The 57,671-nt window shown below is 60.2% G+C and carries 53 protein-coding genes and 4 pseudogenes; 35 read left to right on the top strand and 22 right to left on the bottom strand.

Annotation, left to right across the window (positions count from 1 at the left end):
- Positions 1–64 precede the first annotated feature (64 nt).
- The gene (locus BB934_RS34735) at positions 65–313 is read right to left on the bottom strand and encodes a DUF3422 family protein (RefSeq protein ID WP_099514376.1); all 249 of its coding nucleotides are present in this window, start codon (positions 311–313) and stop codon (positions 65–67) included.
- 360 nt (positions 314–673) lie between these two features.
- Between BB934_RS34735 and BB934_RS34740 the strand changes: the two genes are divergently transcribed.
- From BB934_RS34740 to BB934_RS34775, 7 genes are all read left to right on the top strand, one after another.
- Complete coding sequence (locus BB934_RS34740) at positions 674–1,684, top strand: ABC transporter ATP-binding protein (protein WP_099514377.1); 1,011 nt, start codon at positions 674–676, stop codon at positions 1,682–1,684.
- 41 nt (positions 1,685–1,725) lie between these two features.
- A complete protein-coding gene (locus tag BB934_RS34745; RefSeq protein WP_099514378.1) occupies positions 1,726–3,009 on the top strand; it encodes an ABC transporter substrate-binding protein in 1,284 nt (427 codons plus the stop codon).
- Between the two features lie 73 nt (positions 3,010–3,082).
- Positions 3,083–3,961, top strand: a complete 879-nt coding sequence (locus BB934_RS34750; protein WP_099514850.1) for an ABC transporter permease — start codon at positions 3,083–3,085, stop codon at positions 3,959–3,961.
- Between the two features lie 4 nt (positions 3,962–3,965).
- The gene (locus BB934_RS34755) at positions 3,966–4,868 is read left to right on the top strand and encodes an ABC transporter permease (protein WP_099514379.1); all 903 of its coding nucleotides are present in this window, start codon (positions 3,966–3,968) and stop codon (positions 4,866–4,868) included.
- Between the two features lie 4 nt (positions 4,869–4,872).
- On the top strand, positions 4,873–5,604 hold the full coding sequence (locus BB934_RS34760; RefSeq protein ID WP_099514380.1) for an aspartate/glutamate racemase family protein: 732 nt from the start codon (positions 4,873–4,875) through the stop codon (positions 5,602–5,604).
- A 160-nt stretch (positions 5,605–5,764) separates the two neighbouring features.
- A complete protein-coding gene (locus BB934_RS34770; protein WP_099514381.1) occupies positions 5,765–6,466 on the top strand; it encodes an IS6 family transposase in 702 nt (233 codons plus the stop codon).
- Between the two features lie 127 nt (positions 6,467–6,593).
- Positions 6,594–7,643, top strand: coding sequence for an IS110 family RNA-guided transposase (locus BB934_RS34775; protein ID WP_099514147.1), 1,050 nt, complete (start codon positions 6,594–6,596; stop codon positions 7,641–7,643).
- Positions 7,644–8,087: 444 nt separating this feature from the next.
- Here BB934_RS34775 and BB934_RS34780 read toward each other — a convergent pair whose 3' ends face one another.
- Positions 8,088–8,918, bottom strand: coding sequence for a cytochrome c (locus BB934_RS34780; RefSeq protein WP_099514851.1), 831 nt, complete (start codon positions 8,916–8,918; stop codon positions 8,088–8,090).
- Between the two features lie 18 nt (positions 8,919–8,936).
- Between BB934_RS34780 and BB934_RS51195 the strand changes: the two genes are divergently transcribed.
- Entirely contained in the window at positions 8,937–9,155 is a 219-nt protein-coding gene (locus BB934_RS51195) for a diguanylate cyclase domain-containing protein (RefSeq protein WP_157934507.1), read from the top strand.
- Between the two features lie 1,156 nt (positions 9,156–10,311).
- Here BB934_RS51195 and BB934_RS34790 read toward each other — a convergent pair.
- The 3 genes and pseudogenes from BB934_RS34790 to BB934_RS34800 form a co-directional block, all read right to left on the bottom strand.
- Positions 10,312–10,866, bottom strand: a pseudogene (locus BB934_RS34790) (cellulose synthase operon protein YhjQ/BcsQ); the annotation flags it as partial.
- A gap of 56 nt (positions 10,867–10,922) precedes the next feature.
- Positions 10,923–11,623: pseudogene (locus BB934_RS34795) on the bottom strand (IS6 family transposase).
- Between the two features lie 324 nt (positions 11,624–11,947).
- Positions 11,948–12,943: a LacI family DNA-binding transcriptional regulator gene (locus tag BB934_RS34800; RefSeq protein ID WP_099514383.1), complete on the bottom strand. Its 996-nt coding sequence runs from the start codon at positions 12,941–12,943 to the stop codon at positions 11,948–11,950.
- A gap of 287 nt (positions 12,944–13,230) precedes the next feature.
- Here BB934_RS34800 and BB934_RS34805 point away from each other — a divergent pair, with 287 nt between their 5' ends.
- The 9 genes and pseudogenes from BB934_RS34805 to BB934_RS34845 form a co-directional block, all read left to right on the top strand.
- Positions 13,231–13,935 (top strand): 6-phosphogluconolactonase, encoded by a 705-nt coding sequence (locus tag BB934_RS34805; RefSeq protein ID WP_099514384.1) that lies wholly within the window; start codon positions 13,231–13,233, stop codon positions 13,933–13,935.
- Positions 13,922–14,701 carry a sugar isomerase domain-containing protein gene (locus tag BB934_RS34810; RefSeq protein WP_099514385.1) on the top strand — a complete coding sequence of 260 codons (780 nt, stop codon included), beginning with the start codon at positions 13,922–13,924 and terminating at the stop codon, positions 14,699–14,701. The genes BB934_RS34805 and BB934_RS34810 overlap by 14 nt, the downstream gene beginning before the upstream one ends.
- Complete coding sequence (locus BB934_RS34815) at positions 14,698–15,849, top strand: N-acetylglucosamine-6-phosphate deacetylase (RefSeq protein WP_099514386.1); 1,152 nt, start codon at positions 14,698–14,700, stop codon at positions 15,847–15,849. Before BB934_RS34810 ends, BB934_RS34815 begins: the two co-directional genes overlap by 4 nt.
- Positions 15,846–17,135, top strand: coding sequence for a neutral/alkaline non-lysosomal ceramidase N-terminal domain-containing protein (locus BB934_RS34820; protein ID WP_099514387.1), 1,290 nt, complete (start codon positions 15,846–15,848; stop codon positions 17,133–17,135). Before BB934_RS34815 ends, BB934_RS34820 begins: the two co-directional genes overlap by 4 nt.
- A gap of 157 nt (positions 17,136–17,292) precedes the next feature.
- Complete coding sequence (locus BB934_RS34825) at positions 17,293–18,528, top strand: extracellular solute-binding protein (protein WP_418294809.1); 1,236 nt, start codon at positions 17,293–17,295, stop codon at positions 18,526–18,528.
- 70 nt (positions 18,529–18,598) lie between these two features.
- The gene (locus tag BB934_RS34830) at positions 18,599–19,486 is read left to right on the top strand and encodes a carbohydrate ABC transporter permease (protein WP_099514389.1); all 888 of its coding nucleotides are present in this window, start codon (positions 18,599–18,601) and stop codon (positions 19,484–19,486) included.
- Between the two features lie 68 nt (positions 19,487–19,554).
- On the top strand, positions 19,555–20,355 hold the full coding sequence (locus BB934_RS34835) for a carbohydrate ABC transporter permease (RefSeq protein ID WP_418294814.1): 801 nt from the start codon (positions 19,555–19,557) through the stop codon (positions 20,353–20,355).
- Positions 20,352–21,590, top strand: coding sequence for an AGE family epimerase/isomerase (locus BB934_RS34840; protein WP_099514391.1), 1,239 nt, complete (start codon positions 20,352–20,354; stop codon positions 21,588–21,590). Before BB934_RS34835 ends, BB934_RS34840 begins: the two co-directional genes overlap by 4 nt.
- 81 nt (positions 21,591–21,671) lie before the next feature.
- Positions 21,672–21,862 (top strand): annotated as a pseudogene (locus tag BB934_RS34845) (IS6 family transposase); the annotation flags it as partial.
- A 60-nt stretch (positions 21,863–21,922) separates the two neighbouring features.
- Here the strand turns inward: BB934_RS34845 and BB934_RS34850 are convergent.
- Positions 21,923–22,354 (bottom strand): annotated as a pseudogene (locus BB934_RS34850) (DDE-type integrase/transposase/recombinase); the annotation flags it as partial.
- Here BB934_RS34850 and BB934_RS34855 point away from each other — a divergent pair.
- The 3 genes from BB934_RS34855 (at position 22,287) to BB934_RS34870 (ending at position 24,531) form a co-directional block, all read left to right on the top strand.
- Positions 22,287–22,526, top strand: a complete 240-nt coding sequence (locus tag BB934_RS34855) for a hypothetical protein (protein ID WP_175608896.1) — start codon at positions 22,287–22,289, stop codon at positions 22,524–22,526. The pseudogene BB934_RS34850 and the gene BB934_RS34855 overlap by 68 nt on opposite strands.
- 322 nt (positions 22,527–22,848) lie before the next feature.
- Positions 22,849–23,862: a cupin domain-containing protein gene (locus BB934_RS34865; RefSeq protein ID WP_237050598.1), complete on the top strand. Its 1,014-nt coding sequence runs from the start codon at positions 22,849–22,851 to the stop codon at positions 23,860–23,862.
- Between the two features lie 219 nt (positions 23,863–24,081).
- The gene (locus tag BB934_RS34870) at positions 24,082–24,531 is read left to right on the top strand and encodes a Gfo/Idh/MocA family protein (RefSeq protein ID WP_237050584.1); all 450 of its coding nucleotides are present in this window, start codon (positions 24,082–24,084) and stop codon (positions 24,529–24,531) included.
- A gap of 318 nt (positions 24,532–24,849) precedes the next feature.
- On the opposite strand, the gene BB934_RS34875 is transcribed toward BB934_RS34870, so the two are convergent.
- From BB934_RS34875 to BB934_RS34890, 4 genes are all read right to left on the bottom strand, one after another.
- Positions 24,850–25,608 carry a sugar phosphate isomerase/epimerase family protein gene (locus tag BB934_RS34875; protein ID WP_157934509.1) on the bottom strand — a complete coding sequence of 253 codons (759 nt, stop codon included), beginning with the start codon at positions 25,606–25,608 and terminating at the stop codon, positions 24,850–24,852.
- Positions 25,609–25,750: 142 nt separating this feature from the next.
- On the bottom strand, positions 25,751–26,623 hold the full coding sequence (locus BB934_RS34880) for a carbohydrate ABC transporter permease (protein ID WP_173909552.1): 873 nt from the start codon (positions 26,621–26,623) through the stop codon (positions 25,751–25,753).
- A 10-nt stretch (positions 26,624–26,633) separates the two neighbouring features.
- Positions 26,634–27,602, bottom strand: a complete 969-nt coding sequence (locus tag BB934_RS34885; RefSeq protein ID WP_099514395.1) for a carbohydrate ABC transporter permease — start codon at positions 27,600–27,602, stop codon at positions 26,634–26,636.
- Between the two features lie 87 nt (positions 27,603–27,689).
- Entirely contained in the window at positions 27,690–29,063 is a 1,374-nt protein-coding gene (locus tag BB934_RS34890; protein WP_157934510.1) for an ABC transporter substrate-binding protein, read from the bottom strand.
- A gap of 99 nt (positions 29,064–29,162) precedes the next feature.
- Between BB934_RS34890 and BB934_RS34895 the strand changes: the two genes are divergently transcribed.
- The 4 genes from BB934_RS34895 to BB934_RS34910 all read left to right on the top strand — a co-directional run bounded on the left by BB934_RS34895 (position 29,163) and on the right by BB934_RS34910 (position 32,947).
- Positions 29,163–30,266 carry a LacI family DNA-binding transcriptional regulator gene (locus BB934_RS34895; RefSeq protein WP_099514397.1) on the top strand — a complete coding sequence of 368 codons (1,104 nt, stop codon included), beginning with the start codon at positions 29,163–29,165 and terminating at the stop codon, positions 30,264–30,266.
- A gap of 16 nt (positions 30,267–30,282) precedes the next feature.
- The gene (locus BB934_RS34900) at positions 30,283–31,011 is read left to right on the top strand and encodes an SDR family oxidoreductase (protein WP_099514398.1); all 729 of its coding nucleotides are present in this window, start codon (positions 30,283–30,285) and stop codon (positions 31,009–31,011) included.
- Between the two features lie 41 nt (positions 31,012–31,052).
- Positions 31,053–31,805, top strand: a complete 753-nt coding sequence (locus tag BB934_RS34905; RefSeq protein ID WP_099514399.1) for an SDR family NAD(P)-dependent oxidoreductase — start codon at positions 31,053–31,055, stop codon at positions 31,803–31,805.
- A gap of 122 nt (positions 31,806–31,927) precedes the next feature.
- Entirely contained in the window at positions 31,928–32,947 is a 1,020-nt protein-coding gene (locus BB934_RS34910; RefSeq protein ID WP_099514400.1) for a hydroxyacid dehydrogenase, read from the top strand.
- A gap of 68 nt (positions 32,948–33,015) precedes the next feature.
- On the opposite strand, the gene BB934_RS34915 is transcribed toward BB934_RS34910, so the two are convergent.
- Positions 33,016–33,714: an IS6 family transposase gene (locus BB934_RS34915; RefSeq protein ID WP_099514401.1), complete on the bottom strand. Its 699-nt coding sequence runs from the start codon at positions 33,712–33,714 to the stop codon at positions 33,016–33,018.
- A gap of 182 nt (positions 33,715–33,896) precedes the next feature.
- On the opposite strand from BB934_RS34915, the gene BB934_RS34920 reads away from it, so the two are divergent.
- The 6 genes from BB934_RS34920 (at position 33,897) to BB934_RS34945 (ending at position 39,593) form a co-directional block, all read left to right on the top strand.
- Positions 33,897–35,132: an IS256 family transposase gene (locus tag BB934_RS34920; protein WP_099514402.1), complete on the top strand. Its 1,236-nt coding sequence runs from the start codon at positions 33,897–33,899 to the stop codon at positions 35,130–35,132.
- Positions 35,133–35,193: 61 nt separating this feature from the next.
- Positions 35,194–36,627, top strand: a complete 1,434-nt coding sequence (locus BB934_RS34925) for a DUF7986 domain-containing protein (protein ID WP_157934511.1) — start codon at positions 35,194–35,196, stop codon at positions 36,625–36,627.
- A gap of 83 nt (positions 36,628–36,710) precedes the next feature.
- Positions 36,711–37,049: a hypothetical protein gene (locus tag BB934_RS34930; protein ID WP_099514343.1), complete on the top strand. Its 339-nt coding sequence runs from the start codon at positions 36,711–36,713 to the stop codon at positions 37,047–37,049.
- Between the two features lie 260 nt (positions 37,050–37,309).
- The gene (locus BB934_RS34935; protein WP_099514344.1) at positions 37,310–37,468 is read left to right on the top strand and encodes a DUF1127 domain-containing protein; all 159 of its coding nucleotides are present in this window, start codon (positions 37,310–37,312) and stop codon (positions 37,466–37,468) included.
- Positions 37,469–37,726: 258 nt separating this feature from the next.
- On the top strand, positions 37,727–39,058 hold the full coding sequence (locus BB934_RS34940) for a replication-associated recombination protein A (RefSeq protein WP_099514345.1): 1,332 nt from the start codon (positions 37,727–37,729) through the stop codon (positions 39,056–39,058).
- 70 nt (positions 39,059–39,128) lie between these two features.
- Positions 39,129–39,593: a hypothetical protein gene (locus BB934_RS34945; protein ID WP_099514346.1), complete on the top strand. Its 465-nt coding sequence runs from the start codon at positions 39,129–39,131 to the stop codon at positions 39,591–39,593.
- A gap of 499 nt (positions 39,594–40,092) precedes the next feature.
- On the opposite strand, the gene BB934_RS34955 is transcribed toward BB934_RS34945, so the two are convergent.
- Positions 40,093–40,452, bottom strand: coding sequence for a hypothetical protein (locus tag BB934_RS34955; RefSeq protein WP_099514405.1), 360 nt, complete (start codon positions 40,450–40,452; stop codon positions 40,093–40,095).
- A 421-nt stretch (positions 40,453–40,873) separates the two neighbouring features.
- On the opposite strand from BB934_RS34955, the gene BB934_RS34960 reads away from it, so the two are divergent.
- Positions 40,874–42,151: a type IV secretory system conjugative DNA transfer family protein gene (locus BB934_RS34960; protein ID WP_099514406.1), complete on the top strand. Its 1,278-nt coding sequence runs from the start codon at positions 40,874–40,876 to the stop codon at positions 42,149–42,151.
- A gap of 1,217 nt (positions 42,152–43,368) precedes the next feature.
- Here the strand turns inward: BB934_RS34960 and BB934_RS34975 are convergent.
- Positions 43,369–44,010 (bottom strand): hypothetical protein, encoded by a 642-nt coding sequence (locus BB934_RS34975; protein ID WP_099514409.1) that lies wholly within the window; start codon positions 44,008–44,010, stop codon positions 43,369–43,371.
- 431 nt (positions 44,011–44,441) lie between these two features.
- On the opposite strand from BB934_RS34975, the gene BB934_RS34980 reads away from it, so the two are divergent.
- On the top strand, positions 44,442–44,702 hold the full coding sequence (locus BB934_RS34980) for an SWIB/MDM2 domain-containing protein (protein WP_099514410.1): 261 nt from the start codon (positions 44,442–44,444) through the stop codon (positions 44,700–44,702).
- A gap of 188 nt (positions 44,703–44,890) precedes the next feature.
- On the opposite strand, the gene BB934_RS34985 is transcribed toward BB934_RS34980, so the two are convergent.
- Together BB934_RS34985 and BB934_RS34990 are read right to left on the bottom strand one after the other, a co-directional pair.
- A complete protein-coding gene (locus BB934_RS34985; RefSeq protein ID WP_099514411.1) occupies positions 44,891–45,109 on the bottom strand; it encodes a dodecin in 219 nt (72 codons plus the stop codon).
- 700 nt (positions 45,110–45,809) lie between these two features.
- Positions 45,810–46,028, bottom strand: a complete 219-nt coding sequence (locus BB934_RS34990; RefSeq protein WP_099514412.1) for a NepR family anti-sigma factor — start codon at positions 46,026–46,028, stop codon at positions 45,810–45,812.
- Positions 46,029–46,260: 232 nt separating this feature from the next.
- Between BB934_RS34990 and BB934_RS34995 the strand changes: the two genes are divergently transcribed.
- The 3 genes from BB934_RS34995 (at position 46,261) to BB934_RS35005 (ending at position 49,547) form a co-directional block, all read left to right on the top strand.
- Positions 46,261–46,881, top strand: coding sequence for an ImmA/IrrE family metallo-endopeptidase (locus tag BB934_RS34995; protein ID WP_099514413.1), 621 nt, complete (start codon positions 46,261–46,263; stop codon positions 46,879–46,881).
- 291 nt (positions 46,882–47,172) lie between these two features.
- A complete protein-coding gene (locus tag BB934_RS35000) occupies positions 47,173–47,373 on the top strand; it encodes a hypothetical protein (protein ID WP_099514414.1) in 201 nt (66 codons plus the stop codon).
- A 1,922-nt stretch (positions 47,374–49,295) separates the two neighbouring features.
- Positions 49,296–49,547, top strand: a complete 252-nt coding sequence (locus BB934_RS35005; RefSeq protein WP_099514415.1) for a hypothetical protein — start codon at positions 49,296–49,298, stop codon at positions 49,545–49,547.
- Between the two features lie 454 nt (positions 49,548–50,001).
- Here BB934_RS35005 and BB934_RS35010 read toward each other — a convergent pair whose 3' ends face one another.
- The 7 genes from BB934_RS35010 to BB934_RS35045 all read right to left on the bottom strand — a co-directional run bounded on the left by BB934_RS35010 (position 50,002) and on the right by BB934_RS35045 (position 56,435).
- The gene (locus tag BB934_RS35010; RefSeq protein WP_099514416.1) at positions 50,002–50,265 is read right to left on the bottom strand and encodes a hypothetical protein; all 264 of its coding nucleotides are present in this window, start codon (positions 50,263–50,265) and stop codon (positions 50,002–50,004) included.
- The gene (locus tag BB934_RS35015; RefSeq protein WP_099514417.1) at positions 50,262–50,474 is read right to left on the bottom strand and encodes a hypothetical protein; all 213 of its coding nucleotides are present in this window, start codon (positions 50,472–50,474) and stop codon (positions 50,262–50,264) included. The genes BB934_RS35010 and BB934_RS35015 overlap by 4 nt, the downstream gene beginning before the upstream one ends.
- A complete protein-coding gene (locus BB934_RS35020) occupies positions 50,467–50,712 on the bottom strand; it encodes a BrnA antitoxin family protein (RefSeq protein ID WP_099514852.1) in 246 nt (81 codons plus the stop codon). The genes BB934_RS35015 and BB934_RS35020 overlap by 8 nt, the downstream gene beginning before the upstream one ends.
- A gap of 699 nt (positions 50,713–51,411) precedes the next feature.
- A complete protein-coding gene (ilvA, locus tag BB934_RS35030; protein ID WP_099514419.1) occupies positions 51,412–52,968 on the bottom strand; it encodes a threonine ammonia-lyase, biosynthetic in 1,557 nt (518 codons plus the stop codon).
- Between the two features lie 69 nt (positions 52,969–53,037).
- Complete coding sequence (locus BB934_RS35035; RefSeq protein WP_099514420.1) at positions 53,038–54,261, bottom strand: LL-diaminopimelate aminotransferase; 1,224 nt, start codon at positions 54,259–54,261, stop codon at positions 53,038–53,040.
- Between the two features lie 154 nt (positions 54,262–54,415).
- Positions 54,416–55,684 (bottom strand): IS701 family transposase, encoded by a 1,269-nt coding sequence (locus tag BB934_RS35040; RefSeq protein WP_237050040.1) that lies wholly within the window; start codon positions 55,682–55,684, stop codon positions 54,416–54,418.
- A gap of 532 nt (positions 55,685–56,216) precedes the next feature.
- Positions 56,217–56,435 carry a dodecin gene (locus tag BB934_RS35045; protein WP_099514421.1) on the bottom strand — a complete coding sequence of 73 codons (219 nt, stop codon included), beginning with the start codon at positions 56,433–56,435 and terminating at the stop codon, positions 56,217–56,219.
- Positions 56,436–57,671: the final 1,236 nt, after the last annotated feature.

Raw genomic sequence — 57,671 nt, forward strand, 5'->3', positions numbered from 1 at the left:
AAAGTCAGAGCGTTGCTGGTCTCTGACGATTTTGTAGATGTATCACCTCAGTGCGATGTGCGAGCTAACGGAGGTAGCTGAAGAATGTGTCCTCAGCCGCCAACTCAGTGACCAGCCGCGCCAAGGCTTGCGCGGCGGAAAGCAGTTCCTGCTGCTCTGCCATCGTAACGTCGATTCCGGTCCGCACTTGGTCGCTGGCTCGTATGGTTCGCTGCGGCAAGCTTTCCAGCCTCTCGGCGGTCGAGATCAAGATCCGCATCGCAGGCTGGAAGCGGCGGTCCATGAACCCGGCGATCGTCTGCAGACCGGACATCCGCTCCCCAAATCTCCGGTCAGCCGTTCAACGAGGCTTTGGTGAGCGTAGGTCAGATGAAAATATTAATCCATCGCAGCCGACAAATGCTCAACCGAAGGTGCCAGTCGGATTGAGCGATCAATCTACTGTCGTTGTAGCCCAACAGGAACTTCGCCTCGGCCGCCAAGGTAATCGGCAACCGCCACTCTCCATAACCTTGGCGCCATCCATTGATGTGTATCGTAGTGCGAAACGTATAGGCGGTTGCCTATTCTTTGCTCATCGCAAGATCACAAATGAACCTGCAGCTAACTGGCTAAGCAACGACAGATAAAGCTATAAATACGATGCTGAGTTGTGGCAGCGCCCGAGGTATCAATGGTTCAAAAGGCCAGCCGTGGCGAAGTTGAATTCGTGCAGACGGTGAAGGCCTACGGTGCCTCGGTCGCAGTTGCCGGCATCGACCTTAAGATACCTGCTTCGACGTACTGCTGCCTCTTAGGTCCGTCTGGATGCGGGAAGACCACAAGCCTGCGCATGCTGGCAGGGCATGAGGCGGCCACTTCGGGCGACATCCTCCTCGACAATGCGAACATCACTCTGATGCCGCCAGCCAAGCGCGGAACGGCAATGATGTTCCAAAGCTATGCCCTCTTCCCCCATCTAACCGTGGCCGAGAACGTCGCCTTTGCCCTCAAAATGAAACGTGTGCCGAAGGTCGAGCGCCTCATAAAGGCACAGGAGATGCTTAAGATCGTCGATCTTGAGGCCTATGCTGAAAGACGCCCTTCACAGCTCTCAGGCGGCCAACAGCAACGCGTCGCGCTTGCGCGCGCCCTGATCACCCGCCCATCGGTGCTTCTCCTCGACGAGCCGCTCTCGGCTCTCGACCCATTTCTTCGCCTGCGCGTTCGGGGTGAGCTCAAGCGACTGCAGAAAAGCCTCGGCATTACTTTCGTGCACGTCACCCACAGCCAGGATGAGGCCTTGGCGCTCTCGGATCTCGTGGTCCTGATGAATGCCGGCAGGATCGAGCAGAAAGGCACGGCAGAGGATTTGTTTACCCGCCCGAGAACAGCCTTTGTGGCTCGCTTCATCGGGGCTCATAACGTCATCGATCTCGGTGACCGCGCGGTTGCGGTCAGAACAGACCGAACGATGCTCGGACGAGACGGCTCTGCGGATGCGACAAGCCGGGAAGTCACAATCAAAACTGTCGAATACGCTGGAACCGGCTTTTCGATCCAACTCGTCGATGATCGTGGCGGCGAACTGACCGCGCTCATGTCCGAGCAGGTCTTTCGCGCCACCCCCCTCACCGAAGGCGAGCGTGTGCTCGCCTCATGGGCTCCCGCCGAAGCCCACGTCCTCGAGGGCGGAGCCCGGTAGGCGATCGAATTCAAACCCAAAGAGGGAAAAAGGGGACTACGATGAAGAAGAACGACGACGCGACGAACTTATCTCGCCGGCAAATCCTGAAAAGCGGCGCAGCGCTGGCAGGCGCGGCCGCCGGAACGGCAATCACGGGCTTTCCGGCCGTTATCGCGGCCGAGCCTGTGACGCTCCGGTACCTTTCGACGGCCACCAACCAGTCCCCTGCCATCGCCGAGAAGGCCGCCAAAGATCTCGGCATTAAGATCGAGTACGTCACGGTCACGACTGACGACGTGACCAAGCGCATCATCACCCAGCCGAACTCCTTCGATCTGGTTGACACGGAGTATTTCAGCCTGCGCAACCTCATCCCGTCGGGCAACCTGATGGGCATGGACGCCAAGAAGATCAAGCTCATTGACAAGCTTGCGCCCGCCATCACCAAGGGCGAGATCAGCGGCAAGAAGATCGGCCTTCAGGGCACCGCGCCAAACAAGGTGATGTATCTGGAGGGTCAGAACGCGAAGAAGTTCGCTGCCTCTCCCACGGAGTGGATCACCCTGATCCCCACCACTTACAACGCTGATACTCTCGGCATCCGGCCCGACCTGATCGGACGCCCCGTCGAGAGTTGGGCGGAGCTCCTAAACCCGCAGTTCAAGGGCAAGGCCTCGATCCTCAACATCCCGTCTATCGGCATCATGGATGCCGCCATGGTCATTGAGGCTTCAGGCAAGCACAAATATGCCGACAAAGGCAACATGACGAAAGACGAAATCGACCTGACCATCGCGACCCTCATCGAGGCCAAGAAGGCAGGACAGTTCCGTGCTTTCTGGACAGATTTCAACGAGAGCGTCAACCTGATGGCATCGGGCGAGACGGTGATCCAGTCCATGTGGTCGCCGGCCGTCACGGCCGTGCGCCTCAAGGGCATCCAGTGCAAGTTCCAGCCGCTCAAGGAGGGCTACCGCGCCTGGGCCTCGGGCTTTGGTCTGCCGAGGACTCTCAAGGGCAAGGAACTCGACGCGGCCTACGAGTTCATCAACTGGTTCCTGTCTGGCTGGGCGGGCGCCTACCTCAACCGGCAGGGCTATTATTCCGCGGTGCTCGACACCGCCAAGGAGAACATGGAGCCCTACGAGTGGGCCTACTGGATGGAAGGCAAGCCCGCCGAGAAGGACATCAAGGGCCCCGACGGCGGCATCTTAGAGAAGGCGGGCGCGGTCCGAGACGGCGGATCCTACGATGAGCGCATGGGCTCGGTGGCGTGCTGGAACTCGATCATGGACGAGAACGCGTACATGGTCCGCAAGTGGAATGAGTTCATCGCCGCCTGAGGATGCGCAAGCTCCGGCATGGCTGAAGCGTTCAGCCGTGCCTCTTCCGTTCACGACTGACGACAAGCAGGCGATGACCCGTCACGCGCGTTGGACCTCCTACTGGCAGGCCGCACCTCTGGCGGCGGTGCTTCTCCTGTTCTTCGCCCTGCCCCTCGTGGTGACCTTCATTGTCAGCTTCTGGAGCTATACGGGCTATTCCATCGAGCCCGACTTCATCTACGACAATTACCGCGATGCCTTTGACCGCTGCATCGTCTCTCTGCCAGATCTCTGCACCACGTTCCGAACCTACCTGTCGACGCTCCGCTTCTGTCTGGCCGTGTGGCTCCTCACCCTCGTGATCGGCTTCACCATCGCGTATTACCTGACCTTCGAGATCCGCACCGCGACGGCCCGCCTTGTGCTGGCGCTCCTATGCACGATCCCGTTTTGGACCTCGAACGTGATCCGCATGATCTCCTGGGTGCCGCTTCTGGGACGCAACGGCCTCGTCAACCAAGCTCTCGTCGGAGCGGGCATCGTGGACCAGCCCCTCGACTGGCTCCTCTATTCCAACTTCTCGGTGCTGCTCGCCTTCGTGCATCTCAACACGGTCTTCATGATTGTTCCCATTGCGAACTCCATGTCGCGCATCGACAAGTCTCTGGTCGAAGCCGCGAGGGATGCTGGCGCGACAGGCTGGCAGATCCTTATGCACATCATCATTCCGCTCTCGAAGACGGGGATCGCCATTGGGTCAATCTTTGTCATCACGGTCGTGATGGGAGATTTCATCACCATCGGCATCATGGGCGGGCAGCAGATCGCGTCAGCCGGCAAGGTCATCCAGACCCAGATCGGCGCGCTGCAGTTCCCGATCGCGGCCGCAAACGCAGTGGTGTTGCTGGCGGTCGTCCTGATGATCATCGCCACGCTCATCCGCTTCATCGATATCCGGAGGGAGCTTTAAGACCATGAGCGAAGGTCGGTCCCGCAGCTTCTATGTCCTGTCGTTCCTGTTCGGGTTCTACGTGCTGTTCCTGTACGGGCCGACGATCACCATCGTGGCCCTGTCGTTCCAGGGACCTGAAGGGGGCATGACCTTTCCCATGAACGGCGTGTCCCTCCACTGGTTCCGCAATCTCTTGGCCGGCATTGGCGTGCCTTATGTGGTCGATGCGCTTCTAAACTCCCTCAAACTGGGGGCGCTCGTTACAGTCCTGACCGTCGTAATCTCATTGATGGCCGGGTTGGCCTTTCGCCGGAGCTTCCGAGGACAGAGCGTGCTGTTCTATACGGCCATCGCGAGCCTGATCCTGCCTTCCATCATTGTGTCCCTTGGCATTGCCCTTGAGTTTCAGATTATCGACCAGAATGTAAAAGCTGTCGGCGACGCCTATGAGGTCGACACGATCCAGAACTTCTACCAGACCGCTATGGGCCTCATGTCGTCGGGTCTCGGAGCTCACCTGACCTGGACGCTGCCGTTCGGTGTGCTGATCATGTTCGCCATCTTCAACCGCTTCAACAGCGCCTACGAGGAGGCGGCGCGAGACCTCGGAGCCTCATCCTGGCAGACATTCACCTACGTTCTCGTACCGATTATCGCTCCTTCTCTCGTAGGCGTTGTCCTCTTCGGGTTCACTTTGTCATGGGACGAGATCGCCCGCTCGAGCCAAGCGGTCGGGGCCGACAACACTCTCCCGCTCACCCTGCAGGGCCTGACAACGACCGTGACGACTCCCGTTATCTATGCCCTTGGCACGGTGACAACAGGGATCTCGTTCGCGGTCATCATCGTGACCGTATCAATCGTTCTCCTCGTACAGAAGCGGCGCTCGCGACACGGGTCCGATGCCGGGAAAGGCTTGCTCTGACAACATGCGGCTTCTTCTCGTCAACCCCAATACCACCTCCTCCATGACGCGAAAGATCGAGGCTGCGGCCAGGGCTGTCGCCCACGAAGGAACGACGCTCTCGGCGGTCAATCCGGTCGACGGTCCCGCTTCTATCGAGGGATATTTCGATGAGGCCTACAGTCTTCCGGGCCTGCTAGGTGAGATCCGGAAAGGCGAAGAGGCGGGATTCCAAGGTTATGTTATCGCCTGCTTCGACGACACGGGACTGGACGCGGCCCGATCGCTCGCGACTGGTCCGGTGGTGGGCATCGGTGAGGCAGCTTTTCACTGCGCCAGCCTCATCGCAGGTCGCTTCTCAGTCATCACCACCCTATCGCGGTCCGTGCCGATCATCGAGCATAATCTCGGGAAGTACGGCCTCGCCGCACGGTGCGCCCGCGTGCGGGCATCCGACGTTCCCGTGCTGGCGCTGGAGGACGCGACCAGCAATGCGCGAATGCGGATTTCCGACGAGATCGAAGCGGCCAAACGCGAGGATCGCTGCGAAGCCGTCGTGCTGGGCTGCGCCGGCATGGCGGACCTCGCGGCGGACCTTTCAGCCCGTCACGGGCTGCCGGTCCTCGATGGCGTCGCGTGCGCCGTCAAACTCGTAGAAACTCTCGTAGGACTGGGCCTCAAGACATCCAAGATCGAAGGGTATGCCCCTCCCCTATCCAAGCCTTATGGTGGCCGGTTCGCCGCCGATGGGTTCTGACCCAGTCACTCTGACGTATCGCGGAATTCGTCCATCGTGACGGAGAACTCCGCCAGGGAGGACGGGCCGAAGCTCGTCGAGATCGCGACGTCGGTGGCATCGCGGCCCGGCGTTGTCACGTTAACCCGGACATGAGAGCGAACGGTGTAGATGGTCCGGCATGAGCAAGCCCGTCAGCTACAAACGCCATCGCTGTCCGCCTGAGATCATTGCCCACGCGGTGTGGTTGTACTTCCGGTTTCCTCTGAGTCTGCGGCTGGTTGAGGAGATGTTGCTCGAGCGCGGGATTCTCGTGTCCTACGAGACGGTCCGCCGCTGGGCTTTGAAGTTTGGGCCGGATTATGCTCGCCGCCTCAGGCGCAAGAGACCAGACCGTCGCGATATTTGGCATCTCGACGAAGTCGTGGTCACGATCTCTGGCCAGAAGCACTGGTTGTGGCGGGCGGTTGATCAGGATGGATACGTCCTGGATGAGATCGTTCAGAGCCGGCGCAACACCAAGGCGGCGAAGTGCTTGCTGAAGCGGCTGTTGAAGAAGCAAGGTTGCCCACCCCGGCGAATGATCACCGACAAGCTCGGTTCCTACACAGCCGCCCAGCGCCAGGTTATGCCAGACGTCGAACACCGCTCGCATAAAGGGCTCAACAATCGGGCAGAGAATTCGCATCTGCCGTTTAGCCGACGCGAACGGGCGAGGCAGGGCTTTCGATCTGCCGGAGGGCTGCAGAGGTTCGTCAACGTGTTCTCTGCTGTCCGCAACCTTTTCGTTCCACCCCGCTCCCGCCGCTCTGCCCGTGCGACCCACCTTCACCGCCTCAACGCCATGGCGGAGTGGAAAGTCGCGGCGAATGTCGCCGCTTGAAGCTGTCATGTGGCCAAATTTGCCTCAATGCGCCCGATGCTGGTTAACGTGATGTCGTGGATGGCGCCCTCCACCAGCGTCGACGTGCCAGAATGGGCATGTTGAAGAACCGGAGAGGATCACTTCCATGTCTGAGATTGCCACGATCGGCCTTGATATCGCAAAGAACGTCTTCCAGCTGCACGCGGTGGACAGGAGTGGAAAGATCGTCCTGCGCAAGGCGCTGCGGCGCAGCCAGGTGCAGGGGTTCTTCAGCAGGCTGCCGCCTTGCCTGATCGGGATGGAGGCCTGCGCGACGGCTCATCACTGGGCTCGGACGCTCATGGCTTTCGGGCATGACGTCCGTCTGATCCCGCCCGCCTACGTCAAACCCTATCTGCGCCGGCAGAAGAATGATGCCGCGGACGCGGCGGCGATCTGTGAGGCCGTCGCGCGGCCGTCGATGCGCTTCGTCCCGGTCAAAAGTCCACAGCAGCAAAGCACTCTCATGCTACACAGAGCCCGCGATCTCCTGATCGGGCAGCGAACTGCCCTGATCAATGCCTTGCGCGGTCACTTTGCAGAGTTGGGCATCGTGGTGGCGCAAGGCGCTCGCAACACGCGCCAGCTGATCGCCTTCCTCCACGAGGAGGCCAATCCAGACTTCCCCGCGGCAGCTCGAACTGCGCTTCAGCCTTTGGCCACGATGCTGCTCGGGATCGAGACGCAGATTGCCAAGCTCGATAAGGCCATTCTGGCGGCCCATCGCAGCGATCCGGTCAGCATGAGACTGGCCGCCATCCCCGGCATTGGTCCGATTGTCGCTTCCTGTCTCGCGGCCAGCGTCCCGGACGCCAGCCTGTTCCAGGGCAGCCGGGAGTTCGCAGCCTATCTCGGCCTCGTGCCGCGGCAGCACTCAACCGGCGGTAAGGCGAGGCTGGGCTCCATCTCCAAGATGGGCAACCGGCACTTGCGCAAGCTGCTGGTCGTCGGTGCGCACGCTGCGCTCTACAGCATGAAGTCTGGCAAGACCAGGACGGCTATGGCTGACTGGGCCCGGTCTCTGCTGGCCAAGAAGCCGTTCAAGGTGGTCGCCGTCGCCTTGGCCAACAAGATGGCCCGGATCGCCTGGGCGGTGATGGCCAGGAGCACGACTTACGAGCCCGGGAGCAAGGGAGTTGCAGCGTCGGCGGCATAGGCGACCAGTTCAAACGATCTGCCCATAGGGCATCCCAGTTGGCACGGTGACGATGAGATGATGTGAAGCCAAAGCGGATATGGACCGCCGGATCTGGCAAACCCGTGACGTTGTCTTGCGTCAGTCGAGCGCGATAATGTGAGAGGGACCAGCTTCCAGCGTAAAACATCAGGGCCGGCGGTCATGAAGCACCGCGTTCAAAGGCCGGAGACATGACTGCACCCGCCCCGCTAGGCCTAAACGTCAACAACAATCACATTGCCAAACGGGCGCCATCCAGACATGACAACACCCTGCTGTGAGCGTCGGTCAGGGTGCGGCGCGGGCTCGGCCCTTGCGCAAGCCGGTCGGCATCGCAACTCTCACGTCCGGTCTATCCATCCGGCGCTGCGGGTCGCCGCAGGCCCGCGCTAGAAGCTTCCGAAACAGCGTCTTGGGAGATATCTAACGTCGCTGTCCGGCCATATAAGCGAGGTAGGCTATGATCGCATCGAGGTCAGTATCACTCACGGCCTCCTGCTCAAACCCTGGCATCCGCATCTCCGGCCATGAACGGAGCGACTGAGGATTCCGGATAAAGGCTTTCAGCGCCCATGGTTGAAAATATTCGGTTGGATTTCGGGGGATGTTGAGGTCCGGCCCGACTGTGGCGTCGCCCGCACCTGACATCCGATGGCAGACCATGCATTGCGTCGCGAAAACAAGCTGTCCCCTACGGATTGGGGATGACGTAGGCACATCATCTCCAACCGCAAGCTGTGGCCACCTTGCTGTATGAGCAGCAACTTTTCTGATCGCAGCAACCTGAAAAGGCCATTGCTCGCTCATGATCCCAGAGGCCGCCGGGTTGAGCCAGACAAGATAGAATGGGCCGGTAGCAACCCCATTTGGAGTTTTTGGCCAGGGTTGGTTGAGCGGCTCAATCGCCAGCCACGGGACAGCACCAGGGCCGGATGCGTTGAGTAGCGCGAACGGCAGGTTCGTCACGAAGCCATCGGTCGCAACAATCTGAAGGTCTCCGTCGAAGGGGATTCTTTCCATGCCCAAAAGACTTCGCAGCGGAACTGCTTGGTAGGTCATAGCTCGGCGGTAGGACACGTCACTTGGAATGTGAATGGTCGCGACATCAGGACGAGCCAAGAGCTCCTGCGTAGTAAGCGTCATCGGTGAGCCGACATCCAGAGTGAGTTCAGCGGCAATGGCCAAAGGGGCAACTAATAGAGAGTTCATGCCAAGTAGAACAAGCAGTAACGACCGGCGAAGTCCCTCAATCATGGCGCAGTGCTTTGTCCTGTGTGGCTGGAGCATGAACCTAGACCTGCCGGGCCTCCCAGGTCAACGAATCTATTACCTTTTTGGAACGTACTGGGTCGACCTCGGCGAAGCTCGCATCGGCAACAGGACGCGCATATCGCCCTGATTGATATCGATTGGCTCAAATCCATCAACAGCCGCCATGGCCACGACGTTGGCGAGTTGGTGCTACAAACACGTTGCATCCCAGTGCTGTAGGAGGCTCAGCCCCGCGGTCACCCTTGGCCGAACCGGAGGCAAAACGCTTCTACTCGGGCTCTAGTCCACCTGAGATTAGACTTTCGTCGGCCGAAATCGGAGCTTGCGGCGTGGAACTCGCCTCCACGTTCAACACCGGGCTCCCAGAGGCCTTGCCTCAGGAAACGACGAACTTCATTCTGCCTTGTGTAGATCGGTCTTGAATGCCGCGGAAGCTGACGGCCGCAACCGCACCAGGGCTAGATAGAGTAAACATCGTCCACGCCTTTGACGCGGCAGCCGCATCAATCCTGCCTTGGATGCCGGTAACTCACCAGGCCGCCGGATGGAGACGTCGCTTCCAACGCTCGTTGCGCCGGAGTTGAACAGCAGCAGCCTGACGCTTCGTGATCCTGCGCCGATCCACTCGTTGCGACCCCGTCACGGGCGCAGGTTCAACCACTTGCGTCTCCGGTACCGTCTCCAATTGGGGCATTGGCTGGGGCACCGTTCCCGACACACCTGTCTCCGAGACTTTCTTCTGTGGCTTTCGTGCCTTCGCCTTTGTGCGCCCAACCTCTTGAGCCTGAACCTCATTGACGGGTGTTGCGGTCACTTCACTGAGAGAAGTATCTGTGTGCCACATGGCTGCCGGTACCATGCGGTCTTCGTCGGGAGCATCATTCGCATCCTCAGTCGCGATCGTATTCAGACTAAATTCCATCTGGCCCTGATCGGACTTCGAGCGCGGCGAACTTTTGCGACGGGCAGGCTCAACAGTTTCAGAGTGACTTCGCGCCGGCTCAAGAATGCTCGGCAGGATGCGTGGAGCAGCCGGCGGCTGAGCCACCAATGGGGGCCCGTTCTCTTGGACACTTGGTGTGATCTTGGCCGGTGTCAATACAAACAAGTGCCTTGGCGGGAGCTGATGACGCTGACCTTGAACGCGGGACTTCTTGATCTCAACCGAGAACGGCTTCGGATTGCGCTTCATTTCATGTGCTGATTATTAATCTGAACGATGATGACCTAAGATCTTATTCGCCGAACGTCAATGCCGGAAACACGTACCCTTTCGGGTTGGGCCTGTGGATTCGCACGGCTTCAGAATATATTCTGTACGAATGCTTCATCGAGACAGCCTCTGATCTCCCTCACGCAAGTCGATTGGACAGATCTACGCCGCTCGTTGGGTGAACAGTCTGTGCAACAGGCGCGGCCTGTCATGCGAGATCATCGTTTCGGTCCTCTCACCCTTCAGCCGTCGAGCTGCCTCACGATAGGCTTGAGCCGCTGCGCTACCAGGGCTGCCCACGGTCACCGGGGCTCCAACGTTAGAGCTGCGCAGCACATCCCCGCTCTCCGGGACGATGCCCAGCAGCGGAATTGACAGGATCTCCAGTACGTCCTCCACCTTCATGATCTCGCCACGCCGAGCACGAACGGGATCATAGCGGGTGAGAAGCAAATGCTTGTCGATGCGGCGTCCCTGCTCGGCTTTGGCTGTTTTGGCATCGAGCATGCCAATGATGCGGTCGGCATCGCGGATCGAGGACACCTCCGGATTGACGACCACGACCGCCATGTCCGCATGCCGCATCGCCAGGGTGGCTCCCTTTTCGATTCCCGCGGGGCTGTCGCAGATCACCCAGTCGAACTGCGCCCGCAACTCCGCGATGATCTGTGCGACCCCGTCCTCGGTCAAGCTATCCTTGTCCTGGCTCTGCGAGGCGTTGTCACGTTAACTGTCGCCAGGCGCGCTGAGGCCGATTTGGTCGCCGGACAGGCTCAAGCAGCAATGTTGGCCATAGCCTTCCATTCCGCTATGGCGCTGAGGCGGTGGAGATGGGTGGCAGAGGCGGAGCGGTGGGAGCGGGGTGGAACGAAAAGGTTGCGGACGCCCGAGAAGATACTGACGAACCGCTGCAGGTACCTGGGTGATCGAAAGCCCTGCCTCGCCCGTTCGCGTCGGCGGAACGGGAGATGCGAATTCTCTGCCCGATTGTTGAGCCCCTTGTGCGAGCGGTGCTCGACGTCTGGCATAACCTGGCGCTGGGCGGCTGTGTAGGAACCGAGCTTGTCGGTGATCATCCGCCGGGGTGGGCAACCCTGCTTGCGCAAGAGACGCCTCAGCAAGCGCTTGGCAGCCGTGGTGTTGCGCCGGCTCTGAACGATCTCATCCAGGACGTATCCATCCTGATCAACCGCCCGCCACAACCAGTGCTTCTGGCCAGAGATCGTGACCACGACCTCATCGAGGTGCCAGATGTCGCGGCGGCTTGGCGTCTTGCGCCGGAGGCGGCGCGCGTAGGCTGGTCCAAACTTCAGCGCCCCCGGCGGACAGTTTCATAGGACACGACGATGCCGCGCTCGAGCAACATCTCCTCGACCAGCCGCAGGCTCAGAGGAAACCGGAAGTACAACCAAACCGCATGGGCGATGATCTCAGGCACAAAGCGATGGCGTTTGTAGCTGATAAGCTTGCTCATGCCGGCCTGTCTACACCGCTCGATCTCATATCCGGGTTAACGTGACAACGCCCCTGAACGGTATTAGGCGCTGGGCCGAAATATTGTGGCCCTGCTCAATACCTACTTCATCCAGAACGCGGCTTCGCATTCAAGCGCTTCCTTCGTTGGCTTTCCAGTTGAAAAACAGCAAACCGGATCCAAGTGTTTAACAACGGAGCAATTAAGGCCCCCCCGGAAAAGCGATGGTCCTTTAGGGCAGGCCGCCAACTACTTATAAACTTAAGTGCAATATTATTGATCAACTTCTGCGCGCTTAAGGTTTGAGTGGCGAAAACTTTATCGTCACTCTTTGTGGCCGGTGGTTGTATTGCGGACGACTAAGTGGGTGTCCAACACATAGCGAATGTCACGAGCTGACTGGCTTTGCAGCAACTCGACGAGCAATGACAACGCTGCCTTGCCGGCCTCTACCGACCTGTTCGACACCGTTGTCAGAGAGGGATATGTCGCGGCGCCCAGCACATCGTCACACCCGATAACCCCGAACTGCCCAGGGACACTGATCTTCCGATCCGCCAGTCCAGCCAGAATCCCCTGCGCTGTCAGATCATCAAATGCGATCGCAGCCGTCGCTCCCGTAGCCATGATCGCCTCTACGGTCTCACGCCCTGCGTCATAGCTCGGTACGACCGCGGCTACTATATCGACTTTCAATTTCAGGCGCTCAGCTGACTTACGCACGGCAAGTCGGCGCTGCTTATTTGACCATGATGCCGCCGGTCCGGTGACATAGACGATGTGCCGGTGTCCAATTTCCGCCAGATGGGCAACCGCCTCGCGCACACCCGAACCGCTATCGATCAGAACACGCGGAATACCCTCGACATCCCGATTGATCAGAACCAAGGGCCGTTGGGCAGCGTGGGCTCGGATGCGTTCGTCTGACAGGCGCGACGAGACGAGGACGAGCCCCTCGACCTGGCCTGCGAAACGACCCACGAGTTTGTCTTCCTGCTTTGGATCCTCATCCGAATTGCCAAGAAACACACAAAAATCCGACCGATCGGCCTCCATCTGGGCGGCCCGGATCAAAGGCGGGAAGAATGGATTGGCGATATCAGGGACAATCAGCGCGACGTTCCCATGGCGTCCGGTACTAAGCGCGCGGGCCGTCTGGTTGGGTACATAACCAAGCTTCTCGGCAGCATCGAGGACGCGCCTGACCGTCTCAGAGCTCAACATTTCCGGACGAGTGAAGGCACGAGAGACGCTGGAGCGGGCGACACCCGCCGCCTCCGCCACGTGCTTGATAGTCAGCTTCTCTTTCTGCCCACTCACCGTTGCCCCTTTATTGCCAATCGCAGGCAGGCAGTACCGGCCATCTCATTCAAGTACAATGTCCAACCTCTTTCAGGATGTGATCATGCTAGTCTGCCCGTTGACATGCAACCGGTTGCAGGGTCTAGTTCATGCCATTGCCAGAGTCAGAGTACAAGAGCCCACCTCATCTCTAGGCAGGCCATATTGAGGCTACTGTGACGGATACTCATACCCAGCCCCCAGCCCCATCGAGCCCTCGCACCGTCGACTGGCTTCGTGTCGAGAGCTTCCGGACGCGAGAAGAGATGGGGGCCGCCAGCGCCAAAGCGATTGCGACAGAACTCCGAGAGCGGCTAGGCCGCCAATCGCAAGTGCGAATGATTTTTGCTGCCGCACCTAGCCAAGCAGAAACCCTTCGTCGCCTTCGGGAGGAGCGGAGAATTGACTGGGACCGAGTAACGGCCTTTCATATGGATGAGTACATCGGTCTTCCGGCTGATGCACCGCAGCGTTTCGCCCATTGGCTCGATGCCGCCCTCTTCGATCATCTCCCCTTCACGGCTGTGCATCGCATTGTTCCCGAACCAGACCCGGCGGCGGCGGCGAAGGCTTATGCGTCTCACCTTGCCGATGCGCCGATCGATATCGTCTGCCTCGGGATCGGCGTGAACGGTCATATCGCTTTCAACGATCCCCCAGTGGCAGATTTCCAGGATCCACTTGACGTCAAGCTTGTCGCTCTTGATGAGACCTGCCGCCAGCAACAAGTCGATGATCAATGCTTCGCACGTTACGATGACGTTCCTGAACGGGCATTGACGCTGACGATTCCGCGCCTCCTGCGAGCGGATCGCCTGTTTTGCATCGTCCCAGGCTCTACGAAGCTGGATGCCATTCGTCGGACCCTCTATGGGCCAATAGCGATCAACTGTCCGGCCAGTATCCTGCGTCAGCAGGCCCATTGCACGCTTTATCTTGATGCGGAGTCCGATCCCGATGCCGAACGGTGATGTCATTGACGCCGATACCCTCTGCGCCGCCTATCTCGCTTCTGCAAAAGACTTGATGCAGCGCATCCTGACGGAAGAACGCGCCGCGACCGACAAGGCCGCTGCTCGTCTTGCCGATCAAATTGCGGCTGATCGGCTGATTCATATCTTCGGTCCAGGCGGGCATTCCAACTTGGCTTCGCAGGAGGTATTCTTCCGTGCGGGAGGCCTGATGCATGTCAGCGCCATTCTTGACGAAGGAACCCTGCTCTCCAACGGGGCTCTACGTTCCATGGCAATTGAGCGCACGCCCGGTTATGGCAAGGTCGTGATCGCTAACCAGCGTCTCGGCCAAGGTGACCTTCTCATCCTCGTGAACGCCTATGGTATCAACGCGGCTCTGATCGACTCCGCCATTGAAGCGAGGGCTCGCGGCGTCTTTCTCATTGGCATCAGTTCGCGCGAGCACGCGAGCAGTACCTCACCGGAACATCCTGCCCGTCATCCCACGCGTCAAAACCTGCATGACTTGGTTGACATCGCCGTGGACACCAAAGTCCCGATTGGTGACGCGGTCGTTCAGGTTCCCGGCATGAGCCAGGACATTGCTGCGATTTCAACTTTTGCCAATGCTTTCGCACTCAACTGCTTGGTAATTCGCACCGTATCAAAGCTCATTGAACGCGGTATTGAACCACCAGTGTGGCGGAGCGGCAATGCTCCAGGTGGCGACGAAGCCAATGCGCGCTTCATTGCGAATTTCCACAATCGGGTCAGAGCTCTGTGAACCCGTCAGGCGACATTCTCGGACGCAACCCTGCGACCGGTGGGACCATCGCCATTACGGTTGAGGACGGTGTCATCGCCGCGATCCGGACTACGGATGAAATAAGTAACGATTATGTCGCCCCTGGCCTGATCGACCTGCAGGTGAACGGTTTCGCAGGCCTTGATCTTAATGACGGAAAGCTAACGCCTGAGCGAGTGAAGACCCTGGCGGACCATATGCTCTCTGTGGGGGTCACGACCTTTCTGCCGACCCTTATCACCGCGCCAGAGGCTGACATTGTCCGCGCGCTGACAGTCATCGCGGAAGCCCGCCGCCGCTTTCCAGTTGTGGCCAGGATGGTTCCGTTCGTTCACGTGGAAGGCCCCTCGATTTCACCGCTTGAGGGGCCACGCGGCGCTCATCCTGCCGCGTATGTGAGATCGCCCTCCATTGCCGAGTTGGAGCGCTGGCAGGAGGCCGGCTCAGGCCTCGTGGGTCTTGTCACCTTGGCCCCTGAGCTACCCGGAGCAATCGATTACATCTCGGCTCTCGTGCGCCGCGGCGTCCATGTTGCGCTCGGCCATACGGCCGCCTCGCCAGAGGAGATCCACGAAGCCGCCGCGGCGGGGGCAAGCCTGTCCACACATCTGGGCAACGGTGCCGCAGCAACTCTGCCCCGGCATCCTAATTTCTTATGGAGCCAGCTTGCGGATGACCGACTGACTGCAACCTTTATTGCTGACGGCCATCATCTCCCGGCCGACACGTTCAAGGCAATGGTTCGGGCCAAGGGTTTTGAGAGGGCTATCCTGGTTTCAGACGCGGTTGCGCTCGCTGGCATGCCGCCTGGTCTTTACGAGCAGCGTGTTGGCGGCAGTGTCGAGGTCACAACCGACGGACGTGTCGGCATCGCCGGCACACCATATCTCGCTGGCGCAGGACTACCGCTCTGCGCCAATGTCGCCATAGCCATCCAAGCGGCCGGACTGACTCTCAGCGAAGGTCTCAGGCTTGCAACGGAGAATCCCGGCCGCATCATTGGCGGCAGAGGCCGTCTCGCCGTTGGCGCCCCGGCCGATCTGATGCAGTTCTCTTGGCACGAGGGGCAGCGCCGGCTAAAGGTCTCCGCCGTATGGCTGCGAGGCGAGAAGGTATTCTTCCTATGATCAGCGCCGGGACAGCTCTGGTGGACATCACGCCTCCGGCAGGGCTTGCCCTCTCTGGGTTCGCGGCCCGCACTGAGCCTGCTCTCGGCGCGCACGATCCTCTGACAGTGCGCGCCGTCGTGGTGGAGAATACCGCCCTCGTGGTCGCCGACGTGATCGGCCTTCATGGCGACATGGTACGGCGCATCCGCGAGCGATGCGTGCTGCCCGCCGACAATGTGGTCGTCGCAGCGCTGCACACCCACGGTGCCCCCAACTCCATGATAGGCCGTCTGAGCAACCAGGCCGACACTGCATATCTTGAGCAGTTGGAAGCTGCATGTGTACAGGCCATCGACAAGGCAGTCTCTTCCGCGCGACCCGCGCGTCTGACGGCCGGATGGGGCGCAGATCCCGGTGTCGCCCGAAACCGCCGCCATGCCGGCGGCACAATCGATTCTGCCCTGCCGGTTCTGCACATCCGGGATGCGGCCAGTAATCCGATTGCGGTGATCGTAGCCTATGCCTGTCACCCGGTAGTGCTCGGTGCCGACAATCGGCTTTGGACGGCTGACTACCCGCATTACGTGCGCCAGCGCCTTGAATCTGCCTATCCCAGAGCAATGGCCCTTTTTCTCACTGGGTGCGCGGGCGACGCCAACACCGGTCACTCCGCGCATGCCTCGATCAGCCTCGCGACCAACGCGAATCGCAGCTTTGAGTCGGCACAGGTCTATGGCGAGCGGATTGCCGCCGCAGCATGTCAAGCCGACGGAGCTCCACTGGGAGAGCATGTCTCGGCGGCAACCCGAACCTTGCACGTGAATCTTGAGCGGCGCGAAGCAGAGCCTCCGAAGGTCATGGCGGAACGCTGGTACCATGAACGGAGAACGGCAGATGCGGCTCGTGCCGCATTACTCACTCACTGGATTTTCTGGGCAACGGAAATCGCAGGCCGCCCTCTGAGGCCTGTCGAGATGCGCGTCTCGGTATTGAATTGGGGTGGTATGCCGATTGTCGCTCTTCCCGGAGAGATTTTCGCGGAAACGGCGCTTCAAATCCGCCAGGCGATGCCGATCGATCCGGGTTTCGTTGTCGGCTTTGCTGACGACAATCCCGGCTACATCCCCCCAGCATCCGAATATGCATTCGGCGGATATGAGGTCGATGAGGCGCACCGCTTCTATGGCCAGCCAGCCACATTCGCACCCGGATCGGCGGAGTCCTTGGCGGAGGCCGCCATTACTCTTCTTTCCGGCAGGTCGGAGCAAGGTAACCGTCCTGCCGAGCCCCAGGGCGCGGCTTGACCCGCAACCGGTTGCATGAGAACCTTTCGTTAGCGAGCATCGACACCATCAAAAACAGGGGAACGGAATGATCGACGCGCTCAGTTCTGCTACCACGACTTTATTGACACGGCGTCCTGGCCACGCCGCTCTGCTAGGCTTGGCCGTCGGAGCGTTCATGCTTGCGGGAATGCTGCCTGCCCCAGCTCAGACCGTTACGGTCTGGAGTGGTTATCCGGAAATGGCGCCATTCTACGAGCATGTGGCTCAGAGTTTGAAAGCGAAGCATCCGAATCTCAACGTGAAGGTGGAGGCGATTGCCCTTCGCGAGCATGAGAAACGCATTGCTCTCGGCCTTACCTCCGGCGTTGCCGGTGCAACGGTGATCGAGCTCCAAGGCTCCACCGTCCGCCGCTATCTCGAGAATGACCTCCTGCCGAAGGCTCCTGATGCGGTGGCCAATTTCGTCAAGGACAAGGCCAATTTCGACGAGTTCTTCACATCGAGCGCGAGCTATGAGGGTGCTGTTTATGGCCTGCCCCTGTTCCGCGGACAGGCTGCGCTGTTCTACAACACCGATATGTTCAAGGCGGCCGGACTAACGACGCCACCCAAGACAATGGAGGAGTACACGCAGTACGCCGAGAAGCTGACAAAGCGGGGGAGCGATGGCAATCCGACTGTTTCCGGCTGGAGCCTCCGCCTCACCGGTGGCGGGCAGGGCATCGCTGAGAAGTTCTGGATCAATCTATTCCAATATGGCGGCTCAGTGCTCGAACCTGCGGCTGGCGGCAAGTGGCGCGCCAACTACGCCAACGAGGCAGGCCGCGCGACGCTCAAGCAGTACCTGCAGAACGTGTATGTTCTCAAAAGCGTCACACCCGAGATGCCGGCGGACGCAGAGGCTTTTGAGCGCGGGCAGACCGCCATGTTCATCCGCGAATCCTGGGTGATCGGCGATATTTCCTCCAAGGCGCCTAACCTCACCTACGCTACCGCCCCGCTGCCGCGAGGCTCCATCGCCCTGCCGACCAATCTCTATGTGAAGGCCGAGGGCGCCGACGCCAAGGCGGCCTGGGACTTCGTCATGGCCACCAATGAGCCTCAGAACCTGACGTGGCTGCTCAAGAATGTCGGCTGGCTGCCGAATCGCTCCGGGGTGGACTATTCCAGCGTGACTAACGCAACGCCGGCGTTCAGCGCGTTCGTGAACTATCCAAAGGACTACAAATTCTTCACTTTGCCCTCGATTGGACCGATCGAGGAGGTTCTGACGCGGCTGGCCGCCCAGCTCACCAATGCTTTTCGCAATGCGTCTCTGGCGAAGGATGATGCGGCCATCGATGCCTTCCTCAAATCGGCGGCGGACGAGACCAACCAGATCCTCCGCCGAGAAGGTCTTCTCGGACAGTAGCCTCCGCTCTTGCGTAGACTTGCGTCGTCCGGTGTACGCTCGTGCACCGGACGGAGTTTGAAGAGGTATCCTGGTGCAGCGCAAGAGATGGATGTTCCCGCTTTTCGCAATTTTGCCGACATTGGTGATCTTCGCCTATGTCCGGATTTATCCCATTGGCGATACCCTGCGTTTGAGCCTACACAAGTGGGATATTCTGTCGAAGAACAAGCCGTTCATCGGCTTGGCGAACTTCGAGGAGCTCACCGACGATCCGCTGTTCAGGGAGGCGCTGCTAAATACAACCGTCATTGCATTCGGCGTTCTGATCATCACCATCCCGCTGGCACTGGTCCTGGCCGCTCTCATCTATCACCGCACGCACTCTCGCTTTGCCGGCTTCTATGAGGCAGCGATCTTCATTCCGCATGTCGTATCGCTCGTGCCTGCTGCCATGGCATGGAAGTGGATCTTCGACGCCCGTCTCGGCCCGCTGAACGCGCTGCTTACCAATGCGGGATTCGCACCGAAGTCCTGGCTCTTCGACCCCGTCCTCTCGGTAATATGCGTCATTGTACTCTGCTCGTGGCAGGCTCTTGGCTATGCCGTCATCATCTATCTTGTCGGTTTCAAGAGCCTGCCGAATTCACTCTACGAAGCGGCCGAGCTCGACGGCGCATCAGCCCCCCAGCGCTTCTGGTATCTGTCGATCCCGCTGCTCAAGCCGATCACGCTGTATGTTTCAGTCGTCACCCTGGTGTCCGGCTTCAACGTCTATGCTCAAGCCTTCGTACTGGCCTCCGATGCACAAGGGGCGCCAGGACGACAAGTGCGCGTTCTCGTGCTCGACATGCTTGAGAACAGCTTTCGAAATTACCGCGTCGGCTATGCCGCCTCCGAGGCAGTAGTGTTGCTGGCGATCGTTCTGGTCCTGACCCTGATCCAATTCAGGCTGCTACGGGAGAAAGGCCGCTCATGAGAGCCTTTCCCGAAATCCCTGTGAGGCGCAGCGTGTCCCGGCAGACGAAAACACGTTTGGTCAACGTCATGATCGACGTCGTGCTGACGGCCGTCTGCCTGCTGATGATCTTACCGCTCGTCTTCCTCGTTTCCAATGCGTTCAAGACACCACAAGAGATGTTGGCTTGGCCGCCTACGGTCATCCCGAACGATCCCACAGTCGCGAACTTCAAGGCGGTTTTGGGCGACACTCCACTGCTGCGATGGATCGGGAACAGCATCATGTTCTCGGTCCTGTCCACCGTTTGCATTCTCGCGACGTCGGCGATTACCGGCTATATTCTGGGAAAGTTCCGCTACCGCGTGCTCAATATCTTCTTCGCCATCATCCTCGCCACGGCGATTGTGCCGTTCGAGGTTTACATGATCCCGCTCTATTTCCAGGCGAAGGCGCTCGGCATCCTCAACACTACTTGGGGATTGCTGCTGGGCTATCTGGTCATGAGCTTTGGTATCTTCCTGATACGACAGAATGTGATTCACTCGATCCCAGACGAATTGCTGGAAGCCGCGAGAATCGATGGTGCCGGGGAGTTATGGATCTTCTGGCGCATCGTTCTTCCGCTCCTGCGCGGCGCTCTCGGAGCCCTCGGAGTGCTGGCCTTTTTCCAAGCCTGGACAGCCTTCGCGTGGCCTCTGATCGTAGCGACGACTCGGGACAGCTACACAATTGAGGTGGGGCTGGCTCTATTTCAGACCGGATTCACGGTTGATCTTGGTCGGCTGAGCGCAGCCTCCGCGCTGGTCCTTATCCCAAGTATTACACTATTCGTCCTGCTGCGTCGGAACTTCGTGCAGGGAGTGGCGAGCACGGGGCTGAAGGAATGAACAGATCCGACTTCTCGCTAACGGATGCGCGCGCCCGCTACGTGCAGGCTAATGCGGCGACCTTACGCTGGATACTCGGGCGCCCACGCCTCGCCGGCGCGTTCCTCAACACCAAGGTCAACAGTCTGAGCCTCACGGACTATGGAGATGCAGACGGGGTCCGTGGACCTGCCTATCTCTATGGCTGGATCCAAGGTCGGGGGCTTGAGGCTGTTGCAACACATGCGGAGTTTTTCGAGACAGAGGAACCTGCCCTGGTTGCTGAACTCGACGACGCAGGTTTCGCTCTCTATCAAGCGCTCCGCGATCTGCAGCGACGCGATGGGCATGGCTATTTCTGCTACGACGGCAACCTAGACCCATTCTATGTGAGTCCCGATGGTATGTTGCACCGACAATCCGCCGCTGACCAGGTATTCACCTATTCGGATGCATTCTTTGCCAAAGGCCTGATCGCTGGGGCAGCACGCTATGCTCCGGCGGACCTTCCGGAGCATATTGCCTACTTATCCGAGGTCATCGATTCGATCGAGCAGCGACGCTTTCAAATGGACGAGCGCTGCCGCCTCTCGCCCCGTACGGCTATGGATGAGCCTGAGGATTTTGGTCCTCGGATGATCCTTCTCGGCGCGGCGGGTCTCCTCCACCGCTTGGAGCTGAGCGAGCATTCAGCTTTCGCAGATCGCTTCATCGCCCATGTTCTCGAATCCCACTTCGACCCGGAGAGCGGCCTGTTGCGCAATGTCCCGGGCACAGACGCCTGCAATGTTGGTCATGCCATTGAGTTTGTGGGCTTCGCGCTGGGCCACCTACGTGATAGCGCCGAACCCGCTTTGGTGCAGCAACTTCGGTCGGTGCTTATCTCCTCCTTCACTCGCGGCTTTATCAATCCGGGTCTCTGCCTGTCGGTTTCCATCGCAACCGGCAATCCCTTAAGTCCGTACTGCCCCTGGTGGTCTCTGCCCGAGACCATTCGATCCGCCGCCTTGTGCTTCGCTGCGTCCGGTGATGGTGAGATCCTACGCATCTGGGAGCAAGCCGACGATGCGTTCTTCACGCATTACTGGCGGGGTTCTTTGGCCTACCAGACCCTGACCTGGAATGGCCCCATTGATTTTGTTCCAGCAACGCCCGATCTAGACCCCGGCTATCATACGGGACTGAGCCTTCTGGCCGCTATTCGTGTGGCTGACTGGATCTTGCCCCGTCCGATTGGCGCTCAGGTCACGATGTAGCGTCTTGGCTCATTCACGGTCTCGGATTCGGGGATGTTGCGGTAAACTTTGGGCACTTGCTTGTGGCTTTTGTGCTCTTGCATGACTAAGCCTGTCAGCTACAAGCGCTATCGATTCCCACCCCAGATCATCGCTCATGCCGTTTGGCTGTACTTCGAGTTTCCTCTGAGCCCCGGCTCTTCGAGGAGATGTTGCTCGAGCGCGGTATCCTCGTCTCCTATGAGACCGTCCGCCGGTGGGGGACGAAGTTTGGACCAGAGTATGTCCGGCGCTTTGTTCTGTCGCAACTCTGGAGCTGAGACAACAGGATAGAAGCGAACCTCGCGCGATGGTCATGCAGCGAGTCGCTCGAACTGCTCAGAGAGCGACGGCTGCCGATTGCCGGTGTACTTCGCCTGCACTGTGCGCATCATGTGCACCATTTCAATGCCGCTCAGGATCGTGCGAGCGCTGTTCACTGACTTGAACCCGAGCATCGGTCGGACCCGTCTTTTGACGGCACGATGATCCTGTTCGATCCGATTGTTGAGGTAGACACTCTGCTGGATCCGGATCGGCTTCAGTTTGCACCTTGAGCGATCTCGAAGTAGGTTTTCTGTGTAGCAGGCCAGAATGGCCTCCCGGTTGGTCTGGCTGCCGTCGATGACGGTCCGCTCGAGCCGACCATGCTGCTTGAGGGCTCGGCTCAGGAACAGTTTGGCAGCAGCCAAATTGCGCCGCTCGATGAACCAGGATTTAACGGTGTCGCCGTTGCTGGAGCAGGCGCTCCGCACGGACAACTACCAGATCACGATCCCCTTTTATCCGGATATCGAGTTGCAGGTACATGGGCGGGACGTACCTTTTGTCCATCAGGACCGGAACACGCTTCAGCGCGTCGGTGAAGCGAAGCCCAATCCTTTGGCGATGGTTTTGGCCAAGCGAAAGGCAGGTTGAGCGGGGTCTGCCGCGTCGATAACAGAACTCGGACGCTGTTCATAGACAGGCTCCTTTACGACGGCGATTATGATATACACAATCTCGTTGAGGCACTCACTCAGGCATCTCATTAAGTACACTGTGCAGGAACCAGTAATCATCGCAACCTCTTCCAGCTGATCTCAGCAAACTTCCTATCGAAGGACAGAGTGATGGGCGAACCAAAGATTTCGTTACGCTACCAACTTGAAAAGGCGGCACCGCGCGTCGGCGCCGGTGGTGTGACGCGTGGCGTTCGGTCCGGGAGTTTCCCGCAAGCGTCGGGATTGCCGGCGTGTCGATGCGTCTCGCACTGGGCTCGATGCGGGAACCGCATTGGCATGCCAATGCAGCGGAATCGGCCTATGTGGTCTCAGGCAATTGTCGTACGACGGTGTTGCATCCCAGCGGCGAGGCGGCGACCGACACCTTCGGACCCGGCGACGTCTGGTGTTTCCCGCGTGGCTGGGGGCATTCCATTCAGGGGCTTGGGCCAGGGGAATGCTACTTCATCCTGATCTTCGACAACGGCGACTTTTCTGAGGATCACACCTTCAGCGTAACGAACTGGCTGTCCCAGACCCCGCCGGACATCGTGTCGCAACATCTGGGTCTTTCGTCTGTCGAACTAGCCGGTCTTCCGGATGGGGAGGCGTATTTTGCCAAGGGCCCAGTCCCAGACGATCGTTCGCCGGACGCTACAGCACGCCCGGCCGCGCAACTCATATCGACGCATCACTATCCGCTGCTGGCTCAGCAGCCGCGCCGCGTGGCTGGCGGAGGAACGCAGCGTGTGGTCACCGTAAACGAGTTTCCGATCTCAAGCTCTATGGCTAGCTCGATCCTTGAGATCCAAGCGGGGGCGATGCGTGAGCTTCATTGGCACCCGAATGCTGACGAGTGGCAGTATTATCTCGAAGGCAACGCGGAGATGGCCGTTTTTCTTGCCCACGGGCAGGCCGTCACGGAGAATTTCGAAGCCGGCGACGTTGGATATGCCCCCATGGGAACTGGCCATTATATCCGCAACACAGGGCAGTCTCTCCTGCGGGTCCTGATCGGCTTCAACAATGGACGCTATGAGGCCAATGACCTTTCCGCTTGGATCGCAACGAACCCGGTCGACGTTCTAGCCACCAACCTTGGCTTGCCGCGTGACATTGCCGCCACAGACACACTTCATGGTACCGGGCAAGTCGACGCATTTGGAGAACTGACACGCCGACAAGTGTTAGCTTCCTGGCAGCGGCTCGACTTCGTTAGTTGTCACCTCCCAGAGAAAACGCTTAGGTCAGCTCATGCGGCGGTAAGCTGACGTTCCATTTGCTGTTCATCACACGTTGACCCATAGCGGCCACTTAGGATGTCCGATTGTCCGCAGTCCGGTCGTACCCATTAACGGTGTTTCATTGGCCGCCCACCACCATGAGGTAAGCCCATCTCTTTTGAGTAGGCCGCCTCACGCTGTAGGTTCAGGCGAACGCCGAGCGCCTTCACGGACCGGACGACTCGCAGACAGAAGGTTCCCTCATTCATGAAGAAGATCGGTTTAGCCATCATCGGCCTCGGGCCCGCATCGCAACCACACTCGAAAAGCCTCCTCGACCTCTCGGACCGGATCGACGTTCACTGGGCGGTCAGCCGCTCACCCGAGCGCGTTCAGGCCTATCAGCAACAGTTTCCCTTTCGTACGACGACCGATCTCGACGCGGCCATCCAGGATCCGGCCGTCGATGCGGTCCTGGTCCTCACGCCCCCGAGCAGCCACCTCGAGGTGTCGGAACGCTGCTTTGCGGCAGGAAAGCATGTTCTGGTGGAAAAGCCTCTGGAACTGACCCTCGACCGAGCCGAGCGGCTCGTTGCTGCGGCGCAGGCAGCGGGCGTCACTTTCGGGGTCGTCCTCCAGCAGCGGTTCAGACCCGGCAGCCTCAGACGCTGGATGCGGCAACAACCGATCTGTATTCGGCAGCTGCCGCCGTCGTGAACGACACCACGACGGCCTTGCAGCCTATGGCCCGAAAACGCCTGCTCAAGAAGGCCCAGACACGCTTCAAGGAGCGCATTTCTACGGCGCGCCCGAACGAAAGAAGGGTGGGCGCTGCCTGGCGGCAGAAAGAGCTCTTCCTTGCAGCCTGATCCAAGCCCGGGTTCCGCATCAGCAGTGTTGTGTGGCGGAACCCGCCCCTGCCCACATCCCCGAAGGAAGTGACGATCGGTTCGGGACCAGTCCGCTCTGTCGAGCGGTCGGTCACGGAACGCGTGCTGCCGCACGGCCCGAGACCTCATGCGGGCATCCGATGGTTCACCAGCCTGCGATAAGCGACTTGAGGCGGGCCAGATCGTCTTTCAAATAGGGAATGACATTGTCCCCCATCCGCTGGGGCTTGCCTTCGGGGTCGCTATACTCGGCGGGAAGGCACAATGTGCCCGAAAACCCGACTTTCTTCAGACAGTCGGCAAACTCGCGCCACGAATAGCCCCCGTGCTGATGCGTGGTCCATTTGACCTTGTACACCGCCTCATCCTCGGGCCCATTGACCCGCGCGTGATAGGCGCTTTTGAAGTTGACCTGACGATGGAGCTTCTCCTTGAGGATATCGACTGCCATCGCGGTCGGCTCCCCATCGACCGCGCAATGGGCCATGTCGAGCACCGCACAGACGTGGCGCGGCTCGTACTTCTCGATCAGGTGGAGAAGCCCGACGGCACTGCCGACAAAGTTACCGTAGTGGTTCTGGACGCCGATCGTCACCCCGTAACGGTCCAGGACCGGAAGCAACACGTCGAACTGGCGACGGTAATTCTCGATCGACCGGACATAGCCGACCTTGAGATCTATGGGCGCCATAATGCGGATGAGTGGTATGCCGCTGTCGCCACATGCGGCGACGATAGCCTCGTCCGCCGTGCTTGCGACACTGGTGATCTTGAGCCCGCTGGCGCAGAGGACCCGGGTTGCATCTCTCAAACCGGCAGCGGCATTTTCCGGCGTCACCTGATAGCCGGGACGCACGGGAAGTTCGACACCGTCCAAACCCAGCGCCGCCACCTTATCGGCCATCGGCGGCAGAGGCTCGGTCCAGGGCTTCGTAAAGACAGAGATCAAATGCTTCGACATGGAGTATGCCTTCTGATGCGGCGAATTCGTTCGAGCCTCACATCCGCCATATGAGCGACGGAGCTCGGCATTCGATGGTGCCTGCTCAGCCTTTGAGGCCCGACGTCGCAATGCCTTCGATCAGACGGCGCTGAAAGATGAAGAACACGACGAACAACGGCACGAGAGAGAGAAGCGACATCGCCAGCAGCGGGCCCCACGACGAAGCGCCCTTCGATGACATGAGGAGGCTCAGGCCCTGCGGCACGGTGTAGCGATCCATCGACGTGAGATAGACCAGCGGCGACAGGAAGTCCTCATAAGTCCAGATGAAGGAGAAGACCGCTGTGGTCACCAGTGCCGGCGTTAGAAGCGGCAGGATGACCGACCAGTAGATGCGGATCGGGCCCGCACCGTCGATGGTCGCCGCCTCGTCCAGCTCCCGCGGAATGCCGCGGATGAACTGGATCATCAGGAAGATGAAGAAAGCATCCACCGCCAGGAACTTCGGCACTGTCAGCGGCAGGAACGTGTTCACCCAGCCGAGCTTGTGGAACAGCGCATATTGGGGGATCAGCGTTGCGTGCAGCGGCAGCATGATCGTCAGCATCATCACCGCAAACAGCGTCTTCTTGAAGATGAAATTCAGCCTGGCGAAGGCATAGGCGACCATGCTGCACGCGAGTACGTTTCCGACCACGGCCAGGCCGGAGACGATGAAGGAATTCATGAAGAAGGTCGAGAACGGCAAGGCCGCGCCGCGCCAGCCGTCGACATAATTCTGCAGGCGGATCTTTGACGGCCACAGGCTCAGATCGGAGAAGATCAGGTTCGCCGGCTTCAACGAACTGCTTGCCAGCCAGAGCAGCGGATAGATCATCAGCAGTGCACCAAAGATCAGGCAACCATGCACGGCGACACTGCGCCAATTGAAAGCCCGCTTTTTCTTGTCCCGGGCATCCGCAACAGCGATGGTCATGACAGCATCCTTAGCGCTCGTCGCCATAATGGACCCAGTATCGGGCCGACTTGAAGGAGATGACCGTCGCCAGACCGATGATGGCGACCAGGACCCACGCCATGGCGGAGGCATAGCCCATTTGAAAATTGGTGAACGCCTGCTCGTAAAGATAGAGCGTGTAGAACAGCGTCGCGTCGGCAGGCCCGCCCTTCCCGCCGCTGATGATGTAGGCAGGCGTGAACGCCTGGAACGCACCGATGATCTGCATGACGAAATTGAAGAAGATGATCGGCGTCAGGAGCGGCAGCGTGACGCTGAAGAACTTGCGCACCGGCCCGGCGCCATCGACTTCCGCCGCATCGTAGATGTCCTGCGGGATCTGCTTGAGGCCGGCCAGGAAGATCACCATCGGAGAGCCGAACTGCCACACCGCGAGCGCCACCAGCGTATAGAGCGCGTAATCCGTGCTGGTGATCCAACTCGGACCATCGATGCCAAACTTCAGGAGAACCTGATTGATGATGCCGTCATAGGCAAAGACCTGCCGCCACATGATGGCGACGGCCACACTGCCGCCGAGCAGCGACGGAAGATAGTAGACGGAGCGGTAGAAGCCGAGGCCTTTCAGACCGCGATTAAGCAGCATGGCGATCCCGAGCGCGAAGGCCAGCTTCAACGGAACGGAAAGGAATACATAGGTGAACGTGACCCTGAGGGACTGATAATAGCGCCCGTCCTCCGTGAACATCTTCACGTAATTGTCCAGGCCCAGCCATTGCGGCGGCGTGAACATGTCGTAGCTCGTCAAGGACAGATAGAACGACGCCAGGATCGGCCCGAGCGTCAGGAACATCAGGCCAATGAGCCAGGGCGACAGGAACAGAAAGGCGACACCGTTATGACGTGCGTTGATCCCAACGGCCTTGCGCCGACGGGGGCGAGCTTCCGATGAAGCCGTCGCCTCCAGGGAAGTCGCCTCGGATACGGTTGTGCTCATGAAGGATCTTCCGCTAAGACCGAATTAGGATGCGGCATCGGGCAGGCCGGTGCCGCACCCCTGCATCAAAAGCGAACTGCTCAAAACTCACTTCAGCCTGGTGCTCACTTCGTTGATGAACTGCTGAGCGGCCTGCTTGGGAGTCAGCTTGCCGAAGGCCACGCCTTCATTGGCGCGCGTCAGCATGCCTGTCATTCCGGGGACGCCCGGATATCGCGGCGGTGCCGGGTCCTTCTGGAGCAGATCGAGATAGGCGATGATCTCCCGGTCGGCGTCCGCGCCGGACGCAGCCATTGCGTCGCGTCCTGCCTTCGAGCACGGGATCATGCCGCTGTTGGTGTAGTAGGTCTTCACGCCTTCCGGATCGAAGTGCATGAAGCGGATGATGTCGATGACCTGCTTCTGATTGGGCGACTTTGCCGAAACCGTCGTCGAATTGCCGGCATACGAATAGTGGCGCTGCTTCATCTCTCCGCCCCTGAACCCGTTCGGCATCATGTGGAGGATGAAGTTGTCCTGCGATAAGGCCTGGAAACCGACGAAGCTGTCCGTAAGCGTGATATTCATCGCGGCGCGTCCGGCGACGATACCGGCCGTGCTCGGATCGTCGTTTCCGGCCAGCGCCTGAACGTCGCCGGGCGGCGTCGCTTTGGTATCGCGCATCATCTTCCAATACGCGTACCAGGCCTCCATGTCCTCGAGCGCGAATCCAATCTTGTGATCCGGCGTGAACATCGACTTGCCGCGGCCGCGTAGGAAAATGTCGCAAGGAATGTAGTTGCCGCCCGCATCCTCGACGCCCCAGAACCTTGGCCCGAGAGCTTTGCTGAGCGCAGCGGAGGTTTCCGCCAGATCCTCCCAGGTCCACATCTGGTCCGGAACTTTAATGCCGGCCTTCTCGAAGGACGTGGCATTGGTGATGATCGTCGGCCCGATCGCGTCGTTGGGGATCGCGTATTGCTTGCCGTCAAATTTCGCCGCGTTTACGGCACTCTGCAGGTAATCGGTTAGGTTGATGGGGTTCGGCACGTAGGCATCGAGAGGCGTGGTAACGCCGCGCCGCGCATATTCGGCCAACAGGTCGACGTTGACACTGAACATGTCCGGCGCGTTTCCGCCGGCAGTTTCGGTCGCGATCTTGTCCGTGAACGCTCCGAAGTTGGTGAACTCCGGGACGATTTCGACATTGGGATTCTTTTCGGAATACAGCTTCAGCACAGCCAGAGTTTGCGTCAGCTGTTCCTGCGATTCCACATATCCGGCAAAGCGCACGCGCACCTTGGTCTGGGAAACGGCCGTACCGAACAGCAACCCTGAAAGCGCCGTGGCGCCCATCAAGGCGGCACCTTGGCGCAATACGTCACGCCGATTCATCACCATCGACATCTCTTTCCTCCCTTGTAGCGAGCCGTTTCTAGCCTTCTTAGTGCAACGTAACACAAAGAAAGGTAGGCGCGTCAACTATAAAAATGGGCTATTTCCGCCGAGGTTTTACTATCGGCTACTATAAGGACCCTTTGACAAGGGGAGATTCCTGGCCTATCGGTAAATCGTTACAGTATGTGCGCCGCAAGGGAGATATGCGGCCCGCGAACGGAAGAATCGATGTCTGGTATTCACGAGGTCGCGAAAAAAGCGGGGGTTTCGGCGAGCACTGTCTCCAATGTGCTCAACGGGCGACACGATAAGATGCGCCCGGAAACCAAGCGCCGCGTCCTCCAGGCCATCGAGCAGCTCAACTATACGCCCAACGTCGCCGCCCGGCAGCTGAAATCGGGTCAAAACTCCAGCATCGGCCTGATCGTCCCGTCGGTGGCGAATCCATTCTGGGGTTCGGTCGCGCACCATGTCGAACGCGCCGCCAGGCAGCGTGGCTACAACCTCCTGATCGGCAATGCGGAGCGCGACCCGGAGGTCGAGACGCGCTACGCCGAGGCGATGCTCAGCTCGGGGATCACCGGCGTCATTCTCGGATCGTCGCCGCTGTCCTTCGACTACCTGCGAGACGTGACGGCCCGCGGTCTCAAGGTTGCCGCCTTCGATCAACGTGTCCGCGTGGCGAAAGACATCGTGACCTGCGGCGTCAGTGTCGATCAGGAACTCGGCGGCACCATGGCCGCTCAGCACCTGATCGGGCTCGGACATAAGCGTATTGCAATGGTCTCGGGACCGATCAAGACCAACAGCCGCATCGGCCGCATGAACGGCGTGAAGATGGCGATGGCTCGGGCCGGATTGCAGCTGCCCGACAATCTGGTGTGGCAGGGTGGCGGCGTTTCCGGGTTCGGGGACATGGAAGGGGCAGAGCTTGGACGGGTGGGCGTGCGCGAATTGCTCAGTCGGGACAATCCGCCGACGGGAATCGTGGCCGGCAACGATATGTACGCCCTCGGCGCCTATGCCGGTGCGCGCGACCTCGGCTTTCGCGTCCCGGAGGATATCTCGATCGTCGGCTTCGACGACATCGTTCTTGCCGAGATCGCCCAACCTGCCCTGACGACGATCCGCCAGCCGGTGCCAGCGATGGCCGAACTGGTAGTGCGCATGCTCATTGCCCATATCGAGGGTTCCATTCACGCCGATGAGCCCGCCTTTATCGACGTCACGCCGCAACTGGTCGTGCGCGGATCAACGGCATCGGCGCGAGTTTTGCAGAGCGCGTGAGGATAGGAACAGGTCGATGGCTCGAGATCTCACCGATCAGACGGTTTTCGTCGCCGGCGCGAGCAGCGGCATGGGACGCGCGACTGCGCTCGCCGCCGCAAGGGCCGGGGCCCATCTCGTTCTACTCGGGCGAAATCGGGCAGCGCTCGACGAGACCGCCACATCCGCTCGGGCCGAAGGCGGGCGAACACGGATTACGACTGTGATCGCCGATGCCTCCGACGCGGATACGCTGGCCGGCGCCGTGTCCGAAATCGATCTGAGCACAGTCGACGTCCTGATCAATTCGGTCGGCACGAATCTCGTGGAACGTGCTTTCGACCAGCTGACGAGCGCCTCCTGGGCTTCGATGGTTCAGGTCAACCTCATGGCGGCATTCAACCTGTGCAAGCTGTTCGTGCCGCCGATGCGCGCGAGGGGAGCAGGGCTGATCATCAACATCTCGTCGATTGCGGCGCGAAAGCCGGACCGCTCGGGCGCCGCCTACCAGGCATCGAAGGCGGGAGTCCTCGCCCTGAACCACGCCATCATGGAGGAGGAATGGGCCAACGGCATCCGTGCGACGGTGATCCTGCCCGGCATGACCGATACGCCCCTGCTCGATCGCAGGCCGTCTCCGGTGAGCGCTGAGGTTCGGAGTACCGCTCTGCAGCCCGAAGATGTCGCTGAGGCCTGCCTGTTCGTCATGGGCTTGGCGCCGCGGGCGCATGTTTCAGAGCTCGTTATCCAACCCAGTCGCCGGTAGGCACAGAACGTATTCGTTTCTCATAATAAGGGACCAGCAGAATGGACTTTTCAGGAAAGGTTGTCCTCGTCACCGGAGGTGCATCGGGAATTGGCGGCGCAACGACCCGTGCGTTCGCTGATGCTGGTGCGAAAGTGGCCTTTACTTACATGACCAGCGCCGATGAAGCCGGGGCGATCGAGAAGGAGTACGAATCGCAAGGCCGGCAGGTACTCGGTCTGAAGTCTGACATGACGAAGCCGGACGAGGTCGCTGAGGTCGTCAGGCGAACGGAACGTGACCTTGGACCCATCGACGTTCTATTCGCCAATACGGGCGGCTTGTTGAAAAGGAGCCGCTGCGTCGACTCGACGCTGGAGCTCTGGCAGGAGGCGATTTCCTTGAATCTCCTGAGCACATTCCTGGTGGTTCAGGCAACGCTGCGGTCGATGGAGCCGCGCCAATCCGGCTCCATCGTGCTGATGTCGTCTCTGGCCGGGTTCGATGGCGGCGGCGGCGGCGCGTCGCACTATGCCGCGACCAAGGGCGCCGTTGCCACACTGGTGCGCTCGCTGGCGAAGGAGGTCGGCCCTCTCGGCATCCGGGTCAATGGGGTTGCGCCCGGTCTCATCGGCACACGGTTTCACGATACGTTCAGCACGCCGCAAGGCCGCGCCGACTCCGTCTCGCGCACGCCGCTGCGACGGGAGGGAACGCCGCAGGATGTCGCCGACACGGTGCTCTATCTGGCCTCGGAGCGTGCCGGATACGTGACGGGAGAGGTCGTCCAGATCAATGGCGGCGTCGGGTTCTGACAAGCCAAGACGACGAAGACACGGCACGGCGTCCGACGAGTTGAACGACCGGCGCGTGTCCGACAAGCAGCCTGAATCGCCGCCGGCAAGAGGCGGCTAGCCCATGATATGGAGCCTCCCAGATGAGCATTGTGAGTGAGAAGCCTAAGGTCGTGATCCTGCTGACGCCTGACATGCGGTCCAAGCTTATCCCTGCATCCGCGGAGAAGCGGCTCGCACAGGTGGCGGACGTTCGCGCACCGCAAGAGGGGGAACTGACCCCCGAGAACCTGCCCGGCCTGCTCGACGGCGCAGTGGCGGTGATCACCGGCTGGGGCACGCCGCCTCTCGACGAAGCTCTGCTGGCCCGTGCGACGTCGTTGAAGCTGGTAGCCCATGCTGCCGGTAGCGTTCGGCACCTTGTCCCCTTCGCGGCTATCGAGGAGGGTCGGTTGCACGTCACGCACGCGGCGATCCATATTGGCGAAGCTGTCTCCGAGTTCGTGATGGCGCAAGTGCTGTCATTCCTGCGCCATCCTGCGGAACTCGCCGACGGGATGCGCAACAACGAACCCTGGTTCGATCTTCGGGCGCGCCTGCTCGGGCGTCTCCTCGGCGAACAAACGGTGGGTCTTCTCGGTGCAGGTTATATCGGGCGCATGATGACGCGCCTGTTTCGCGCCTTCGACGCTCGGGTTCTCGTCTACGATCCTTATCTCACCGAGGCTCAAGCTCGTGAGATGGGCGCGGAGCTATCCGGTCTGGATGATCTCCTGCGCCGCAGCGACATCATATCTCTGCACGTGCCCTCCCTCCCCGAAACCCGGCACATGATCGGCGCAGCTCAACTTGCCATGATCAAGGACGGCGCCCTGTTCATCAACACGGCTCGCGGTGCGATCGTGGACGAACAGGCTATCATTGCGGAGCTGCGCAAGGGCCGGTTCACGGCGGTCCTCGATGTCTACGAGAAGGAGCCGCTCGCGCACGACAGCCCGCTGCGCACGCTTCCGAACGCGATCCTCGCGCCGCACGCGGCTGGGCACAGTCACGAGACGTATCTGCGTCAGGGCGCGACGGCCGTGGACGAGGTCTGCAGGATGCTGGCGGGAGAGCCTTATCGCCATGAGGTAACCAAGGCGGTACTGGCCATCATGGCGTAAATGGTGCGCAAGGCGGCACTGTTGCAGTAACTTGAAAACGGCATAACGGACCCAGTTCAACGGGCCGCTCAGGCAGCAAGACCGAAGAGCTGATTGACGAGACGGATTTCGCCTGTCGCGCGACCTTCCCGCTGGATGCAATGGCCGCGGCGGATCATGCGCATGATTTCAAAATCCGTCAGGGTCGCGGCGGCGGTTTTCATGGTCTGGAAGCCGCGTGTCGGACGGATCACGCGCTTGAGCGCACCATGATCCGCTTCAAGGATGTTATTCAGATATTTCGAGGTGCGGTGTTCGACATCCTTCGACAGCAAACCTTCGTTCTGCAGGCGCAGGATCGCCCTGGGATACGACGCCAGCTTATCCGTCGTGATCGAGGACGGTGGATAGTGACTCATCGCCTTGAGGGCTTTACACAGGAAACGATAAGCGGCGTTGGCATTCCGGCGATCGGACAGCATGAAGGCAATCAACCGACCGTACTTGTCGACCGCGCGGAACAGGTATTTCCACTTGCCCCCTACGCGGACGTAGGTCTCGTCCACTCTCCAGGAGCCTGAGCGAGGTCCCCGATAGGGTCGGATCCGCGTCTCGATCTCCGGAGCATAGCGCTGAACCCAACGGAAGATCGTGGATGGGTCAACAGCGACACCGCGTTCGGACATCATCTCGGCCAGATCGCGATAGCTGATCCCATACTTGCAGTACCAGCGCACGCACAGCAGGATGATCTCAACCGGGAAGCGACGGCGCTTGAACAGAGACACGGGAGCGGATCCTTGATGAACGGCTCCTCGCTATACGGCCGAGGTTAATGCAACGGTGCCGGTAGAATAGACCTGGAGTTTCCATCAGCTATGGCGGAAACTGGGTGATGACGGTGTGAGAAGGGCGGCGTATCGAGGCGGGTGACGAGCCTGCCAGAACCTCTTCGAGAGAGCGATACGCCATGAACGGTACTACCAATGTTTTGCGCCTTCGTCAGCCCGACGCGATTGACGATCCACTGACCGATATCCTGCGCACCGGCGCCCGCAAGCTCCTGGCCCAGGCCATCGAGAGCGAGGCCGAGGCCTATCTGGCCAGCATGCGCGATCTCAAGCTACCGGACGGGCGCGAGCGCCTGATCCAGACCGGCATCGGTCCCGTCGAAGTCAGCCGGGTCAAGATCCGCGACCGCGGCGCCACCGGCGAGGATCGGATCCGCTTTACCTCGGCGATCCTGCCGAAATGGGCTCGGCGGACGAAGAGTTTGGATGCGCTGCTGCCGATCCTGTACCTGCGCGGGCTCTCGACCGGCGACTTCCAGGAGGCGCTCTCAGCCCTGCTCGGCAGGGATGCGCCCAACCTCTCGCCCACGGTGGTCACCCGGCTCACCAGCGAATGGCAGGGCGAATACGAGCGCTGGCAGGCGCGCGATCTCTCAGCGCGTCACTACGTCTACGTTTGGGCCGACGGGGTCTACCTGCAGGCCCGGATGGAGGACCAGGCTGAATGCATGCTGGTGCTGATCGGCGCCACGCCGGAAGGCAAGAAGGAGCTGGTCGGCTTCCAGGCCGGCGTGCGCGAGAGCGCCCAGAGCTGGCGCGAGCTGCTCGTCGAGATCAAGCGGCGGGGCCTGTCCATCTCGCCTCGCATTGCGGTGGGAGATGGGGCGCTCGGCTTCTGGAAGGCACTCGACGAGCTCTTCCCGGGCACGCATCATCAGCGCTGCTGGCTGCACAAGACCACCAACGTGCTCAACAAGGTGCCCAAGTCCGTGCAGACCGGCATGAAGGCGGCCCTGCGCGAGATCTACCTCGCGCCCACCCGAGCCCAGGCTGAGGTGGCCGTCGATCTGTTCGCCGACGCCTACCAGGCGCGCTATCCCAAGGCGGTGGAGTGCCTGCGCAAGGATCAGCGAGCATTGCTGGCCTTCTTTGACTGGCCGGCTGAGCACTGGATCCATCTGCGGACCACAAACCCGATCGAGAGTGTGTTCGCGACAGTCCGGCACAGGACCGTGCGCACCAAGGGCTCGCTGTCGCCAACCACCGCTCGGCTGATGGTGTTCAAGCTCATCATGGCGGCTTCGAAAACCTGGCGGAGATTGATGGGTGAAAACCAGTTGCCGAAGGTAATCGCCGGTGTCAGATTCCAAGACGGCACCGAGATCACAACGGTGCCAACACACAGCGCCGCCTGACCGGCCCCATCACCTAAATTCCGTCATAGCTGTCCTGCAACTCAATCAGGATCGAATGATCATGCTCGGCAATCATTCCCTCTCCGGACTGATGAAGTGGCTCACGCACGAGGAATGGCACGAGCCATTTGCGGATGTCCTGGACCTGCACCTCGGTCCGGCTTGCGACGACTATGAGATGGACTTCGAAGATATCGCCGAGGTCATCGGCGATCACGCGGCCATGACCCTGTGGGGCTGCGCCTTCGAGGATTTCCTGCCCCAAGCCGTCGAGCCGGACGGGCGCAACATCGTCGAGGACTATCTCAAGCGCCGCGGCTGGAAGGAAAGCGCCGGCAACCGGCGTTACATCGAGGCGCTGCGGGACTCCTGCATGAGCCTGTACGAGGTCAGCGAGATCGTGCCTGGCCAGTCCTTCCTGGCGCGGGATCTTGTGCGCGGCGGGGAGCCGATCCGGGTCAGCGAGCACTCGGCTACCAAGAGCCTCAAGCTCTGGGACAAGATCGGCGCGCGCATCGTTGAGGTCTCGGGCAAGAACATTCTCGCCGGAGGCCTCCTGCCCTTCCGCCCAAGCGCCGCCACTCTGCTCATGGAGGAACTCAAGGCGGCGAGACGGGAGGCCCGGCGCGAGTTCCGCAAGCTGACCAGGGAGGCCCAGCTGCCCAGCTCCACCCGGGAGGATGGCCAGATCGCCGACCTCCTGTTCATGGCAACAGCCGCGCCGATCTTCAGCAACATCTGGCTGGATGATGCGCTGGCCTCAACCCTCGATCAGAGCCTGCCGACCATTCTCAACAGCGATGGCGATGAGGTGGTCTTCTGCCGGGTTCGCTTTCCCTTGCGCTCAGAAGGCGCAGCCGCTGAGCTCCGGGAGCGCCTGCGCGCCGTTCCAGCCTTCCGGGAGGAGAATGAGGGCTTCTGGAATTGGATCGAGCCGCAACGGCCTGCCAAACGCACTTCCTCACGCAAGGCGACGAGCCAATCCTCCCTTGGAGAGGGCCGGTCCTTGCGGGTCACGCTCGACACGGGTGACACAATCCTTGGCAACATCGAGCTGACCGACAAGACATTGCTGCTGGAGGCGAACTCCCGCGAGCGGGCCGAACGTGGGAGGGCTATCCTGGCCGAGCTGGCGGGGGCGCTGGTCGGGCCGGCTCTGACCGAGATTGAAACGCTCGAACAGGTCATGGCTGGGCGAGCCGGAGACGAGGATCTGGATCAGGCCGGCGACCTTCCCGCCGAACTGCAGGCCGAACTCGTCCATGGTGCTCTGACTGACCACTATCGCAAGACTCTCGACGAGCCGATCCCGGCCTTGGGGGATTTAAGCCCACGGGCAGCGGCCCAAACCGCCGCAGGCCGCCGCAAGCTCGTGGACTGGCTGAAACACATCGAGAACCAGACGAAGAGCGGAAATTTGCCTGACGGACCGATGGCCAGCTACGACTTCACCTGGCTGTGGCGGGATCTGGGTCTGGAAAAGCTCAGGCGATAGATGCTGTTCTCGTGCCGTGTTGGCCGGTCGTTTCAGCCGGGTGTGCTAAGATGGCCCCGGATAGCTGCTCAGCGAGGTGCGTGATGATCCGGGCCTCATGCCATACGGCCGACAATGCCCTGGCGCTCGAGTTCGACGCGACGCCATGGTTTCGCGAAGCCGATCCGCAGAGCCTCCTGCACCTTGCCGCGCAGGACTGGTCCAGCGTCTGGATTGCCGACGCGCTTGAGACCCGGCCGGGCTACGAGGGGCTGCATCAACTGGTCGAGTATGCCGCCACCCGGCTGCGCGACGAGTCGCTCGAGGACCCCACCTGGGATGCGCTCAACTGCGTCGTCAATCAGTCTGATGGGATGCACTGGCTGGCCGCGAACAGGCCGGAGCTCGCAGCCCTGATCCAAGATCAAGACAAGCCCCGGTAATTCACCGCATCCAAGCAGGTCTGTACGGCTCTGTGGGCGGATCAGCACTCCCGACCCTGCGGGCCATTCTGCAGGTGGGCCAGAGCGAGATCGTTTGGCGTTAGCCCATGGCAGTACGGCTACGGTCGGTATGCTCACAAAGCATAACCCACTTACTTTGTGATCACTCCCGAATTAGGTGCTCCAAACCCATATAAATTCCATCACAGACAATCAGAAATTCCTCGCTGGTCGAGGCAGTTAGCACCTAAAGGCATGGCATGTTCGTAACCTACATCCTCTCCCAAATCCGCGCGTATCTGCGTTACCGCGAGACGGTTCGTGAGCTGTCGCAGCTTGGTGATCGTGAGCTCAATGACCTTGGCATTGTGCGCTACGATATTCACACCGTTGCGCGCACTTCGGCTGCTGCAGCCTAACTCGCTTCAGCGTCGCAGGAGATGCTCAGCCCGCCCTCCGGCGGGCTTTCGCATCTCTGGAGCTCACGAAAAAGACCAGAACCCTGAAGCTCTGTTCCTCCAAAATCATGCTTCTGCGTGACCCTAAGCCCATTGACTCTCGTGTGCCTTCCGCGGGTCTTAACGTGTTAAAGAGACCCAGAAACTCTCATTCGGGCTTCTCTGAGTCCTTCTCCGCTCAAGTATCAAATCTCTGATCATTCAAAGCATCGACGTCCAATGAAAGCCGACCTCTTCTCCAAGGCTCAGGAGCAGCGTCCCAAGCCGCTCGCCGCCGAGATCCGCCCTGAGACTCTCGACGACCTCATTGGGCAGCAGCACATCCTGGGGCCGCACGGGCCGCTGCGGCGGCGCGTCCGAGCGGGCCGACTTGGCACAGTCATCCTCTTTGGCCCACCAGGGGTGGGTAAAACGACAATTGCCCGGGCAATTGGCCAGGAGATGAAGAAGGAGTTCCGCTCTCTGCACCCGGCCAGCAGCAACGTTGCCGACATCAAGGCTGTGGCTCAGGAGGCTCAGGCGAAGGACATCCTCGTGTTCATCGACGAGATCCATCGCTTCAGCAGTGCACAGCAGGATTATCTCCTCGATCTCACCGAGACGGGAACCTTCGACCTGATTGCTGCCACAACCGGCAATCCCTATCACGTCCTCACCCCTGCCCTCGTGTCGCGCGCATCCATTTTCCGGCTGGAGCCGCACTCGCTGGACGACCTGCGGCAGGTGGTCGAGCGGGCCGTGGCCTTTCTCGCGAGCCACAAGGATCTTCATATCCGCCTTGACGGCGATGCCATGAAGCAACTCACCGGCCGGGCTGGAGGGGACGCCCGCCGGGTATTGAATGCCCTTGAGACATTGGTGCTCGGATCCGAGCCTGGTTCAGCCGTCTCGATCACCGGGGCGATGGTCGACGAGGTCTACCAAGCCTCTCCCCTGCCCTTTGACCGCAAAGGCGACTATCACTACGACACGATCTCGGCCTTTATCAAATCGATGCGTGGCTCGGATCCGGACGCCACGCTCTACTGGCTGGCCCGCCTGATCCATTCCGGCGAGGATCCTCGTTTCATCGCTCGCCGTATTCTCATCCACGCCTCGGAGGATGTTGGGCTCGCCGACAACACGGCCTTGCAGACCGCTGCTGCTGCCCTCGCAGCCGTTCAGCACGTGGGCTACCCGGAGGCCCAGATCGTCCTCGCCCATGCAGCCTTGCACATCGCCCGGGCACCGAAATCCAACTCGGCCTGCCGCGGCATCGGTGCGGCGATGGCTCATGTCAAATCGCAGCCCATGATCCCGGTGCCTCCACATCTGCGGGACGGGCACTATACCGGAGCAGCCAAGTTGGGCCATGTCGGCTACCAGTTTCCGCATGATGATCCGCGTGGCTGGGTCGAGCAGGCCTATGCCCCTGGGGTCGAGCCAGGCCAGTTTTATCAAAGCGATGGCCGGGGTAGTCAGACGTTCGAGGCACGAGCCGATGCCTGGTGGGAGCGCGTTACCGGTCAGGCGCAGCCACAACATGGGCAGGAAGAACCCGGCAGCAGATGAGCGGAAACCTAGGATCGAGCCATTTCCGGCCCTGCATGGTAGGAGAGAAACGATCCAAGGGTGGAATGAGATGAGCGCAGCACCCTTCGAAATCATTCCGGCCTGGCGGATCGCCCGATTGAGGGCGGCCTTGCGCGATGCGGAACAGCGAGGCGCAAACCCGGATGACGAAGGTCATAATCTCTCCCACCGCGCCCTCCAGCGTCGCTTCGCTTTGGCCCGACGACGCGCGGAGCAGGGGCCGAGACAGGCCTCCAGGCCAAAGACCACACGCAAAGGCCGCAGTTTTCCGCATCTGAAACTGGTCATCATCTGGCGCGCCATCCTGAGCTGTCGCTCTGCGGCTTGGAGGCAGGGCGACACGGCGCCTTTTGGCAGCATCCGCAGGGCACATGATCAGGCTGTTGCTGCGTGTCGCGCCGCTGGCCTTGCGCCACCGCGCTATCGCACCGTCTATGTCCTGTGGCATCGCGGCGTACCGCCGGCGGACGTCGTTGCGGCGTTGCGGGACGAGCGTCAAAATTCGATGGGTTAACAAAAGGGCCGCTCGTGCCGTTCCCGGGAACGCTCGCGACGGGCATGTTCCATGGATACAACGGGACCCTGCACTCCTGCCGACAACAGCCCCGATGATGTGGTGGGCAGCCCGCACCTTCACGTCTTTGCGGGTGTATCGTGTTTCGAACGGAAGCGATCAGGGCCGCTTCCGTTGGGATCTCAACGATGTTCCGGCCTCAGCCGGGGATCAGTTACAGGGTATCGAGGATACGCAGGGGAAGGCTCGACAGGCCGCCAACCTTCACTTCCAGCAATGGATCAAGCGGATTGGTGTTACGGAAGCCCCTGTGCGAGGCAAGAAGCAACTCGCCCTCCCCTTTCACCTGAGCTCTCAGTCCGAGAGTGGCAAGCAGAAGCGGAAGACAGCTGCCAGACCGTACGCTGACAGCGGCCGATAGCGTCGGAGAATGAGGCGTTACCGCATCGCGAGGATCAGTGTGTAAACCTGCATGATCGCGGGAGTTCATCGCATGGCATCAAGCGGCAAACCGGAGATTTCCATGTAACCAGACGCCCTTGTGACCTGGTTTGAGCGGCCGGGCGGCGGACAGTTGGTTGCGGAAACGCTGATGGGCCTCAACCAGCAACCGCAGCTTTCGAGCCATGGGCTGCAAACTTGCGGCACGATCGATAACCAGCGCCTCTGCCGCAGCATAGAGGTCTCCGGTTGCGGCCTCAATGCCCGGATTCCGTTCAATCAGACCCATCAGCTCGATCAGCTGCTGTTGCAGGCTGTACAACGCGGCTTCTCCGCCTCCCTGCTGGATCACCAGCATGATCGGGTCGAGCCTGCCGAGCATCTCGTCGACTGCATTCTCAAATGTCGTTTCCGTCATGGATATGATTTCCAGAATTCGAATCGGAGGACTCACCTGTTGGCAGGCTAACCCACTTGGATTGCGGACTGGTTAAGCGGCTGCGAGCATCGCAAATTAGACATTGCACCGCTCTCCCTTCGAAGCTCCTGGTCACAGCCACTGACGACCCAGAAGGGCCGGGTTCTCTCCTGCTGGAACAATCACACCGGTCCTGCGAGCAACCCCGTCACTCCGCTCACTCCCGATCTCAACCCTAAGGCCGCAGCGGGATGGAGTACGCCGACGATTGATGCCGAGCCTGTCGTTGTTTTCGCTTGGCAACGAAAACCTGCCGCAAAGTTCTGCAAAGCATGAACCTATGCGTTCCTCTGCTGCGTAACAGCATCACTAGCGTTCCCAGTCATTTTCCTTTTCCTGTCCACTGAATGGATCAGACCACGTGAAAGACCTTCTCAGAAAACTCTTTGGACTTGGGCTCTCTAAAGACGCCATTATTGCTCCCCATGGTGCGATCCTCACGCTCGGTGAGGACCGCCGGGGCGTTCCTCACGGCACGACCCGGAACGCCAATACCCTCCTCCTCGGAGCCAACTCGCGCCAGAGGGTGGAGAGGGTTATCGTCCCGACCCTTCTACGGGGCACATCGGCCAGCTACATCGTCGACGACCCGACCGGGGAGGTTTACGACCTCACCGCTGCCACCCGCGCCAAGCTGGGACCCGTCTCGCGCATCCGATGGCACAACGGAAGCTCCTATAATCCACTCGCTGACATCAATCTGGGCACCGATCCGGAAACCCGCTCCCGGCGGCTGCGCAACGTCGCGGAAACCTTCATAACCCAATGGACAGAAGGATACGACAGGATTCCAGAGATCAAAATGAACGATGGCAACGACACAATTGAGCAGGAAGCGATCTCTGCTCTCTGGGGCCTTCTGGAACTCGCCACCGCTCAGGTCGCGAACACCGGCGGACTGCGTCTGGCCGAGCCGACCTTGACGGGGCTGTGCACGGTCCTCATCGAGCACCGTCTTGACAATAGAGTTGCTGATTATGTTGCCGCTGCCGACAACTCCGGGAGCCCGAGGGCATTATTCGAATTGCGCGCCTATGCGGCTCTTTCTGACGAGCGCCGTCGGGTGATCCACGACGCGATCGTGCAACGGCTAGTGCCCTTTCATACTCCCGAGACGTCCTGGGCCTCCGGCGATCCGCGCGGCCAGTGGGCGGCCCACCGGAACATCAGCACCTCTGAAGGGGTCGAGATCAGCGGCCCGACAACCGTTTATGTGTGCTGTCCGACCCGACACGGCCAGCATGCCGCGGCCTACAATCTCCTGACACACCTCCTGTGGCAGCAGATCATTGACGAAGCGATCTACGGCCGCAGCGAACAGGCGGCCGACAAGCCTCAGCGGCCTGCCGCGTTCATCTTCACAAACACCGACCAGGCCGAGCCGATCTCGGGAATGGCGGCGCTGACCGCAGCTGCCAAGAAGACTGACCTTTCAATCCTCGTTTCCGCGGACGATGCGGCGTCTCTTGATCGACTCTATGGACCGGCCACCGCTGAAGCTCTCAAGGCAGCGATGGATCTCGAACTCGACTTCGATCCAGGCGCCACCCGATTCATGGTCAGAGGACCTGAAAAGCCCGTCCTGCGGCCTTCCCAGGCGATGGGATCCTTTCTCCTGCCCGCGCCCAGAGATTTTTAGAGATCTGCGCCAGAGATTTTCCGCATCTGACATCTCTGGCGCGCGTTCTGCAGGAAGTCCGCTTCCGGCCTCAATCCACCAAAAGATCTTGGAACCGCCAATTGGCCGGGAATCTGTCGCAAATCTGGCCAGGCGCCGAATCAAGACAGAGTTGCGTATGATTGTTCACGCGGCGAGTAGGACGAGCTGCTCCGTGAGTGATGGTGGCCGGCCGTAGGCATGTTTCGCTTGCTGGCGATGGAGGCTGAGCAAGAATGCGTCGATCTTTGATCGAGTTTCGAAGTAAAAGCTTCTATTCGCTTTTACTCTGCAGGCTGTTGCCTGTTGCAACTCAATATGTCACCTACTGTCGCTCTCCTGGGAAGTCCCAGTGGTTTGCATTCAGTTAATTCCACGTCGTCGGGAGGACACTCAGGAAGACTCCTATTCCAGTCAGGAAGCAAATGGACCCACAGAGATGCCCTACACTCTCTCTCGGCTTGCACTCGGCAGCTACGACGTGCTGCTCGATGGAGTGATTATCGCCAGTCTGGTGCGTAGCGGCGAAACCAACAGAGCGACTTGGACCGCGGAGCTTTTGATGGATGTGCATCCACGGAGAAGACCTGCTCCTTTCACAGCGACAGAGCATACCTTCGGCAGCCTGGAGGAGGCCCAGACGTGGCTGGGAGGAGCCGAACTCCAGGACACAGAAACCCAAGGCTAGAATCCAGAGAACCTCGGACGATGTCAAAGCAGACCCAGTCGATCAGACGGGAACAAGAGGACAGAGCTGAAGCACTTGAGGCATACCTCCTCGAACACGCCCCCGGCTTAAGAGAGCACTATGCGGCACAGTATAGCGCCTTCAGCCAGTTGGAGGACGATGCGTACGCACACCATCCTGATCCAACGCCAGACGACATAGCCGCGGCTGAAGCGGCGGAGGCTGCCCTCCCGTCCAAGAAGAGGACGGAGGCGCAATTGCGCCGAAGCTTTGCTCCTTTGGCTGTCCACCTGCCAAGCGAGATCAAGCGCAAACGGAAACTCTTCGTTCAGCAAGGTCAGCGAGCCTGGAACAGAGCCAATCCTACGCCTCTGACATGGGAGCTGGAGCGAACTCTCGCCGCGGAATTCATCAAGGCTTTTGGGCACTGACCGCTCATCAGACTGCCTCCCCACACCTGGCCACTTCCTCCTCAGGCTTCTCCCCGCACGATAAGGTTGCGAGGCTTCCTCTAGAGCCCCGGCTGCTCAGAGAGGGCGAAGTGCAGGCCGTTGAACCATCCGGCGATGTCGGATGAATAATGCGCCACCTCCATCACCAGCAGCGCAAGGTCCTCGTCCGTCGGAGCTGGGGCAGCCTTCAATCGCGAGAGGAGCTTCATGACCGCTTTATCGCGCCCGGGTTCCGGTGGGTCTGCGGCCCAGCCAATGCTGGCCTTGTTGATTGCGAGCTTGAAGCGCTCGCCGGTCTGGAAGCGGGCATCGACAAACCATCCGTTCCCGCTCGGGCTCAGGTCGACGACGGTCGACGATGGAGTTCTGACCCCGATCTCGGGCTCAGAGGACGTTCCCGACACCTCCAGCACCTCTCGCAGCCCGGCGATGAACTGTTCCACGCTCATCGCCGACCGGGCCAGCGTCTCCATCCCATAGATGACCTGGTTGAGGCTGGTGAACGGATAGCCTGGTTCCCCAACCTTCTCGGTACTCCAGTGAAAAATGGATGACAGCCTGTCGGCGATCTTCCCGTCGTTGGGAGCCATGCCGACGCTCTTGCCGTCCCTGCCGGCTGTCACGGTCACTGTCCTGTCGTCAGGGAACACGATCCGGAGCGTGAGGAGGTCGCCATCGATGACCTTGGTTGTGAGTGCCACCGAATACCTCCTTTCACCTCAAGATCCCGTTCGTGACGGTTTAACAGTCAAGCGGAGCCTTGGACAACACAGGTTGATCTTGGAGTTCGATGGCTTATCTGCAATGCACGCCGCGACAGATCGATCCATTAGCGTGTCATCTGGTAGCAGTGAACGGAATCTGGATGCCTGCCGGCTTGTGGGCCCTAGCGCGGACTCGGGCTGAAGAAGCGATGCGTCTGTTGATGGCGAAGCCACAAAGCAAACGCCGGGGTCAGTGACGATCAGTTCGGCATCAATCACCGTGGTCAGCCTCCTATTTATTCCAAAGCTCGCACGGATTGCGCTCGTACTCTAGGACGCCTGGATCAGGAGCCTGTTAGTCTTGCTCGCCATGGTCCCGCCATGTTGCCCCTGCAGATGGCGGATTAGCACAACAAAGGAGTATCAAAATGGCAGATAAAAAGCCAAATCCGGCCCTGATGAAGCCGTTGCAGCCTTCGAGTGAACTTGCTGCCGTGGTCGGTTCCTCGCCGCTGCCCCGCACGGAGGTGGTGAGCAAGGTTTGGGACTACATCAAGTCCAACAATCTGCAGAACCCCGAGAACAAGCGGGAAATTCTGGCTGATGATAAGCTTCAGGCCGTGTTCGGGGGCAAGAGCAAGGTCAGCATGTTCGAGATGAACAAGCACTTCGCTCAGCACCTGTCCTGAGTTTCAAACGATCTATGACGTTTGGCTCGTCCGCCATAAGCCAAGACGGGTTGGGAGCGCGATTACTGCGCTCCCGAAGAGTCTGGAGCCATGGATGAGCCAACCGTCAATTGCTTTAAGATGAATCTGAATCAAAGGATTTCGGCCACGTACTCCAGATCGGAAAGCGTACGCCCGGCCTCATGGCATTACGGGGTTTCGCCCTCCAGCGTGAAGCCCGCCTTGAGTACGACTTGATAATGCTTGACCTCCCCGTTCTCGATATGCCCGCGGGTCTGCACCACCTCAAACCACTGCAGATTTCTCAACGTCTGGCCGGCACGCTTGATCGCCGTCTGGATGGCATCCTCAATGCTGGTCGTCGACGAGCCCACCAGTTCAACGATCTTGTAGACATGATCCGACATCACATGCTCTCCACATTTCATCCAAGATCACACGTAGGGCAGATGACATCGCCTGCGAGGCCATCCCGTTCTCGATTGTCCTTAGCGCCGGCTGCGCTGCTGCGCAGAAGCGACGTGCCGTTCACATCGTGCCGCTGGCTCGCGTGCGGCGAACAATGCCCCACGATTGCGCCAGATGCAGCGGCGCCGACAGGCCCACATCCAGCATAAAGCGCTCGGCGCCTCGCGCGCTGGCCTGTGCCCTCGTCCGGCGCACCGGCGTGCCATGCCCATGCCGTCGATGAGGCACAGCTCAACAACCGCCTCTCCCTTTCGGTTCGACCAGGTTCGGTGGCAGTGACCTGCCAGGGACGCTTGCGTAAAGACATATTCGTCGACGCCATGCACGTTGGTCCACTGGCGAGCAAAGCAGCCGCATTGGAGGCTGCAACGGTCCGATCCGCCGTGCCACGAAGTCCATAGCCCGCACGAAGTAACGACTGCCTTCAACATGGTGCTTGAGGGGCTCGGCGCTTTGGCTGGGCGCTTTCCTTTGCAGTAGGGCGTTGGATTCTTCCGAGCGTATTGAACCAGAGGTCCCCTCCCCCAAAGCGGCGCCGCCATTCTTTCGGCTGCGGCCTTTCAGGGGAACGATATAACGGGGTCAGGGGGATGAGATGGATGGACTGCATCCCAAGGGTCTCAGGCCTCAATGCCTCACTCAATGACGATTTGCCTGCTCCTGCGCATCGAGCTTCTCGATCAGCGGCTTGAGGCGCTCAGGGAACCCCTCCTCGAGCATGTCCGTGTAGAGCTTGCGAAGAAAATGGCCGACAATCCTGGCCGTATAATCCGGCGAAGCGGATGCCGTATCCGAGAGCGGAAGCCCCTTCATCTGCTCGTCGTTCACCCGCACCGCAATCTCCTTCGCCTGCTGCATCTCCCTGTATTGAGGCGTCAACACCTCTGCCCAGGATCGGTTTCAGCGTAACCTCAGGCTCTGCCTCCTTCGCCGCCGGTGCCCGAACGGGGATACACGCCATGGTCAAGCCGAGCTCTGAAGGGATGAACAGGCTTGTTCAGGGCTGTGGGCGGCCCGAAGCGACGGGTTGCAAATCCAGACATCTCGCCTTACTCTACATATAGTATATTCCTTTATCCAGAGGCCCGATATGTTGCGGCATGTCACGGATGAAGAGATTGAGCAGCGCGTCAAGGTTCTGCGAGCGGAACTCGGTCTGCAGAACCAGAGCCGCCCCGACCTAATAACCGCGATCGAAAAGCTCACGGCCCGCTTTCGGCACTTCAGCTACCAGCAGATTCCCGACGCCGAAATGCCCGGTGCCGAGGCGCAATGGGACGCCCGAAAAGGCGTCTTACGCATCCGTGAGAGTGTCATCGCTGCCATGCAGAGGGGTGGGCCAAGAGCCCGGATGACCATCGCCAATGAGATTGGGCACTTCGCCATGCGGCACGCGGGTGTTCGCAGCAGGAGCACTACTCAAGCGACGACTGGAAAACGCTTGTTAGAGGCCAGGAAGGAGGAGAGTGAGGCGAGACGCTTTGCGGCGATGTTCCTGGCTCCCAATTATCTCCTCAGTGCGACTGACACGGTTGAGGAGATAGCGGACCGTTTTGGACTGAGTGTTGAAGCAGCCATGATCCGCAAGGGCGAGTTTGATGCGTTCCAGCGCCGCGCCTCCGGGCAGCGGCGCGAGCTGCCGTCTATCGTCGTCGATTACCTGAAGGACGCTCAGAGACGTGGCGTGAAGCTGCGGACAGACTTGGATTAGGGGCCTCTTACGTTACGCTCCGCCTGCCCTAAAAGGTCAATCAAGAGCGCCGCCACAGGATCCCAAAGGCTCGCTACCGCTTCGCGGCTTGACCTCCCGGTTCCCAATCACACTACCTTCTCGCGCCGCAGCGCCGATCTGATTATCGAAGGCGTCGATTGCAACGCGGCGGGGCGACCGGTGGGCCCGCGCGCCGAATGAATGCTCCAAGAGTGAAGCCCGCGGCCGGTCTGAGGAACGCGAGCTTGCGGACAACGTTGATCCGCAAGCCCTTGTGGGCGGAAGGGGACCATGATGCTCAACCGGCTCCACGCGTTCACGATCATATCGCTCGGTACGATAACCGAGACCCTCGCCCAGACCACGCCGCCCGCTGCGCCTGGCACACCCGCCGCCCCCGCAACAACGGATGGCGGCATCCCTTGGCTGTGGATCATCATCGGGCTGGCGATCATTGCCGGACTCGTCTGGTACTTCAGATATAGGCGGTGACGAACCGCAACTGCTCGCCCGATCAACTCCTCGGCTCCCTCTGGGACGCCCAGGCAAGGAGAGGTTCCGTCGAACCTTTATCATCGTGGCTTACAATCAATGGCCTTTAGCTCAGGCGTCCCCGCTGCCGATGAAGTCGAGCTGCATCGCCGTTAGGCCTCGTGATGCGGATGTGGAAAGGCCGCACTCAGGCCGTGTTGACGATCATGGATCGAAGCTTAGTTCTTGCCGCGCGGATTATGCTCATGATCCGCGGACGCCCTGGCTGAGAGGTCCATCGACCTCCTCGGCTGGGGCGTTATGAGTTCAGAGTTAATCCAAATGCTGAGCGCGGCACTTTTGGGATTGTCGGGCTAACCTTCTGAGGCGTTTAGGTTCATCCAGAACAACCTATCCTGTTATGCGTGGTTTTCGTGTGAGCTTCACAGGGGCCACGGGCGCCTTGGTCATGATGCCGGAAGAACATGGCCGGGGCGTCTTGGGTTTCATGGAAAATTGACGTTGTCGCGTCGGAGTTCGTTCACCGGGTGCGTTGCGTATCAGCCCAAACAGTTGCGAAGGTCCTACCCCTTCGCACGCTCTGGCTGAGCATATTAGACAGCCCTCGGCCGGGGCGTATTCATCTCCATCCGCGTGAACGCGCAAGCGTGATGACCGACCTCACGTCTGTAAGCCTCCCTCAGTTCACGGGCGTCCTGGTTGAAGGTGTGCGAGAGCGGCCTCTCCTCAACTGGGCGTTTTTCGACGAATGGTCACGTCTCAGGCTGCACGATCAGAGTCGTGCAATTGCTGGAAGGGACAGGCGACTCGCGTGCCGAAGCACCTCAATGTGCTCTTCATTCACCGGCACAATTTTGGAACCATGGCGTTTTCAGCTTCAGCTTTTTGCATAGATCCAAAACCGGGTAGGAAGGCTGTGCGAGATAAACCCAAAACAGGTCGTTTCCATCTTGTCGTGACCCGCAATCACCCGCTCATTGCGGTGATTTAGGGAACTCGGCTGGGTTATTCAGAATATCGAGCCGAGGAATGCCTCCGAGACTCAGGCTGACGGCATGGAGGCACGCTTCGGCCCTGGTGGTCTTGTATGTTAGCCTCCCTCCATTCGGGGCCGGGGCGGGTGCTCGGCCCGAGACATTCGAGATTGGCTGCCGGTAGGAACCCGCAAAGACGATATCATGCCAATCCGCCTTCGGGTGACGGGCATTCCAATAGCGAGACTCAGATCCGTCACATGGTCCCAAGGGCACTGTCAACTTAACGCTTTTACTCGTCCTCTGCAGGGTTTCGGCACGGAGTGGGCTACGCATCATCAATGACTTAGACGTGTTGGGGGAGAGCTGAAAACAGCAAAAACGATCTCTACTTGGTTAAGTTGACAGTGCCCATGAACTCCTGAACACCACCTGACCGGCAAAGCCGCTCGGAGAATTGCGGTTCCTTCATGCCATGGAGTCATTGGCAAGATAAGCCCTTGCAGCCGGAAATGGACGCACCAAGGCGTCACGTCCAGGATCGGTTTCAGCGTAACCTTAAAATGATCAAAACGCTTGAAATCCCTCGCCGGTACGGACGGTGAAGGACCTGATGACCATCGCGGTATCGCGCCACTGACGAAGAAGCCTCCTCATCCGCCATTGCCGAGGGAGATGAGGAGGCCCTGTCAGGTCTGCGGTGGATCGCCGGTCAAGCGAGCAAGGAGTCCAGCAGGAAAATGCCTTGCTGCGGCTGTGGTTTCAGCTTGGCCAAACCAAACCCCAATTCCGTCTTGCGGTCGATCTGGCCTCATCACCCCTCTCTTCAACGACGGCGATTCCCCTTGGCACGCCTCACCACGACTCCTCCTCAAAGGAGCATTCCTCGAGAGTAGGAACATATAGCCCTAAGGAGATCTTCTTCAGGAATGAACTTGGGGAGGCTGCATGACATCGGAGCAGGTCGAACGAGTGGCCCAGGCGTTCTATGAAGCCGAATACCCGACCGAGTGGTTTGACGCACCCGGCATCCTCCAAGAGCAACACCGCGAGCTTGCTCGCTCAGCGATAACCTTTCTCAATCACCAAATCGCGGATCACCACGCTGGTGCGGTACCAGTGTTGACTGACTCCCGCGATACCACCGCCATCTCCGACGCCCGCAATCTTGAGCAAGCCTCACGCGAGCTCGCTTCTTAGAAGGCTTGCCTGCAGGACGGGATCGCATGCAAAAAACCCTGCCCTGCCTGAGCGTCGACCACGTGAGCGGTTTCGCACAGTCCTTGATGGCAGAACCCGACCAAGTCCAAGGGTGAGAGGTTGAGGCCTTGGGCTTGGCCGGGAGTTCGGTTGGGCAACCGGTCTGCAATGATGCCCCCTGGCCGGTGAATCATCGCTGAACATCGACTTCACTGATGCCCAAAGCTTTCTGACGTGTCCCACTTCCATCACTTGCGCGGCGATGATCGAGCATCGAAAAACCCGCTGACGATCGAGCATCGAAAAACCCGCTTGGTTTGCACCAAGCGGGTTCTATTCGGGGCAGAGGTTCGGTCCCAGAGACGTCCCTGCAGCCCTGAATGTGTGAAGAAGGATGTCAGCTTATTGCCTGCCGCCACGGAAACCCACAATTGCGCGTTCCGTCGCAGGATGCTCAGCGCTCAAACGCGTCACTGTGCCGATTGTTGGTCTGGACCTTCGCATCGCCCAGCCAGCCACACAGCGCCTCCAGGCTCGGGAAGTCGTGCTCGATGTCAAGGAAGGGGGCAGGTCGCCGATCGGCGGGCAGGTCCTCCAGCAACTCGGCGTACCACGTTGCTCCCTGCTTGGTCTTCACCCGAACGACGCTTCCCATGAGTTCATCATGCAGCAGGAGATCATAGGCGCCCGGCGCCAGTTGAATCAGTTGATAGGTCATTCTGACGCCTTACCAGGTGCAGTCTGCAGATCGTCCCAGTCATAGGCCTTGTTGAAGGCGGTCTCACGGTCATGAGCCATGAGCAGCGCCCGACGCTGCTCAGGCAACGTCACAGCGGAGATCCATTCAAGGCGTGCATGCGTGAGGCGGATCTGATAGCCGCGGTGCACGATGACCTCAGCTGCTCGGGTCGGGTTGCTCTCAGTCATTGGATTGGCCTGCCGCCTTCCGCAGCGCCGCGTTGATGCGATCCTGCCAGCCGCGACCGTCCTTCTGGAAGAAGTCGAGCACGTCCGGGTCGATGCGAAGAGTGACGGTCTCCTTCGCCCCGGGCATCACCGCGGCTTTCGCCATTCCCTCGATCGGCTTCGTCGTCGGATTGAGGTAGACGATCTCGGCAGCCTTCAACGGACCATTCGGCCGCGGCTCCGCCGAAAATCTCGACATGGTCTTCCTTCTGAAAGCCGTCTCGTGAGCCAAGCTCATCCATCCCCTGAAGACCAGGTAGCCAACCCCAATGGAGAAGCCCAGACACAGCCAGCCATGAACGGCAGATGTGCTGCCGAAGACTTGGGCGATCTCAGTCATGAGTCCCCATCCAGCAAGAGCACCGACGAGGACGGCGGCAGTGACACCAAGGCCGATCCAGAGAAAGTCAGTCATGGGCTTCAGCCATCAGTCTCGAGCCTCAACTGACGGCCGGAGATGCAAGGTTGTCAAGGTCCACCCAGCCTGGCGGATCGGCTAGCTCCGGGACAAGGTAGGCGCGGTCACCCTGGACCTTGGTAACGCGACAACGACGAACTCTCTGGTCCCCAGGCGGGCAGTATAGGACTAAGCAACCGGCCGAGATCACGGCTGGCGACCTTGGTTCACGCTTGCCCGGTTCGTCCATCGCGGGGCCTTCGATCCTGCGTTGTCCGGCGGCCGCATCGTGATCTTTCGCCCTGACCCGGTCGACTGCTGCAATGGCGAGGCGAGCGCGGTCTCTATAACGATCGATGACCATTTTCCGAGGGCCGCTGGCTGGCCCCGACGGCCAGGAAACTCCGCTCGCTCGGGCAAGCTCTGCCGCGACAACTTCAACCTCATCTTCGGTCATGCTCAAGTCCCCCAGTAGCCAGTTAGGAACTGCTTTTCTGCAACTCAGTATGGGAAACGCACTGCGTCCCGGTTCAAGAATGAGCGATAGGCCGGATTGTCGGTCTCGTCCCAGTACGGGTATCCAAGCTCATCCAGACTGCGCTTGAGCTGCGACCTCTCTGCGGCAGGAACCTGGATCCCGGCGAGTACCCGCCCGTAGTCAGCGCCATGGTTGCGGTAGTGAAACAGCGAGATGTTCCAGCTGCCGGACAGCCCGTTGAGAAACTTCAGCAGGGCGCCGGGCCGCTCCGGGAACTGGAAGCGGAAGATCTGCTCATCTTGAAGGCCAGGTGTGTGACCACCGACCATGTAGCGCACATGCAGCTTGGCCATCTCATTGTTGCTCATGTCGAGCACGAGATAGCTCTGTTCCTGCAGCATAGCGATGATCTGACGCTTTTCGACATCTCCTTCCGAGAGCTGCACGCCCACAAAGATCTGCGCCGCCTGTGGGTCAGAGTAACGATAGTTGAACTCGGTAATCGAGCGCTTGCCGAGCAGTTGGATGAAGCGGCGATAGCTCCCCGGCTGCTCCGGAATGGTCACTGCCAGCAGGGCCTCCCGGTGCTCGCCCAGCTCGGCCCGCTCGGCGATGTGGCGAAGCCGGTCGAAGTTCATGTTGGCGCCGCTGTTGATTGCAACCAATCCGTCGGCTCTCGCTCCTTCTCGTTCCACATACTTCTTCAACCCCGCCAGGCTGACAGCGCCAGAGGGTTCGGCAATTGCACGTGTGTCCTCGAAGATGTCCTTCACGGCCGCACAGATCTCGTCCGTACTGACGGTGATCACCTCGTCGAGCCACTCACGACACAGGCGAAACGTCTCTTCGCCGGCTTGGCGCACGGCGACGCCATCGGCAAACAGACCGACCTGGTTAAGGATGATGCGCTCCCCTGCAGCAAGGGCGGCCGCCATGCTGGCAGCATCGTCCGGCTCGACGCCGATCATTTTCACCTCAGGTCGCAGGAACTTGGCATAGACGGCAACTCCCGCAGCCAGTCCTCCGCCCCCGATCGGCACGAACACCGCCTCGAGCGGATCGGGATGCTGGCGTAGGATTTCCATGCCAACGGTGCCCTGCCCGGCAATGACATCGGGATCGTCATAGGGATGAATGAAGGTAAGGCCCTTCTCCGCCTCAAGCTGGCGGGCATGGGTATAGGCCTCGTCAAAGCTCTCGCCATGCAGGACGACACGGCCACCCCGCCCTTTTACCGCTTGAACCTTGATGGCCGGTGTGGTGCGCGGCATCACGATGGTCGCTTTGGCGCCCAGTCTCTGAGCCGCGAGAGCCACGCCCTGGGCGTGATTGCCGGCGGAGGCACAGATCACGCCCCGCTCGAGGGCCTCGCGTGGTAATACCACCATCTTGGCGTAGGCACCGCGCAACTTGAAAGAGAATACCGGTTGGAGATCTTCGCGCTTAAGCCGAACAGGGCTTCCCAGACGCTGTGACAGGCGCGGCATGGGATCGAGCGGGCTCTCAATCGCCACATCATAGACCCGAGCGGAGAGGATCTTCTTGATGTAATCCTGCACGACACTGCCTTCCTGATGCAGCAGGGAGGCCGTAGGCTCCCTTAACCGCTTGTATCTTTCCCATCCACGCAGAGCGATGGATTGGTAAACCTACTTCGTCCGTGCGGATCGCGGCACCACGTTATGAAGCGTGTGGTCGGCGTTGTCGAAGAACTTGCGGATGTTGCGGGCCGCCTGGCGGATGCGCTGCTCGTTTTCCACAAGCGCGATGCGCACGTAGTCGTCGCCGTGCTCGCCAAAGCCGATGCCGGGCGCGACCGCCACATCGGCCTTCTCCACCAGGAGCTTGGAGAACTCGAGGCTGCCCATCGCGCGGAATTTTTCCGGGATCTGCGCCCAGGCGAACATCGATGCTGTGGGCACCGGCACCTGCCAGCCCGCCTTGGCGAAGGATTCGACCATCACGTCGCGGCGGCGCTTGTACGTGGCGCGCATCTCGCGGATGCACTCGTCCGGCCCGTTGAGGGCGGCGGTGGCCGCCACCTGCACCGGCGTGAAGGCGCCGTAATCGAGATAGGACTTCACCCGGGCGAGCGCCGCCAGCAGGCGCTCGTTGCCGACCGCGAAGCCGATGCGCCAGCCGGCCATGGAGAAGGTCTTGGACATGGAGGTGAACTCTACCGCCACATCCATCGCGCCGGGCACCTGCAGGATCGAGGGCGGCGGGTTCGACTCGTCGAAATAAACCTCCGAATAGGCGAGGTCCGACAGAAGGATCAGCTCGTGCTTCTTCGCGAAGGCGACGAGATCCCGGTAGAAGTCGAGGGAGGCCACATAGGCGGTCGGGTTCGACGGGTAGCAGACGACGAGCGCCACCGGCTTGGGGATCGAATGGGCCACGGCGCGTTCAGCGGCGACGAAGAATTCGGGGGTCGGCTCGGCGGGGACCGAGCGGATCACGCCGCCCGCCATCAGGAAGCCGAAGGCGTGGATCGGGTAGCTCGGGTTCGGCACCAGGATCACGTCGCCCGGCTCGGTAATGGCCTGAGCCATGTTGGCGAAGCCTTCTTTCGAGCCGAGCGTCGCGACGACTTGCGTGTCGGGATTGAGCTTCACGCCGAAGCGACGCTCGTAATAGCCGGCCTGGGCGCGGCGCAGGCCGCCGATGCCCTTGGAGGCCGAATAGCGGTCGGTGCGCGGCTTGCCCACGGTCTCGACGAGCTTGTCGATGACATGCTGGGGCGCCTGGAGGTCCGGATTGCCCATCCCGAGGTCGATGATGTCCGCCCCGTTGGCCCGGGCGGCGGCCTTGATGCGGTTGACCTGCTCGAAGACGTAAGGCGGGAGGCGCTTAATCCGGTAAAAGTCAGGCATGAGGTCCTATTCCGTTATCAGCCCCAAGATCATTTTGGCCGTCATCATGGCTTCCCAGTGCTGGCCCTGCCCTAGCACTACAGTTGCACCTTTCGTTTGCGATGTGAGGCTTGCGCCATGGCCTGATGCGCTCGTCGCCACGCGGACCAGGCGATCACGAAGGCAGGCTCGATCCGGCGCTGCTGGAGACGTGTGGCGACCCGGCGGATTTCCTGGACAGACCAGCATACCAGCGCTGCAGTCGGGCTTCGTCGTTTCTTTTTTGGGGTGAGGTAAGGCGGTTGGCGTGCTCACGCACCACCGTCATCATGGCAAACGCCAGCATCACCAGCGACACATGCCGATGCCAACCGTGCCACGAACGCGTCTCATTGTGCGTCAGCCCCAACTCCGTCTTCGCGGTCTCGAACGCATCCTCAATCGCCCAGCGCTGGCCCTCCACCCGCACCAGGGTCTCCATCGGTGTGCCGGCCGGGCACCAGGTTGAGAAGAACGCCAGATCCTGATCGCTGATGCTGCGCCGGATCAGCAGGCCGCGCGTCCACAGGCCGGTCAGCGCCTCGTTGAATTCCTCGGCCTCGAGATCGGCCAACGCGACATAGGCCCAATCATACAGGCGCGGCCCCTTGGTGCCGATCCCGGCCGACAGACGCTGCCAGGTCTTGGGAGCAAGCCCCTGTGCAATCGTCGCGGCCGTGCCGGCCACCGGCGGGCTCTTGTCCCAGGAATTGAAGCGGTCTGTGGCTTGAACGCCCAGCACGTAACCCTTGCCAGCTCGGCGCAGCTGCATGGCCAGGGCCCCATAGATGGTGTCGGTGGCCACCCACTCAAACGGTACGCCGGCCGCCAGGGCCCGCTCGATCATCGCGGCGGCGATCTGCGGCTTGGTGACGAAGCGGATCGCATCGGGCACGTGAGCCGTGGCCAGGCGCTCGGGCTTCGTCGTCCAGTCCTTGGGCAGATAGAGCTGGCGGTCGATCAAGGCGCAGCCCTTGTCCGACGCGTAAGCGGCAAACACGCCGATCTGGCAGCTGGCAATCTTGCCGGCTGACCCAGTGTACTGGCGTCCCACCCCGCACGAGTTCTGCCCCTGCTTGAGAAAGCCGGTCTCATCGATCACCAGTACCGCTCCGGGAGAGGCGAGCGTCTCGAGCGCATAGTCGCGCACCATGTCCCGCAAAGCATCCGCGTCCCAGTGGCTGCGCCCGAGCACCGCCTGCTGGCGCCATGGTCCCGGATCACCGGCGGCTTCCGCCCGCATCCAGCCGGTCTTGCGCCGCTCCGGCCCGAGCAGACCGTCGAGGAAGGCGGCCGCAGAGGCCGCGACACTGGGATGAGCAAACTGGAGTTTGAGATCAGCTTTGACCTGACGCAACTCCACACACCAGAGTTCGAGCATCTGCTCGATGGCCACGCCTGACATGGCAGCCTCCTGTATCAGATCAGGAGGTAATTAGGGCGCCTGTGCAGCGTGCAACTGTAGTGCTAAAGGAAAAGGCCGCTGTTGCCAGCGGCCTGAAGTGCAGAGGGCCTTGCCTCTGAAGGGAACGACTCCGCAGGGTAGAGCTGCGCCGCGCCGCAACGGCATTACCAAAATGTGATATAATTTGAAATGAAATTTCTTCAACCAGCCTATGCGCGGGACGCATGATCAACATGCACTTCAAGTGACCCGATCAAAGTTCAACCACAGAAACTTCTCGCATCATTGTTTCAGGGTCGTGGTCGCGATGGCGATTTTAAGGGCTTCCACGAGGCGTTTGCCAGAAGCGGTTTTGTTCAGGAGCGGCCTTGCGGAGACCAAGCCTCGATGCCACGGGCACCAACTCGATACGTCCTGGATCTCCCCACCGCAGAAGATGGCTTCGCATGTGCAGCCATGTCGGACAGGCGAAGAGCTGACGGCCCGTCCATCGATCAGACCTAGGACCGACCTGAAGTGCTGATGCCCTTTGTTACGGAGAACCGTCTTCCAGAGTAAAGCCAGCCTTGAGCACAACTTGGTAGTGGCGGACCTCCCCGTTCTCGATATGCCCGCGGGTCTGCACCACCTCGAACCAGTGCAGATTTCTCAACGTCTGACTGGCACGCTTGTTGGCCGTCTGGATCGCATCCTCGATGCTGGTCTCAGACGAACCGACGAGTTCGACCACCTTGTAGACATGATCTGACATGGCGCGCTCCACTTGATGATCTGGAGAGCAGATAGGACCTTATGCCAAGACTGCCAGTCTCACGGTGTTCTGTAAGGTGGATCGGGTCCATGACTCTCTACGGCAGCTGCGCGCACAACAGGAGAGCGACACTGCCGGCTGTCAGAACTGTGGCCAGCAGAATGCGATCAACCAAAACACTCGGTGTTGGCCTGGGACCCACGACCCGCCGGATCACCGTGCAGCCCGCCTTGTGAAACGAGCTTCGCGGAATGACCCTTGCCGAATGATGTAGCTGTGAAGCGCCTGCAAGGGAAAGAGGATCATCGAATATCTCCCTGTCGAAGAGTGAACGTCTGGTGTTGTTTCGAGGCCGATCGTCGGCTTGGTCCCCCGCTGAAGGGGCATTGCTGTTACGAGGTTCCCGTCCCGGGAGACATTTGCCGCCGTCATCGCCGGGTAACCCGAGAGCCTCTGCGCTCAACAACAACCACCTGGGCCTGACGCGGGCGGGCGTGAGCCACCCCTGCCACCCCAGCAGCGCCCTCTGCTGCCTTCAGGACCTCCGGCCGGACCTCTGCATCTGGCAGGCCCATCAACTGCGCTGCGATCTCGATCTGATCCTCGATGTGCCGTGTTAAACCCTGAGCGGCTGCGATGGCTTCCCTGAGCGCGGGAGGATCTTGGCGTGTTCGTCGACGGCTCCACGCGGCGGATGTTTGCTGGCGATCCATCTGACCAGTTCCCCTTGAATTGACAGGACAACGCCCGGAGCGGGAATTTGTGCGTTGCACAATTACCGCAGTTGATCGGAAAGAAGATTCAGGATTGCGGTCATCCCTGGTTCTGCCTCTCTGGCCGCCTGGCGGACAAAGCTTGGCTTTCAGCCGGCCAGCTGCCTGTCATGAGGGAGCGTCGAGGGTACTGTCGCAAACTTGAAGTATAGGCATTTTCAGCCCCATTTTGGCGTTCGGGCAGCGGTGCTAAGCCGTTGGTTCCACAGCAGCCGGTCACTGCGGGTCCGCTAGTATAGGCAAGTAAAAAACGAGTTTGCGACAGAACCGCCCCATCATGGTCGTGGGAGGGCAGATTCCTATTGACGGGATAAGCCCGATGGCGTATCCAGAACATATCGCGAACATATCTCAACTTCACCACTGGCAGTGTTGGCGGGCTAAGGCGTCACCCGAGCCCATTATGTTGGCATACGGTATAAGGGTGACCTGGTTGGCGGACGAAGTCCTCTGGGTAGAACCG

The sequence above is a fragment of the Microvirga ossetica genome, from assembly GCF_002741015.1.
Lineage (GTDB): Bacteria > Pseudomonadota > Alphaproteobacteria > Rhizobiales > Beijerinckiaceae > Microvirga > Microvirga ossetica.

Coding starts and splice junctions, on each gene's coding strand:
- BB934_RS34985 (WP_099514411.1), bottom strand. CDS start 45,109: ATGTCGGATCATGTCTACAAGATCGTTGAACTGGTGGGCTCGTCGACG.
- BB934_RS34905 (WP_099514399.1), top strand. CDS start 31,053: ATGGACTTTTCAGGAAAGGTTGTCCTCGTCACCGGAGGTGCATCGGGA.
- BB934_RS34875 (WP_157934509.1), bottom strand. CDS start 25,608: ATGGCCGATAAGGTGGCGGCGCTGGGTTTGGACGGTGTCGAACTTCCC.
- BB934_RS34805 (WP_099514384.1), top strand. CDS start 13,231: ATGGGGGCCGCCAGCGCCAAAGCGATTGCGACAGAACTCCGAGAGCGG.
- BB934_RS35020 (WP_099514852.1), bottom strand. CDS start 50,712: ATGTCGAGATTTTCGGCGGAGCCGCGGCCGAATGGTCCGTTGAAGGCT.
- BB934_RS34925 (WP_157934511.1), top strand. CDS start 35,194: ATGCTCGGCAATCATTCCCTCTCCGGACTGATGAAGTGGCTCACGCAC.
- BB934_RS34995 (WP_099514413.1), top strand. CDS start 46,261: ATGTTGCGGCATGTCACGGATGAAGAGATTGAGCAGCGCGTCAAGGTT.
- BB934_RS34940 (WP_099514345.1), top strand. CDS start 37,727: ATGAAAGCCGACCTCTTCTCCAAGGCTCAGGAGCAGCGTCCCAAGCCG.
- BB934_RS34930 (WP_099514343.1), top strand. CDS start 36,711: ATGATCCGGGCCTCATGCCATACGGCCGACAATGCCCTGGCGCTCGAG.
- BB934_RS34780 (WP_099514851.1), bottom strand. CDS start 8,918: ATGATTGAGGGACTTCGCCGGTCGTTACTGCTTGTTCTACTTGGCATG.
- BB934_RS34880 (WP_173909552.1), bottom strand. CDS start 26,623: ATGACCATCGCTGTTGCGGATGCCCGGGACAAGAAAAAGCGGGCTTTC.
- BB934_RS35015 (WP_099514417.1), bottom strand. CDS start 50,474: ATGACTGAGAGCAACCCGACCCGAGCAGCTGAGGTCATCGTGCACCGC.
- BB934_RS35000 (WP_099514414.1), top strand. CDS start 47,173: ATGATGCTCAACCGGCTCCACGCGTTCACGATCATATCGCTCGGTACG.
- BB934_RS34955 (WP_099514405.1), bottom strand. CDS start 40,452: ATGACGGAAACGACATTTGAGAATGCAGTCGACGAGATGCTCGGCAGG.
- BB934_RS34755 (WP_099514379.1), top strand. CDS start 3,966: ATGAGCGAAGGTCGGTCCCGCAGCTTCTATGTCCTGTCGTTCCTGTTC.
- BB934_RS35010 (WP_099514416.1), bottom strand. CDS start 50,265: ATGACCTATCAACTGATTCAACTGGCGCCGGGCGCCTATGATCTCCTG.
- BB934_RS34980 (WP_099514410.1), top strand. CDS start 44,442: ATGGCAGATAAAAAGCCAAATCCGGCCCTGATGAAGCCGTTGCAGCCT.
- BB934_RS34870 (WP_237050584.1), top strand. CDS start 24,082: ATGAAGAAGATCGGTTTAGCCATCATCGGCCTCGGGCCCGCATCGCAA.
- BB934_RS34825 (WP_418294809.1), top strand. CDS start 17,293: ATGCTTGCGGGAATGCTGCCTGCCCCAGCTCAGACCGTTACGGTCTGG.
- BB934_RS34835 (WP_418294814.1), top strand. CDS start 19,555: ATGATCGACGTCGTGCTGACGGCCGTCTGCCTGCTGATGATCTTACCG.
- BB934_RS35045 (WP_099514421.1), bottom strand. CDS start 56,435: ATGTCAGATCATGTCTACAAGGTGGTCGAACTCGTCGGTTCGTCTGAG.
- BB934_RS34770 (WP_099514381.1), top strand. CDS start 5,765: ATGAGCAAGCCCGTCAGCTACAAACGCCATCGCTGTCCGCCTGAGATC.
- BB934_RS35005 (WP_099514415.1), top strand. CDS start 49,296: ATGACATCGGAGCAGGTCGAACGAGTGGCCCAGGCGTTCTATGAAGCC.
- BB934_RS34740 (WP_099514377.1), top strand. CDS start 674: ATGGTTCAAAAGGCCAGCCGTGGCGAAGTTGAATTCGTGCAGACGGTG.
- BB934_RS34840 (WP_099514391.1), top strand. CDS start 20,352: ATGAACAGATCCGACTTCTCGCTAACGGATGCGCGCGCCCGCTACGTG.
- BB934_RS34920 (WP_099514402.1), top strand. CDS start 33,897: ATGAACGGTACTACCAATGTTTTGCGCCTTCGTCAGCCCGACGCGATT.
- BB934_RS34990 (WP_099514412.1), bottom strand. CDS start 46,028: ATGCAGCAGGCGAAGGAGATTGCGGTGCGGGTGAACGACGAGCAGATG.
- BB934_RS35035 (WP_099514420.1), bottom strand. CDS start 54,261: ATGCCTGACTTTTACCGGATTAAGCGCCTCCCGCCTTACGTCTTCGAG.
- BB934_RS34865 (WP_237050598.1), top strand. CDS start 22,849: ATGCGTCTCGCACTGGGCTCGATGCGGGAACCGCATTGGCATGCCAAT.
- BB934_RS34760 (WP_099514380.1), top strand. CDS start 4,873: ATGCGGCTTCTTCTCGTCAACCCCAATACCACCTCCTCCATGACGCGA.
- BB934_RS34885 (WP_099514395.1), bottom strand. CDS start 27,602: ATGAGCACAACCGTATCCGAGGCGACTTCCCTGGAGGCGACGGCTTCA.
- BB934_RS34945 (WP_099514346.1), top strand. CDS start 39,129: ATGAGCGCAGCACCCTTCGAAATCATTCCGGCCTGGCGGATCGCCCGA.
- BB934_RS35040 (WP_237050040.1), bottom strand. CDS start 55,684: ATGTCAGGCGTGGCCATCGAGCAGATGCTCGAACTCTGGTGTGTGGAG.
- BB934_RS34935 (WP_099514344.1), top strand. CDS start 37,310: ATGTTCGTAACCTACATCCTCTCCCAAATCCGCGCGTATCTGCGTTAC.
- BB934_RS34820 (WP_099514387.1), top strand. CDS start 15,846: ATGATCAGCGCCGGGACAGCTCTGGTGGACATCACGCCTCCGGCAGGG.
- BB934_RS34775 (WP_099514147.1), top strand. CDS start 6,594: ATGTCTGAGATTGCCACGATCGGCCTTGATATCGCAAAGAACGTCTTC.
- BB934_RS34895 (WP_099514397.1), top strand. CDS start 29,163: ATGTGCGCCGCAAGGGAGATATGCGGCCCGCGAACGGAAGAATCGATG.
- BB934_RS34910 (WP_099514400.1), top strand. CDS start 31,928: ATGAGCATTGTGAGTGAGAAGCCTAAGGTCGTGATCCTGCTGACGCCT.
- BB934_RS34745 (WP_099514378.1), top strand. CDS start 1,726: ATGAAGAAGAACGACGACGCGACGAACTTATCTCGCCGGCAAATCCTG.
- BB934_RS34750 (WP_099514850.1), top strand. CDS start 3,083: ATGACCCGTCACGCGCGTTGGACCTCCTACTGGCAGGCCGCACCTCTG.
- BB934_RS34810 (WP_099514385.1), top strand. CDS start 13,922: ATGCCGAACGGTGATGTCATTGACGCCGATACCCTCTGCGCCGCCTAT.
- BB934_RS34735 (WP_099514376.1), bottom strand. CDS start 313: ATGTCCGGTCTGCAGACGATCGCCGGGTTCATGGACCGCCGCTTCCAG.
- BB934_RS34900 (WP_099514398.1), top strand. CDS start 30,283: ATGGCTCGAGATCTCACCGATCAGACGGTTTTCGTCGCCGGCGCGAGC.